Source organism: Micromonospora sp. CPCC 206061 (assembly GCF_036906915.1).
In the GTDB taxonomy this organism is placed as follows: Bacteria; Actinomycetota; Actinomycetes; order Mycobacteriales; family Micromonosporaceae; genus Phytohabitans.
In genome coordinates, this window is the sequence record NZ_JBAKHX010000032.1 from 1 (window position 1) to 57451 (window position 57451).

General features: G+C 70.2%; 53 protein-coding genes (1 of these 53 cut by a window edge). 18 read left to right on the forward strand and 35 right to left on the reverse strand.

The window, feature by feature from the left end; all coding sequences use genetic code 11:
* The 3 genes from V6V89_RS21435 to lysS all read right to left on the reverse strand — a co-directional run.
* A partial coding sequence (locus V6V89_RS21435) for a Clp protease N-terminal domain-containing protein (RefSeq protein WP_334620977.1) occupies positions 1-1497 on the reverse strand: 1497 nt, incomplete at its 3' end.
* Between the two features lie 332 nt (positions 1498-1829).
* On the reverse strand, positions 1830-2180 hold the full coding sequence (locus tag V6V89_RS21440) for a histone-like nucleoid-structuring protein Lsr2 (protein ID WP_265252365.1): 351 nt from the start codon (positions 2178-2180) through the stop codon (positions 1830-1832).
* Positions 2181-2268: 88 nt separating this feature from the next.
* The gene (gene lysS / locus V6V89_RS21445; RefSeq protein WP_334621049.1) at positions 2269-3723 is read right to left on the reverse strand and encodes a lysine--tRNA ligase; all 1455 of its coding nucleotides are present in this window, start codon (positions 3721-3723) and stop codon (positions 2269-2271) included.
* A 131-nt stretch (positions 3724-3854) separates the two neighbouring features.
* Here lysS and V6V89_RS21450 point away from each other — a divergent pair, with 131 nt between their 5' ends.
* Positions 3855-4643, forward strand: a complete 789-nt coding sequence (locus V6V89_RS21450; RefSeq protein WP_334620978.1) for a class I SAM-dependent methyltransferase — start codon at positions 3855-3857, stop codon at positions 4641-4643.
* Between the two features lie 216 nt (positions 4644-4859).
* Here the strand turns inward: V6V89_RS21450 and V6V89_RS21455 are convergent, their stop codons facing one another.
* The 7 genes from V6V89_RS21455 to V6V89_RS21485 form a co-directional block, all read right to left on the reverse strand.
* Positions 4860-5618 carry a type III pantothenate kinase gene (locus tag V6V89_RS21455; protein ID WP_334620979.1) on the reverse strand — a complete coding sequence of 253 codons (759 nt, stop codon included), beginning with the start codon at positions 5616-5618 and terminating at the stop codon, positions 4860-4862.
* Between the two features lie 3 nt (positions 5619-5621).
* Positions 5622-6497: a carboxylating nicotinate-nucleotide diphosphorylase gene (gene nadC / locus V6V89_RS21460; RefSeq protein WP_334620980.1), complete on the reverse strand. Its 876-nt coding sequence runs from the start codon at positions 6495-6497 to the stop codon at positions 5622-5624.
* Positions 6494-8128 carry an L-aspartate oxidase gene (locus V6V89_RS21465; RefSeq protein ID WP_334620981.1) on the reverse strand — a complete coding sequence of 545 codons (1635 nt, stop codon included), beginning with the start codon at positions 8126-8128 and terminating at the stop codon, positions 6494-6496. Before V6V89_RS21465 ends, nadC begins: the two co-directional genes overlap by 4 nt.
* 47 nt (positions 8129-8175) lie before the next feature.
* Positions 8176-9084 (reverse strand): septum formation family protein, encoded by a 909-nt coding sequence (locus V6V89_RS21470; protein WP_334620982.1) that lies wholly within the window; start codon positions 9082-9084, stop codon positions 8176-8178.
* A 71-nt stretch (positions 9085-9155) separates the two neighbouring features.
* Entirely contained in the window at positions 9156-9569 is a 414-nt protein-coding gene (panD, locus tag V6V89_RS21475) for an aspartate 1-decarboxylase (RefSeq protein WP_334621050.1), read from the reverse strand.
* A 56-nt stretch (positions 9570-9625) separates the two neighbouring features.
* Positions 9626-10447, reverse strand: coding sequence for a pantoate--beta-alanine ligase (panC, locus tag V6V89_RS21480; RefSeq protein WP_334620983.1), 822 nt, complete (start codon positions 10445-10447; stop codon positions 9626-9628).
* Between the two features lie 124 nt (positions 10448-10571).
* Positions 10572-11480, reverse strand: coding sequence for a Rossmann-like and DUF2520 domain-containing protein (locus tag V6V89_RS21485; RefSeq protein WP_334620984.1), 909 nt, complete (start codon positions 11478-11480; stop codon positions 10572-10574).
* Positions 11481-11612: 132 nt separating this feature from the next.
* Between V6V89_RS21485 and V6V89_RS21490 the strand changes: the two genes are divergently transcribed.
* Positions 11613-12587 (forward strand): SAM-dependent methyltransferase, encoded by a 975-nt coding sequence (locus V6V89_RS21490; RefSeq protein ID WP_334621051.1) that lies wholly within the window; start codon positions 11613-11615, stop codon positions 12585-12587.
* A gap of 102 nt (positions 12588-12689) precedes the next feature.
* The gene (locus tag V6V89_RS21495) at positions 12690-13832 is read left to right on the forward strand and encodes an NADH-quinone oxidoreductase subunit D (protein ID WP_334620985.1); all 1143 of its coding nucleotides are present in this window, start codon (positions 12690-12692) and stop codon (positions 13830-13832) included.
* 6 nt (positions 13833-13838) lie between these two features.
* Here the strand turns inward: V6V89_RS21495 and V6V89_RS21500 are convergent, their stop codons facing one another.
* From V6V89_RS21500 to V6V89_RS21515, 4 genes are all read right to left on the reverse strand, one after another.
* Complete coding sequence (locus V6V89_RS21500) at positions 13839-15575, reverse strand: hypothetical protein (RefSeq protein ID WP_334620987.1); 1737 nt, start codon at positions 15573-15575, stop codon at positions 13839-13841.
* Positions 15576-15803: 228 nt separating this feature from the next.
* Complete coding sequence (locus V6V89_RS21505; protein ID WP_334620988.1) at positions 15804-16808, reverse strand: glycine betaine ABC transporter substrate-binding protein; 1005 nt, start codon at positions 16806-16808, stop codon at positions 15804-15806.
* A gap of 157 nt (positions 16809-16965) precedes the next feature.
* Complete coding sequence (locus tag V6V89_RS21510) at positions 16966-17697, reverse strand: ABC transporter permease (RefSeq protein ID WP_334620989.1); 732 nt, start codon at positions 17695-17697, stop codon at positions 16966-16968.
* Positions 17694-18380, reverse strand: coding sequence for an ABC transporter permease (locus tag V6V89_RS21515; protein ID WP_334620990.1), 687 nt, complete (start codon positions 18378-18380; stop codon positions 17694-17696). Before V6V89_RS21515 ends, V6V89_RS21510 begins: the two co-directional genes overlap by 4 nt.
* A gap of 2 nt (positions 18381-18382) precedes the next feature.
* Here V6V89_RS21515 and V6V89_RS21520 point away from each other — a divergent pair, with 2 nt between their 5' ends.
* Positions 18383-19372, forward strand: a complete 990-nt coding sequence (locus V6V89_RS21520) for an ABC transporter ATP-binding protein (RefSeq protein WP_334620991.1) — start codon at positions 18383-18385, stop codon at positions 19370-19372.
* Positions 19373-19410: 38 nt separating this feature from the next.
* Here V6V89_RS21520 and V6V89_RS21525 read toward each other — a convergent pair whose 3' ends face one another.
* The 7 genes from V6V89_RS21525 to folP all read right to left on the reverse strand — a co-directional run bounded on the left by V6V89_RS21525 (position 19411) and on the right by folP (position 24032).
* The gene (locus V6V89_RS21525; protein WP_334620992.1) at positions 19411-19905 is read right to left on the reverse strand and encodes a hypothetical protein; all 495 of its coding nucleotides are present in this window, start codon (positions 19903-19905) and stop codon (positions 19411-19413) included.
* A gap of 47 nt (positions 19906-19952) precedes the next feature.
* Positions 19953-20249 (reverse strand): hypothetical protein, encoded by a 297-nt coding sequence (locus V6V89_RS21530; RefSeq protein ID WP_334620993.1) that lies wholly within the window; start codon positions 20247-20249, stop codon positions 19953-19955.
* 25 nt (positions 20250-20274) lie between these two features.
* Complete coding sequence (locus V6V89_RS21535; RefSeq protein WP_442935195.1) at positions 20275-21447, reverse strand: ABC transporter permease; 1173 nt, start codon at positions 21445-21447, stop codon at positions 20275-20277.
* Between the two features lie 338 nt (positions 21448-21785).
* A complete protein-coding gene (locus V6V89_RS21540; protein ID WP_334620995.1) occupies positions 21786-22307 on the reverse strand; it encodes a DUF3180 domain-containing protein in 522 nt (173 codons plus the stop codon).
* Positions 22307-22831 carry a 2-amino-4-hydroxy-6-hydroxymethyldihydropteridine diphosphokinase gene (folK, locus tag V6V89_RS21545; RefSeq protein WP_334620996.1) on the reverse strand — a complete coding sequence of 175 codons (525 nt, stop codon included), beginning with the start codon at positions 22829-22831 and terminating at the stop codon, positions 22307-22309. The genes V6V89_RS21540 and folK overlap by 1 nt, the downstream gene beginning before the upstream one ends.
* Positions 22828-23193 (reverse strand): dihydroneopterin aldolase, encoded by a 366-nt coding sequence (folB, locus tag V6V89_RS21550; RefSeq protein ID WP_334621052.1) that lies wholly within the window; start codon positions 23191-23193, stop codon positions 22828-22830. Before folB ends, folK begins: the two co-directional genes overlap by 4 nt.
* Positions 23190-24032, reverse strand: a complete 843-nt coding sequence (gene folP / locus V6V89_RS21555; RefSeq protein ID WP_334620997.1) for a dihydropteroate synthase — start codon at positions 24030-24032, stop codon at positions 23190-23192. The genes folB and folP overlap by 4 nt, the downstream gene beginning before the upstream one ends.
* 276 nt (positions 24033-24308) lie before the next feature.
* Between folP and V6V89_RS21560 the strand changes: the two genes are divergently transcribed.
* The 7 genes from V6V89_RS21560 to V6V89_RS21590 all read left to right on the forward strand — a co-directional run bounded on the left by V6V89_RS21560 (position 24309) and on the right by V6V89_RS21590 (position 32649).
* Entirely contained in the window at positions 24309-24623 is a 315-nt protein-coding gene (locus V6V89_RS21560) for a hypothetical protein (protein ID WP_334620998.1), read from the forward strand.
* 14 nt (positions 24624-24637) lie between these two features.
* Positions 24638-25000, forward strand: a complete 363-nt coding sequence (locus tag V6V89_RS21565) for a hypothetical protein (protein WP_334620999.1) — start codon at positions 24638-24640, stop codon at positions 24998-25000.
* 124 nt (positions 25001-25124) lie between these two features.
* A complete protein-coding gene (locus V6V89_RS21570; protein ID WP_442935192.1) occupies positions 25125-28457 on the forward strand; it encodes an ATP-binding protein in 3333 nt (1110 codons plus the stop codon).
* Positions 28458-30371, forward strand: a complete 1914-nt coding sequence (locus tag V6V89_RS21575) for an MFS transporter (protein ID WP_334621002.1) — start codon at positions 28458-28460, stop codon at positions 30369-30371.
* Between the two features lie 6 nt (positions 30372-30377).
* Positions 30378-30926, forward strand: coding sequence for a hypothetical protein (locus tag V6V89_RS21580; RefSeq protein ID WP_334621003.1), 549 nt, complete (start codon positions 30378-30380; stop codon positions 30924-30926).
* Positions 30890-32056 (forward strand): M23 family metallopeptidase, encoded by a 1167-nt coding sequence (locus V6V89_RS21585; RefSeq protein ID WP_442935193.1) that lies wholly within the window; start codon positions 30890-30892, stop codon positions 32054-32056. Before V6V89_RS21580 ends, V6V89_RS21585 begins: the two co-directional genes overlap by 37 nt.
* 11 nt (positions 32057-32067) lie before the next feature.
* Positions 32068-32649 carry a hypothetical protein gene (locus V6V89_RS21590; RefSeq protein WP_334621054.1) on the forward strand — a complete coding sequence of 194 codons (582 nt, stop codon included), beginning with the start codon at positions 32068-32070 and terminating at the stop codon, positions 32647-32649.
* Here V6V89_RS21590 and V6V89_RS21595 read toward each other — a convergent pair whose 3' ends face one another.
* Entirely contained in the window at positions 32650-33084 is a 435-nt protein-coding gene (locus V6V89_RS21595; RefSeq protein ID WP_334621004.1) for a hypothetical protein, read from the reverse strand.
* 200 nt (positions 33085-33284) lie between these two features.
* On the opposite strand from V6V89_RS21595, the gene V6V89_RS21600 reads away from it, so the two are divergent.
* From V6V89_RS21600 to V6V89_RS21610, 3 genes are all read left to right on the forward strand, one after another.
* The gene (locus V6V89_RS21600) at positions 33285-35873 is read left to right on the forward strand and encodes an FtsK/SpoIIIE domain-containing protein (protein ID WP_334621055.1); all 2589 of its coding nucleotides are present in this window, start codon (positions 33285-33287) and stop codon (positions 35871-35873) included.
* Positions 35874-35994: 121 nt separating this feature from the next.
* Complete coding sequence (locus V6V89_RS21605; RefSeq protein WP_334621005.1) at positions 35995-36660, forward strand: hypothetical protein; 666 nt, start codon at positions 35995-35997, stop codon at positions 36658-36660.
* An 11-nt stretch (positions 36661-36671) separates the two neighbouring features.
* A complete protein-coding gene (locus V6V89_RS21610; protein WP_334621006.1) occupies positions 36672-36932 on the forward strand; it encodes a hypothetical protein in 261 nt (86 codons plus the stop codon).
* A gap of 2 nt (positions 36933-36934) precedes the next feature.
* Here V6V89_RS21610 and folE read toward each other — a convergent pair whose 3' ends face one another.
* The 4 genes from folE to V6V89_RS21630 form a co-directional block, all read right to left on the reverse strand.
* Complete coding sequence (folE, locus tag V6V89_RS21615; RefSeq protein ID WP_334621056.1) at positions 36935-37621, reverse strand: GTP cyclohydrolase I FolE; 687 nt, start codon at positions 37619-37621, stop codon at positions 36935-36937.
* Positions 37618-39636, reverse strand: coding sequence for an ATP-dependent zinc metalloprotease FtsH (gene ftsH, locus V6V89_RS21620; RefSeq protein ID WP_334621007.1), 2019 nt, complete (start codon positions 39634-39636; stop codon positions 37618-37620). The genes folE and ftsH overlap by 4 nt, the downstream gene beginning before the upstream one ends.
* Before the next feature lie 225 nt (positions 39637-39861).
* On the reverse strand, positions 39862-40437 hold the full coding sequence (hpt, locus tag V6V89_RS21625; RefSeq protein ID WP_334621008.1) for a hypoxanthine phosphoribosyltransferase: 576 nt from the start codon (positions 40435-40437) through the stop codon (positions 39862-39864).
* 61 nt (positions 40438-40498) lie between these two features.
* Complete coding sequence (locus tag V6V89_RS21630; protein ID WP_334621009.1) at positions 40499-40639, reverse strand: hypothetical protein; 141 nt, start codon at positions 40637-40639, stop codon at positions 40499-40501.
* 157 nt (positions 40640-40796) lie between these two features.
* On the opposite strand from V6V89_RS21630, the gene V6V89_RS21635 reads away from it, so the two are divergent.
* Entirely contained in the window at positions 40797-41750 is a 954-nt protein-coding gene (locus tag V6V89_RS21635) for a GlxA family transcriptional regulator (RefSeq protein WP_334621010.1), read from the forward strand.
* Here the strand turns inward: V6V89_RS21635 and V6V89_RS21640 are convergent, their stop codons facing one another.
* From V6V89_RS21640 to dacB, 4 genes are all read right to left on the reverse strand, one after another.
* Positions 41751-43307, reverse strand: a complete 1557-nt coding sequence (locus V6V89_RS21640; RefSeq protein ID WP_334621012.1) for a gamma-glutamyltransferase family protein — start codon at positions 43305-43307, stop codon at positions 41751-41753. It abuts the gene before it with no gap.
* Positions 43304-44278, reverse strand: coding sequence for a tRNA lysidine(34) synthetase TilS (tilS, locus tag V6V89_RS21645; protein WP_334621013.1), 975 nt, complete (start codon positions 44276-44278; stop codon positions 43304-43306). The genes V6V89_RS21640 and tilS overlap by 4 nt, the downstream gene beginning before the upstream one ends.
* A gap of 12 nt (positions 44279-44290) precedes the next feature.
* A complete protein-coding gene (locus tag V6V89_RS21650; RefSeq protein WP_334621014.1) occupies positions 44291-45343 on the reverse strand; it encodes a zinc-dependent metalloprotease in 1053 nt (350 codons plus the stop codon).
* 140 nt (positions 45344-45483) lie between these two features.
* The gene (gene dacB, locus V6V89_RS21655; protein WP_334621015.1) at positions 45484-46890 is read right to left on the reverse strand and encodes a D-alanyl-D-alanine carboxypeptidase/D-alanyl-D-alanine endopeptidase; all 1407 of its coding nucleotides are present in this window, start codon (positions 46888-46890) and stop codon (positions 45484-45486) included.
* Between the two features lie 366 nt (positions 46891-47256).
* Between dacB and V6V89_RS21660 the strand changes: the two genes are divergently transcribed.
* Positions 47257-47760: an inorganic diphosphatase gene (locus V6V89_RS21660; RefSeq protein ID WP_334621016.1), complete on the forward strand. Its 504-nt coding sequence runs from the start codon at positions 47257-47259 to the stop codon at positions 47758-47760.
* Positions 47761-47959: 199 nt separating this feature from the next.
* Here the strand turns inward: V6V89_RS21660 and eccD are convergent, their stop codons facing one another.
* Entirely contained in the window at positions 47960-49501 is a 1542-nt protein-coding gene (gene eccD, locus V6V89_RS21665) for a type VII secretion integral membrane protein EccD (protein ID WP_334621017.1), read from the reverse strand.
* A gap of 60 nt (positions 49502-49561) precedes the next feature.
* Here eccD and eccCa point away from each other — a divergent pair, with 60 nt between their 5' ends.
* Positions 49562-53356 (forward strand): type VII secretion protein EccCa, encoded by a 3795-nt coding sequence (eccCa, locus tag V6V89_RS21670; RefSeq protein ID WP_334621018.1) that lies wholly within the window; start codon positions 49562-49564, stop codon positions 53354-53356.
* Positions 53357-53460: 104 nt separating this feature from the next.
* Positions 53461-54714 carry a type VII secretion-associated serine protease mycosin gene (mycP, locus tag V6V89_RS21675; RefSeq protein ID WP_334621019.1) on the forward strand — a complete coding sequence of 418 codons (1254 nt, stop codon included), beginning with the start codon at positions 53461-53463 and terminating at the stop codon, positions 54712-54714.
* A 90-nt stretch (positions 54715-54804) separates the two neighbouring features.
* On the opposite strand, the gene V6V89_RS21680 is transcribed toward mycP, so the two are convergent.
* From V6V89_RS21680 to nth, 4 genes are all read right to left on the reverse strand, one after another.
* Positions 54805-55983: a MarP family serine protease gene (locus V6V89_RS21680; RefSeq protein ID WP_334621020.1), complete on the reverse strand. Its 1179-nt coding sequence runs from the start codon at positions 55981-55983 to the stop codon at positions 54805-54807.
* A gap of 79 nt (positions 55984-56062) precedes the next feature.
* A complete protein-coding gene (locus tag V6V89_RS21685; protein ID WP_334621021.1) occupies positions 56063-56737 on the reverse strand; it encodes an NUDIX hydrolase in 675 nt (224 codons plus the stop codon).
* A 70-nt stretch (positions 56738-56807) separates the two neighbouring features.
* Complete coding sequence (locus V6V89_RS21690) at positions 56808-57395, reverse strand: TlpA family protein disulfide reductase (protein WP_334621022.1); 588 nt, start codon at positions 57393-57395, stop codon at positions 56808-56810.
* Positions 57392-57451, reverse strand: the end of a protein-coding gene (gene nth / locus V6V89_RS21695; protein ID WP_334621023.1) for an endonuclease III. The gene runs 717 nt beyond the window's last position; the window shows 60 of its 777 coding nt (coding positions 718-777); its start codon lies off the right edge, out of view; the stop codon is at positions 57392-57394. The genes V6V89_RS21690 and nth overlap by 4 nt, the downstream gene beginning before the upstream one ends.

Here is a 57451-nt window from a genome sequence, read left to right on the forward strand (position 1 = left end):
CTCCTCGGTCAGCTTGTACACCGGAATACCGGTCCAGTTCGCCAACACCTCAGCGATCTGCTCGTCGTCGACCTCGGACACCACGTCCAGGTCGCCGGCCTTCCACTCCTTTTCCCGCTGCGCCTTCTGACCCAGGAGCTGCTTCTCCTTGTCACGCAGTTGGGCGGCGCGCTCGAAGTCCTGAGCGTCTATCGCCGACTCCTTGTCGCGGCGCACCTGGGCGATCCGCTCGTCGAAGTCACGCAGGTCTGGCGGCGCGGTCATCCGGCGGATCCGCATCCGCGCACCCGCCTCGTCGATCAGGTCGATCGCCTTGTCAGGCAGGTACCGGTCGGAGATGTACCGGTCGGCCAGGGTCGCCGCGGCAACCAGCGCGCCGTCGGTGATCGAAACGCGGTGGTGCGCCTCGTACCGGTCGCGCAGGCCCTTCAGGATCTCGATCGTGTGGGCCAACGACGGCTCGCCCACCTGGATCGGCTGGAACCGTCGCTCGAGGGCGGCGTCCTTCTCCAGGTGCTTGCGGTACTCGTCGAGCGTGGTCGCGCCAATCGTCTGCAGCTCACCACGGGCCAGCATCGGCTTGAGAATGCTCGCCGCGTCGATCGCACCCTCGGCGGCGCCTGCGCCGACCAGGGTGTGGATCTCGTCGATGAACAGGATGATGTCGCCCCGGGTGCGGATCTCCTTGAGCACCTTCTTCAGGCGCTCTTCGAAGTCACCGCGGTAGCGGGAGCCAGCCACCAGCGCGCCTAGGTCGAGGGTGTAGAGCTGCTTGTCCTTGAGCGTCTCGGGCACCTCGCCCTTGACGATGCGCTGGGACAGGCCCTCGACCACGGCCGTCTTTCCGACGCCGGGCTCGCCGATCAGGACCGGGTTGTTCTTGGTGCGGCGGGAGAGCACCTGCATCACCCGCTCGATCTCCTTCTCGCGCCCAATGACCGGGTCGAGCTTGCCTTCGCGAGCTGCCTGGGTCAGGTTGCGGCCGAACTGGTCCAGCACGAGGCTGGTAGACGGGGCGGCCTCACCCGCGGCGGCGCCGGCGGCAGCCGGCTCCTTGCCCTGATAGCCGGAGAGCAGCTGGATGACCTGCTGACGGACCCGGTTGAGGTCGGCGCCGAGCTTGACCAGCACCTGGGCCGCGACGCCCTCGCCCTCACGGATCAGCCCCAGCAGGATGTGCTCGGTGCCGATGTAGTTATGCCCAAGCTGCAACGCCTCGCGCAGCGACAGCTCCAGCACCTTCTTGGCCCGCGGCGTGAACGGAATGTGCCCGCTCGGCGCCTGCTGACCCTGACCGATAATCTCCTCGACCTGCTGGCGGACGCCCTCCAAGGAGATACCGAGGCTCTCCAGGGCCTTGGCCGCAACGCCCTCACCCTCATGGATGAGGCCGAGCAGGATGTGTTCCGTGCCGATGTAGTTGTGGTTGAGCATCCGGGCTTCTTCTTGAGCCAGGACGACAACCCGTCGCGCTCGGTCGGTGAACCGCTCGAACATGCCCTCGTGCTCCTCACTTGCCGTGCGCCATGATCTTGGCGGGGCCAGCGCCGGCGAACGTCCCGTCGGACGCCCGTGTCCCTTACTCTATCGCCGCGGGCCGACTCTGCTGTGGCCGTGCGTGCCTGACTAGACCTCGTCCGCGATGTTTTCCCCAACTCTGCCCGCTCTCGCGGTGTTCCCCACGGTCCCGCACTACGCGGAGAGCGAACACGGCCACGCGCTGTCCACAGCCCGACAGGTCATTTGTCCACAGCCTGTGGATAACACGGCCGGGCCCGCAGCGCGCTGCGCCACGGGCCCGGTGCCGAGTTTTGGTGATCAGCCGAGGCTCAGCGCCCAGCCTTCGCGTGGTACTCGTCAACGATCTCCTGCGGGATCCGACCCCGATCGGAGATGTCCTTGCCTTCCTTCTTTGCCCAGGCACGGATCGCCTTGTTCTGCTCGCGGTCAGCCGCGGCACCGCCACGACCCCGGGCCGCCCGGCCGCCGACGACAACGCCGCCACGCCCGATCTTTGAGCCGGCGACCAGGTATGGGGACATTACTTCCCGCAATTTGTCCGCGTTCTTCTTGGACAGGTCGATCTCGTACTGCACGCCGTCGAGCGAGAACTTGACCGTCTCGTCTGCGTCGCCACCGTCCAGGTCGTCGACCAACTTGTGAATGATCTGCTTGGCCACGGGCCGTTATCCTTCCGAGCAGGTTCCTCCCGCAAACAAGAGAACAATAGCTTGGAAGGCGCTCCTTCCGTCAATAGGATCGAAGAATCTACTCGGCGCGGACCAGCGGGAAGAGGATGGTTTCCCGAATACCGAGGCCGGTGAGCGCCATCAGGAGACGGTCGATTCCCATTCCCATGCCGCCCGACGGCGGCATTCCGTACTCCAACGCCCGCAGGAAGTCCTCGTCGAGACGCATCGCTTCGTCGTCGCCCTTGGCGGCCAGCCGGGCCTGCGCCACCAGGCGTTCCCGCTGCACAACAGGGTCGACCAACTCCGAGTACCCGGTCGCCAACTCGAAGCCGCGCACGTAGAGGTCCCACTTTTCGGTCAGCCCCGGCTCCGCCCGGTGGCTCCGGACCAGCGGGCTCGTCTCCTCCGGGTAGTCACGTACGAACGTCGGCGCCACCAGGTTCGGTACGACGAGCTCCTCGAAGAGTTCTTCGGCGAGCTTGCCCGGTCCCCACTTAGGGTCGACTTCCAGATTGTGCTTCTCCGCGTACTGGATGAGCCGTGCCATGTCAGTACGGACGGTAACCTCCTCGCCGAGCGCCTCGGAAAGAACGCCGTAGAGAGTTACGGAGCGCCACTGCCCGCCGAGGTCGAACTCCGTACCGTCGGCGTGGGTAACAACATAGGACCCAAAGGTCGCATCCGCCGCCTCCTGTACCAGTTCCCGCGTGAGGTCGCCGATGGTGTTGTAGTCGCCGTACGCCTCGTAGGTCTCGAGCATCGCAAACTCGGGAGAGTGCGAAGAATCAACTCCCTCATTCCGGAAGTTGCGGTTGATCTCGAAGACACGCTCGATGCCGCCAACCACGCACCGCTTCAGGAATAGCTCAGGAGCGATTCGCAGATACAGATCAGTATCCAATGCATTGCTGTGAGTCACGAATGGCCGAGCCGTCGCTCCACCGTGCAGCAACTGCAACATTGGTGTCTCGACCTCAAGGAAGTCCCGCCGGTACAGCGAATCACGCAGACTCCGCACCACTCCAGCGCGTACGCGAACCGTGTCGCGCGCCTGCGGACGCATGATCAGGTCGACGTACCGCTGCCGGACCCGGGCTTCCTCGCTCATCGGCTTGTGCGCCACCGGGAGCGGGCGCAGCGACTTGGCCGTCATCGCCCACGAGTCGGCCAGCACCGACAGCTCACCGCGCCGGCTGGTGATCACCTCGCCGGTCACCCCGACGTGGTCTCCGAGATCGACTACCCGCTTCCACTCTTCCAGCCGCTCGGCGCCGACCCGGTCGAGCGAGAGCATGGCCTGTAGCTCGGTGCCGTCGCCGTCGCGCAGCGTGGCAAAGCACAGCTTGCCCGTGTTGCGGATGAACATCACGCGGCCGGTGACGGAGGCCACGTCGCCCGTGGCGGTGTCGATCGGCAGGTCCGCGTACCGCTCCCGGAGCTGGGCCAACGACGCCGTCCGTGGGTACGTGATGGGATACGGCTCGGCACCCTCGGCGAGTAGCCGATCACGCTTGGACCGACGGACCCGCATCTGCTCGGGAAGATCCTCGGCTGGCGAAGAGGCGGGTGTCTGCTCAGTCACGGCATGGCTTTCTGTTCAGAAGTGGAGTGGGATTCGTCCCCGAGCCTACTCAACAGGGAAATCGGATAACCTTCGCCACGATGACGGACCACGCGCACGCTCTGTCGTTCGGAGCCGCCGCGACGGCATACGACCAGCATCGGCCCACGTATCCCGTCGAGGCCGTGACCTGGGCCGCCGGCGGCCCGCCACCCCGCCGGGTGATCGATTTGGGAGCTGGCACCGGCAAGCTGACCCGGGTCCTGCTGTCCGCCGGCTACGAAGCGGTACCCGTGGAGCCGGACCCGAATATGCGAGCGCGCCTGGCCGACGCGACGCCCGGCACGACGGCGCTGGCCGGTTCGGCAGAGGCCGTGCCGCTGCCTGACGCGTCCGTGGACGCCGTGGTGGCCGGGCAGGCCTATCACTGGTTCGACCCGGAGCGCGCGCACCCGGAGATCGCCCGGCTGCTGCGTCCCGGCGGCACGTTCGCCGCCATCTGGAACAGGCGCGACGATTCGGTGCCGTGGGTCCACGAGCTGACCGTGATCACGCATGACCAGCCGGCCGTTCACGGCGGGTTCGACCCCGGCGACGAGCTGAGCTTCGGTGACACGTACTTCGGCCCGGTCGAGCGCGCCGAGTTCCGCCACTCGACCACGCAGACGCCCGAGAGCCTGGTGGCGTTGGTCGCCACCCGCTCGTACTACCTGGTCGCCTCCCCCGAACACCGTGCCGAGATCGACGCGGCCGTCCGCTGGCTCTGCGCCGAACACCCCGCCCTGGCCGGCCGAGAAAGCTTCGAGCTGCCGTTCCAGACCTTCGCCTACAGGGCCCCGGTGCGCCAAACGGTCGGCCTGGCAGCCGTGGCCGACCACGACGGTAAATGACCAGGATTCCGGTCCCGGTGCGCCAAACGGTCGGCCTGGCAGCCGTGGCCGACCACGACGGTAAATGACCAGGATTCCGGTCCCGGTGCGCCAAACGGTCGGCCTGGCAGCCGTGGCCGACCACGACGGTAAATGACCAGGATTCCGGTCCCGGTGCGCCAAACGGTCGGCCTGGCAGCCGTGGCCGACCACGACGGTGAATGACCAGGATTCCGGTTAAGTGTTGCGGTCGTAGACCATTCGCAGGCCGATCAGTGTGATCATCGGCTCGTGGTGGGTGATCGTGCGACACTCCTCGATCACCACGGGCGCCAGTCCGCCGGTCGCGATCACCGCGCGCAGCGGCCCCAACTCTTCGGCCATCCGCTCGACGATCCGGTCGACCTGCCCGGCGAACCCGAAGTACATGCCGGACTGAAGGCACTCGACGGTGTTCTTGCCGATCACCGAACGCGGCTTGGTCGGCTCGACCTTCCGCAGCTGCGCGGCACGGGCCGCCAGGGCGTCGAACGAGATCTCGATACCGGGCGCGAACGCGCCGCCCAGAAACTCGCCGCGCTCACTGATCACGTCGAAGTTCGTGGTGGTGCCGAAGTCGACGACGATCGACGGCCCGCCGTAAATCGTGTGCGCGGCCAGTGTGTTGACCACCCGGTCGGAGCCGACCTCTTTCGGGTTGTCGATAGCGAGCTGCACGCCGGTCTTCACGCCCGGCTCGACGATCACGCTGGGCGTATCGCCGTAGTAGCGCGCCAGCATCGTCCGCAGCGAGCGCAGCGCCGCCGGCACGGTCGAGCAGGCGGCCACACCGGTGATCTCCACCGCGTCGCCGGCCAGCAGGCCCCGCAGCTTCAGCCCCAGCTCGTCGGCCGTCGAGCGGGCGTCCGTCTTGATCCGCCACGAGTGCACGAGCTTGTCGCCGTCGAACGTGGCGAGCACCGTGTTGGTGTTACCGATGTCAATGCACAGCAGCACGCGCTACTCCCGCAGGTCCATGGCGATGTCAACGATAGGCGAGGAGTGCGTGAGGGCTCCCACCGACAGGTAGTCGACGCCGGTGGCCGCGTACTCGGCCGCCGCATCCAGGGTCAGGCCGCCGGTGGCTTCCAACTCGGCGCGGTCGCCGACCGCCGCCACCACCTCGCGCAGCACGGCCGGCGTCATGTTGTCGCACAGCAGGAACGTCGCGCCGGCCTCCACCGACTCGACCGCCTCCGCGACGGTGGTCACCTCGACCTGTACCGGCACGTCGGGGAAGGCTTCCCGCACCCGCTGGTACGCCGCTGTCAGCCCGCCCGCCGCCAGCTTGTGGTTGTCCTTGATCATCGCGACGTCGTAGAGGCCCATGCGCTTGTTCGTGCCGCCGCCGGCCCGCACGGCGTACTTCTCCAGGACCCGCAGCCCCGGCGTGGTCTTGCGGGTGTCGAGCACCTGCGCCTTGCTGCCGGCGAGCGCGTCCGCCCAGTACCGGGTGTGCGTCGCGACACCGGACATCCGGCAGAGCAGGTTGAGCGCTGTGCGCTCGGCGGTGAGCAGGGCCCGGGCCGGGCCGGCCACGGTGGCCAGCACGTCGTCGCGGGCTACCCGCGCGCCGTCGGGCACCAGAGCTTCGCATCGGGTACGGGGATCAGCCAGCTCGAACACCGCGGCGGCGACCGGCAGCCCGGCCACGACACCGTCCGCTCGCGCGACCAGCTCGGCGGTGCCCTCCTGGTCTTCGGGGATCGTGGCGATGCTCGTCACGTCGAGCCCGCCCGGGCCGAGATCCTCCTCCAGCGCCCGCCGCACGATCAGTTCGACATCGAGCGGCGGCAGCCCGACCGCGACCAGCGCCTCGACGGTGGACCTTTTCATATGGCCTTCTCCCACTCTTCGGTGACCGAGCCATCCTGGCCGATACCGCCGAGGAAGTGGCCGAGCCAGCGGTCGTCGGCAGCCGGAAAGTCCTCGCGCCAGTGGCAGCCGCGTGTCTCCTGGCGGGCGTACGCGGCTGCGACCAGCGCCGACGCGACCGTGACCAGGTTTGTCGCCTCCCAGCTCGCGGTACGCGCCGTGCCGCGGGTCGCGCCGAGAGCGGCCAGCTCAGCGGCGGCGCCAGCCAGCGACTCAGCAGAGCGCAGTACGCCGGCGCCGCGCGTCATGGCGCGCTGCAACGCGACGCGGCTGTCTTGATCCACCACCCATCCGGCGTCCCCCGCGGGCTCCACCGGGTCGGCCTGCGGCGGCAGGCCGCGGGCGATGTCTCCGGCGATCCGGCGGGCGAAGACCAGCCCCTCGAGCAGGGAGTTGCTGGCGAGGCGGTTGGCGCCGTGCACTCCCGTACAGGCAACTTCGCCGCACGCGTACAAGCCGGGGATCGAGGTGCGACCGTGCAGGTCGGTGCGGACGCCGCCGGAGGCGTAGTGCGCGGCGGGCGCCACCGGGATCAGGCCGGTGGCCGGGTCGATGCCGGCCGCACGGCACGCCGCGGTGATCGTCGGGAACCGGTGCGCCACGTCCGGCAGGTGCCGGGCGTCCAGGTAGACGTGGTCGGCGCCGGTGGCTGCCAGTACCCGGTGGATGCCCTTCGCGACCACGTCGCGCGGCGCGAGCTCGGCCAGCTCGTGCTGGCCGACCATGAAGCGCTTCCCGTCGCCGTCGACGAGGTGCGCGCCCTCCCCACGCAGCGCCTCGGAGATCAGCGGCCGCTGCGCCTCGTGGACCTGCCCGCCCACGAAGGACGTGGGGTGAAACTGCACGAACTCGATGTCGGTGACCGCGGCGCCCGCCCGCATGGCGACCGCCACCCCGTCGCCGGTGGAGACCGGCGGGTTGGTCGTCGCCGCGAAGATCTGACCCATCCCACCCGTGGCCAACACCACCGCGCGGCCGAGGATCGCGCCGACGCCGTCTTCGCTACCCTCGCCCAGCACGTGCAGCGTGATGCCGCAGGCCCGGCCGTCCGCCGCGCACAGCAGGTCCAGCACGAGTGCGTGCTCGACGAGCCGGATCCACGGGTCGCGTCGCACCGCAGCGTGCAGCGCCCGCTGCACCTCCGCGCCGGTCGCGTCGCCGCCGGCGTGCACGATGCGGTTAGCCCGGTGCCCGCCCTCGCGGGTCAGCATCAGGGAGCCGTCCGGGTGCCGGTCGAACTCGGCACCCAGCCGCATCAGCTCGCGCACCCGGGCAGGGCCCTCGTCGACCAGGACGGCGACCGCACCCGGGTCGCACAGGCCGACGCCGGCGATCTCCGTGTCCGCGGCGTGGGCCGCCGGGGTGTCCAGCGGACCGAGTACCGCGGCGATGCCGCCCTGGGCCCAGCGGGTGGACCCATCGTCGATGTTGACCTTGGTGACGACCGTGACGTGCAGGCCGGCCTCGCGCAGATGTAGGGCGGCCGTCAGCCCCGCGATGCCGGAGCCGACCACCACGACGTCGGTGGTCTCGGCCCAGCCCGGGGACGGCGCGCCAAGCCGGTTGGGCACCGCCGGCAGTCCAACAGTCATCTCATCAGTAGATCGCGTTGCGGTGCGTGGTAACGGGCGGGGTGGGGTTAGTCCGCGTACCGGATGGGCAGGCCGTTGGGGCCGGCGCCCTTCATGGACCGGTTGACCGTGCGCTCGCTCAGCCACAGGTAGCAGCGGACGCCGCGGTTTCCGCCCTTCCACTCGTCTTCACTGCCGGGCAGCGACACGACACCGGTGCGGTACTTGATGTTGCCGTCGTTCGGCACCCCGGCGAACTTCGCGATCACCTTGCGGCACTCGTTGTGGAACTTATCCCAGTCTGCGCTCTTTGTCGGGTACGGCGTCTCGGGCGCCGTCCACACCCCAGCGAACTCGCTGTTGTGGTCCTTGGTGCACTCGGCGGCCGGCATCGTGTCGATGCTGCTGTCCTTCGCCAGCTTGACCGAGTAGCACCCGAGCGACAGGGGCGAGGCGGCCTTCAAGACCCCCTTGAGGGTGCCGGTGCGGGCAGCGGTGTCGCCGTTGTCCTCAACATTCGTGACCTCGGTGACGTCACAGCGGAACCACCGGGCGCCGCCGCTCCACGCCTGCGTGGACGGCAGCGAGACACCCAGCCGGAGCCGGCCGCTGCGCCAGTCGCTACCCACGTACTCCTTGGTCTTGGTGTCGCACTCGGCGAACGCCGCCTTGATCTCGGCGGAGTCCTTGCCAGGTGGTGCGCTCAGCCCGGCCGCCGCATCGACGAACGTGCCCACGTACACGGTTTCCAAGCGGTGCGTGGTGGCGCAGTCGACCGGCTCGTACGAAGACAGGTAGGCGGTCTCGGCGTAGTCGCTCTCGTGGCAGACCTCGGCCGGAGGGGTGAACGGCTGGGGGTCGGCGGCCGCCTTCCAGTCGTCGGACAGGTCACCGTCGACGCCTGCCGGGTTGCCGCACGCGGACAGCGCCAGCGTGGCCGCTCCGCCCACCACCAGCGCGGCGATCCACCGTCGCATCGTGCGTCCTCCCCAAGAGCACAACGATTTACCGGACGGCCGAGCATACGGCACCCGGCTGTGATGCCTTACTAACCTACGGAGGGCGCGCAAGCTCCGACAACGCCAGGCGCCGCCACGGACGGGTCGGAGCCGAGCTCTATGACCCGGTTGTGCGCGTCGACGTGGACGACCCGAGGCCGGTACGTCCGGGCGGTGGCGTCGTCGAGCTGGGCGTACGAGATCAGGATCACCAGGTCGCCGGGGTGGACGAGGTGCGCGGCGGCGCCGTTGATGCCGATCACGCCGGTGCCCCGGGCGCCCGGGATCACGTACGTCTCCAGGCGGGCCCCGTTGGTCACGTCGACGATGGCGACCTGCTCGCCGGCCAGGAGGTCGGCGGCCTCCATGAGGTCTTCGTCCACCGTCACCGACCCGACGTAGTGCAGGTCGGCCTCGGTCACCGTGGCCCGATGGATCTTGGACTTCAACATCGTCCGGTACATCATGCGGGGCCGCCGTGGGAACGTGGAGCGAAGCGGAGCGTTTTCGCGGGGTGCATTCAGGCGACCTCCACCGCAGCGTTGTCGATCAGTCGCGTCTTGCCGACCCGGGCCGCGACCAGCAGGCGTCCGGGGCCATGTGCCGGCGCCGGTCCCAGCTCGGGGTCGGTCAGCACCAGGTAGTCGAGGTCCGCCGCGCTCCCGTCGAACACCGCGCGGGCCGCCTTCTCGGCGTCCTCGCCGCGCCGCGCCGCCTCCACACCCGCGCGAAGCGCCCTCGACAGCGTCAGCGCCGTCCCGCGTTCCACCTCCGACAGGTACCGGTTGCGGCTCGACAGGGCCAGGCCGTCCGACTCGCGGACGGTCGGCACGCCGACGACCTCCACCGGCACGTCGAGGTCGCGCACCATCCGCTTGACGAGCGTGAGCTGCTGGTAGTCCTTCTCGCCGAAGAACGTCAGATCCGGCCGCGTGAGCTGGAGAAGCTTCAGCACGACGGTCAGCACGCCGTGGAAGAAGCCAGGCCGGCTGGCGCCCTCGAACTGCTCGCCCAGCGGCCCCGGGTTGACCCGAACCGTCGGCTCGCCCGCCGGGTACATCTCGGTGCGGTCCGGCGCGAAAACCAGGTCGACGCCGGCCGCCGCACACACCGCCAGGTCCGCGTCCAGGGTGCGGGGGTACCGGTCGAAGTCCTCGTTCGGCCCGAATTGAAGCGGGTTCACGAAGATCGTCGCGACGACCCGATCGGCACGGGCGCGAGCCTCGCGCAGCAGCGCCTTGTGGCCCTGGTGCAGCGCGCCCATCGTCATCACGACCGCGACCGGCCCGTCCAGGGCGGCTCGCCCCGCCGCCAAATCGGCGCGGCTGTGCACCAGATCCATTACGTCGTCGCCTCCTCGCGATCGGTTAGGGCTTGTCTGGTGGATCTTGTGGGTGCGAGGCGAGGTCCAGGCGGCGTCCGGCAAGCCGGGCGGAAGGTCGCATACCAGTGTTGTATGCGGCCTTTCATCCGGCGCCACCGGTCGTCGTCTGGGGCCGCCGCAGCCCCACAAAGATCCGCCAGACAGGCCCTAGCACGTCGAGCAGTGGCTCGGCGTCGACCGGCCGCAGCCGGCCAGCGGCGATCGCCCGGTCGGCCGTGCGGCGGGCGAGCGCCAGGTACGCGGGCACCGACTCGGGTGCCACGACGGCGAGCCGGTCGAGGTGCCGGGCTACCGTGCCGGCGTCGCCGCGGGACACCGGGCCGGTCAGCGCGGCGTCGCCCAGCCGCAGCGTGTTGTCCAGCGAGGTCCGCAGCAGCGGGCCGAGCACCTTTTCCGGATGCACCACGCCCGCGTCGCGAAGCCGGTCGAGCGCCTCGTTGACGAGGGTGACCAGGTGGTTGGCACCGTGTGCCAGGGCGGCGTGATAGAGCACGCGGTCGGCCTCCGCCACCCACTCGATGATGCCGCCGAGGTCTGCGACCAGCCCTTCGACGAACGGACGCTCGTCTGGCTCGGCGGTCACTCCGAAGGAGGCGCCGGACAGCTTGGCCAGGTCGTCGGCCGTGCCGGCGAACGTCATCGCGGGGTGCAGGGCGAGCGGTCGCGCGCCGCTAGCCGCCACCGGGGCGAGGACCGCGAGACCGTGCGCTCCCGAGGTGTGCGCGACGACCTGCCCGGGATGCAGCGCATCGGCCACGCCGGCGATCACCGGGGCGAGCGCGTCGTCGGGAACGGCGATGATCAGCAGGTCACGAGCGGCGCGGGCCACCTCTGCGGGCGTCCGCTCGGCGGCGCCGGGCAGCAGACGGACCCTGCGGGCCTTCGACGCGGCGGAGGCACCGGAGGCGGCCACCACACGGTGGCCGGAGCGCTCCAGCGCCGCGCCGAGCACAGCACCGACGCGGCCGGCGCCGATCACACCGACGATCATGTGTTGATCCAGTCCTTGCGGTCATAGGTACCGGTCGACGCAAGTATGCGTCTTTGTGACAGACGTGGGACAAGAGAGTGTGAAGGTTTTCACCGCCCGTAAGGTGTGGACGGTGCGGTGGATGAGCAGCGAATGAACTGGCAGGACGCCATGGAGAACGCGCTTTATGGCCCGCGCGGCTTCTTCACGACGGGTGCCGGGCCGGCCGCTCACTTCCGCACCAGCGTGCACGCTTCCCCGCTCTTCGTGTCGGCTGTGCTCCGGCTGATCACGCACCTCGACGAGGCGCTCGACCACCCCCACCCGCTCGACGTGGTCGACGTCGGCGCCGGTCGCGGCGAGCTCCTGACCGCCCTCGCTTCGGCAGCCCCGGCAGCGCTCGGCGACCGGCTGCGGCTGACCGCCGTGGAGCGTGCCGCTCGGCCACCGCGCCTGCCGGATACGATCCGCTGGCGACCGGAGCTGCCGACCGGCGTCACCGGGCTGCTCATCGCGACCGAATGGCTCGACAACATACCGCTCGACGTGGTGGACGGCGATCGCTACGTCACCGTCGACCCGGCGGGCATTGAGGAGCCGGGCGCCCCGGTCACCCCGGACGACGCGGCATGGCTCGCCCGCTGGTGGCCGGGTGGCGGCCGCGCCGAGGTGGGCCTACCGCGCGACCGGGCCTGGGCGAGGGCCGTGCGTGCGGTGTCGCGCGGACTGGCGCTCGCCGTCGACTATGGCCACCTTCGAGACGCTCGGCCCTTCGGCGGCACCCTCACCGGGTACCGGGCCGGACGCCAGGTGCCTCCGGTGCCGGACGGAAGCTGCGACATCACCGCCCACGTGGCGATCGACGCGGTGGCCGAGGCAGGTGGCTGGCCGTACACACTGGTCTCTCAGCGGGAGGCGCTGCGCGCGCTCGGGGTCAGCGGCGCCCGGCCACCGATCACCCTGGCCAGCACAGACCCAGCCGGCTACGTGCGTGCGCTGGCGGCCGCGTCAGCGGCGGCCGAACTGACCGAACCGGCCGGCTTGGGCGCCCATTGGTGGCTGCTGCACCTCATCGGCCTCGACAGTCTGCCGCTCCTGCCCAACGTGGGACGATGGCGGGATGACTGAGCTAACTGGCGCTCGCCCCGCTCGCGCGCGTCATGAGCCGCCGCCGTGTAGCCGCCAGTCGCTCCGGTCGCTTCGCTTTGTGTCGGCTGCGGGCGGCGCCTCATGAGCGACCTGCGTGAGGTGACCGTTGGCACCGGCGCCGGGCTCGACACCGCCGACATGGTGCTCAACATCGGCCCGCAGCACCCGTCCACGCACGGAGTGCTGCGGCTCAAGCTGGTGCTGGACGGCGAGCGGGTGGTCTCATGCGAGCCGATCGTCGGATACATGCACCGCGGCGCGGAAAAGCTCTTCGAGGTGCGCGACTACCGGCAGATCATCGTGCTGGCCAACCGGCACGACTGGCTGTCCGCGTTCGCCAACGAGCTGGGCGTGGTGCTGGCCGTCGAGCGGCTGATGGGCCTGGAGGTTCCGGAGCGCGCGGTCTGGCTGCGCACCGCCATGGCCGAGCTGAACCGGGTGCTCAACCACCTGATGTTCCTCGGTTCGTACCCGCTGGAGATCGGCGCGATCACACCGGTGTTCTACGCGTTCCGGGAGCGGGAGACGCTGCAGGCGGTCATGGAGGAGGCCTCCGGCGGCCGGATGCACTACATGTTCAACCGGGTCGGCGGCCTCAAAGAAGAGGTGCCGGCTGGCTGGACGCGCCGGGCACGGGCGGCGGTCGGCGAGGTGCGGCGGCGCCTGCCGGACCTGGAAAACCTGATCCGCCGCAACGAGATCTTCCTGGCCCGCACGGTGGGGGTCGGCGTGCTGACCGCGGCGCAGGCCGCGGCGTTCGGAGCGTCGGGGCCGGTGGCGAGGGCGTCCGGGCTCGACTTCGACCTGCGCCGCGACGAGCCGTACCTCGCGTACGGCGACCTCGACGTGCCGGTGGTGACCCGCGACGCGGGTGACTGCCACGCGCGGTTCGAGGTGCTGCTCGACCAGGTACAGGTCTCGCTCGACCTGGTCGACCGCTGCCTGGAGATGGTCGACCGGATCACCGGGCCGGTCAACGTGCGGCTGCCCAAGGTGGTCAAGGCGCCGGAGGGACACACTTACGCCTGGACCGAGAACCCGCTCGGGCTCAACGGGTACTACCTGGTGTCGCGGGGCGAGAAGACGCCGTGGCGGATGAAGCTGCGCACCGCCTCGTACGCGAACGTGCAGGCCCTCTCCACCCTCATCCCGGGCTGCCTCGTGCCAGATCTGATCGCGATCCTCGGCTCTATGTTCTTCGTGGTCGGCGACGTCGACAAGTAAACGCAGCTAGCGCCAGCGTTCGTCGTCGGCGCGGCGTGACCTGCGACCGGCGTCCGGCTGGTACCGGAACTCGTCCTCGCCGTCCTGGTAGCGCCGCCGGCGCCCGGATGTCTCCCGCTCGGCGGCGTTCCACCCCTGGCCCCACGACGTGGTGGGTTCGATGGGGGCGGCCGGTAGTGCCGCGGGGCCGCCGCGCCGCTCCCAGCCGTCGTCGCCCTGGGCACCCCGCAGGTCACGCAGCCAGGCACCGTCCTCGTGCTGCTCCTCGCGGCGCGGCTCCTCGCGGCGCGGCTCCTCGCGGCGCGGCTCCTCGCGGCGCGGCTCCTCTCGACGTGGCTCCTCGCGGCGCGGCTCTTCTCGCCGAACGGCCGCCCAGCGGTCCTGGATCCGCACCTCGCTGCCGGACTCGTCGGCGCGTACGGCGGCGCGGCGCTCGCCCATCCGGAGCTCCTGAACGCGATCATCGCTGCGCACCGACGCCCACCGGTCGCCGGCCTTCACGTCGGTCCACCGGCCCTCGTCGCGCTGCTCGTCTTCCCTGTCGTACGGGCGCGGCCGGCGCCCGTCGCCGCCCCGGGGCCGGTCGCCCGTCCACGAGCCGTCGCCGCGCTGCCGGTCACCCTGCCAGGAACCGTCAGGCCCCCGGCGCCCCTCCTCCGGCCAGGACTCGTCCGGGCCACGGGACCGGTCACCCGACCAGGCGCCATCGACCCGGGGACCCGTCCACGGCTCGTCGCGCCCCCGTTGCCGGTCGTCCTGCCAGGTCCCGCCGCCGTGGCGACGGTCGTCCTGCCACTGCGCGTCGTCGGGCTCGGCAGCGCGGCGGCGGCGCCCGGCCGGCGGCGGTGCCGGGGGCGCGGACCATTGCGCGGCATCGCCGCCGTAGCGTCCCGGCCGGGCAGCCGCGTCGTCGGCCGGCGAAAACTCCGGACCGCGGTACCCGCCGCCCTCATACCCGCCGTAGGCGCCTGCGCCATACACGCGACCCGTGCCTGGCTCGTCGTCGCCGTGCGGGTCCACGATGGTCTGACGGGTGGTGACCTGCACGGTCTCGGTGTGCCGGACGATCCCGCCGGGCACCCGCGCGCGGGCGCCGACGTGCCCGGATCCGGCCGGTGGCATGGCCGTCTCGGCGTGGGCGGGCTGGGCGACACCGAGATGGCCGGGCTGCGGGACGCTCGCCACCCCCGCGGGCTGGGCCACGCCGGCATTAGCCGGCTGAACCGGCTGCCCGTTCGCACCGGCCGGCGGCTCGGGTCGGGCGAAACCGGCGGCGGGTGGGAACGCGGCGCCATCGAATGCCCTCGGCTGCGCGGCGGCCGCCGGGGCGTGGGCGGGCGGCGCAGCGGCGGGGCCCCCTGCCGCACGCACCGCCTCGACCTGTACGCGCAGCGCCTGCACGCTCTCGTGCATTGTCTGAAGCTTTTCCGAGAATGCCTTGTGCGTCGCGCGGGCGGCGGTGGCGATGTCGTTGCGCACGTCTTCGCGGAGCATGTCGACCTCTTCGAGAAGGGTCTCCTCCATGTCGAGGCGCACGCTTTCGGCGTCTCTGCGCAACGTGATCGACAGGCCGATGAGGACAACGGCGAGCACCGCGAGAACGGCGGCCACTCTTAGCGCCCCGGCGCCTTGGCCTAGCAGCAGCAACAATGCCGCCAGCGGAGCCAGCCCCACCCCGGCCCAGAACAACATGGTGAGCAGCCGTGCGCCCCGCCGCTCAGATGGCGGTTGGGTGGCCGGCATGGCTGTGGAGCCTACCGATTCTTCCGGGTCAACGGAATGGCCGGCTACGTATTCCGGCTCCGGCTCGCCTAGCAGCGGATCGGTCACATGAGGACAACGATGATGCGACCCGGGCCACGCTCCGGCACTGCAAAAGTCCAGCGATTTGGCCGCCGCGGGTCCCCCGGAAGGCCGAACGGCGCGGGACTTGCGCGTCCCGCGCCGTTCTAACGGTTACGGTGCCCCCGGTCAGCCGGCCGCGAGCGCCCCGTCGGACGAGAACACCAGGCCGACGCTGATCGCGCCGGTGGTCAACGCGTTCTTCGTCTGCGGGCCGCCAGCGTCGAGAGAGCTGAACGACCCCGCCTTGAACGCGTACGTGTCCTCGAGACCCTTCTGGCACTTCGGCCGCTGCGGGCACTCCGGCGGCCCACCCATGACCGTCGCCGAACCCGAGCACTTTTCGGCCAGATCCGACAGCGTCTTCACGCCGTACTTGTCAGCGAACTCCTGCGTCACCGCGAAAGCGTTCTGGTCTTGCGCCGCGGAGGGGCGGCCGAACGTGATGCCGACCTTCTGCCCGACCTCTTTGAGACCAGACATCGTCTTGTCGAGGTCGGGCGACGAGATAGCCGCAGCACTCGCGCCGTTGACCTTGGCGTTGAGGAAGTCGGCCAGCGTGGCGGCGTACTCGGGCACCACCTGAATCTCGCCCTTTTCCAGCGCCGGCTCGTACAGCTCACGGTTGCCGATCTGCTGGACGGTGGCCTGGTAACCGGCCGCGGTGAGCACGATCCGGTAGAGCTCTGCCAGCGTCTGGTTTTCGCTGAAGTTGGCAGCGCCGATGATCACCTTGCCGCCCTGACCCTTTGGGAGGCCGTACGTCAGGGAATTGGCCTGGACGAACTCCTCCGCCGCCACCTTGGGCGTCTTGCGGTCGAGGTCGACTGCCTTGTTCAGCGCGATGAGCTTGGTGGTGTCGAGCGCGCCCGACACCTTGTTGAGCGCCGCGAGTATCTCCGGCGTGGACGCCTTCGCGCTTATCGCCGGCACCACATTGTCAGTGTTTTGAAGTTTCTTGTCGTCTTCGAGCACGACGAGCTTGCTGCCAGCCGCCGGAGCGCACCCGGCACCGGAGGCATCGGCTGCGGGCGCCTCGGTGCCCGAGGACCCCTCCTCCCCGCAGCCTGTGAGGATCATTGCGCCGGCCAGGGCGCCGAGGGCGCCAATGACCAGCCGCTTGCGTGCGCGCATGCTGCCCGCCTTCCGTGTCCCGGCGCGGCCATAGCGGCCGGCCGCGTGTCCGACAGGCGACTGGGTCCAGACCCGTGAAGTCTGCTGCCGCCCGTAACTCAGCCAACATCCTGGCAGGGGGCACCGACAAACTTCCCAGGAACTCGCAACCGGATCGTCATGCCCCGCCGGTGGCGCTGGCGGCGCGGCGAGCCGCCCGTCCGTGCGACCGCCGCAGCGGCCGGGGTGTGACCACCCGCTCGACTCCCGCGAGCGCCACCTCGACCAGCAGCGCGAGCAGCGCCACGAGCAGACCGCCGGCGAGGATCTGCCCGCCACCGGTCGCGATGCCCAGCCCGAACCCGGCGCTGATGATCTGGCCCAGCCCGCCGCCGTTGACGAAGGACGCCAGCGCGGCCGTGGCCACCACCTGTACCGCCGCCGTGCGGAACCCGGCCGCCAGGTACGGCACGGCGAGCGGCAGTTCCACGCGGCGCAGCACCTGAAGGCCGGACAGGCCCATGCCGCGCGCCGCGTCGCGGGCCTCCGGATCGACCTCTCGCACCCCGGTGTACGCGTTGGCCAGCAGCGGCGGCACCGCGAAGACGGCGAGGGCGACGATCACCGGCCGCTGCCCGAAGCCGAGGAAGGTCAGCGGCAGGATGGTCAGCAGGGCGATCGTCGGGATCGCGAGCGTGACGTTGGAGATCATGACGACCACGCCGCCGCCCCGCCCGAGGTGCCCAAGCCACAGCCCGAGCGGCCAGGCCACAAGGCAGCCCAGTGCCACCGCAGCAGCCGAGATCCACAGATGCTCGCCGAGCCGGTCCAGGACACCGCCCGGGTTGGTCCAGTTCAACGGGTCGTTGAGCCAGGTTACCGCCTGCTGGATCGGATCTTCCGCGATCATGACGCCCTCCGGCGGGCCCACGGGGTCAGCAACCGGCCGGCGGTGGCCAGCACCAGGTCGAGCACCAGAGCGAGCGCGACGCACAGTACGGTGCCGGTGACGATCTCGGCGCGGTAGAAGTTGTTACGAAAGCCACCCAGGATCAGGTCGCCCAGCCCGCCCTTCCCGATCAGGGCACCGACCGTCACCAGCGCCACGGTCGACACGGTGGCGAGCCGGAGCCCGGTCATGATGCCCGGCAGGGCGAGCGGGAGGTCGATGCGCAGCAGCCGCCCGAACCGGCCGTAACCCATGCCCTGCGCCGCGTCGCGCACCTCCGCGGGCACCTGGTTGAGCCCGGCGAGCGTATTGCGCACGATCAGCAACAGGGCGTACAGGACCAAGGCGATCAGCACCGACGTGGCGCGGGTCGTGCCGACGTACGGCGCGATGAAGGCGAGCAGGGCCAGCGAGGGGATGGTGTAGAGGATTCCGGAGAGTGCGAGAATCGGGCCGGTGAGCGGGCGGATCCAGTACGCGAGGACGGCGAGCGGCACTGCCACGAGCGCGGCGATCACGACGGCCTCGGCCGTCAGCGTGGCGTGCTCGCGGAGCGCCTCCGCGATGGTGTCCGAATTGTCCCGCACGTACTGCCACGAAAACCACGGGTTCCCGGGGTCGTCGCGGTAGCTCTGGAAGGACATACGTGGACGTTACCCCGACAGCTGCCTCGATCGAACTCGACGGCATCCGCAAGGAGTACCCGGACGGCACCGTCGCCGTCGGCGGGCTGAGCCTCCAGGTCCAGGCCGGCGAGCTGGTGGTCCTCATCGGACCGTCCGGATGCGGAAAGTCGACCGTGCTCCGGATGATCAACAGGCTGATCGAGCCGACCGGTGGCCGCATCCTCATCGACGGCGAAGACGCCATCGCGGCCGACCCGGTCGAGTTGCGCCGCCGGATCGGGTACGTCATCCAGAACGTCGGCCTCTTTCCACATCAGACCATCCGCGCGAACGTCGGCACGGTGCCGCGGCTGCTCGGGTGGCCCAAGGCGCGCGTCCGGACCCGCACCGACGAGCTGCTGGAGCTGGTCGGGCTCGACCCGGGGCAGTTCGGCGACCGGTACCCGCAGGAGCTCTCGGGCGGCCAGCGGCAACGGGTCGGCGTGGCCCGCGCGCTCGCTGCCGACCCGGTCGTGCTGCTGATGGACGAGCCGTTCTCGGCCGTCGACCCGATCGTGCGCGGTCGGTTGCAGGAGGAGTTCCTACGGTTGCAGGCAGACGTGCGCAAGACGATCGTGCTGGTCACGCACGATCTCGACGAAGCCGTGCGGCTCGGCGACCGGATCGCGGTGCTCTCCCAGGGCGGCAAGCTGGAGCAGTACGCCACGCCTGCCGACCTGCTCGGCAAGCCTGCCTCCGCGTTCGTGCGCGAGTTCGTCGGCGAAGACCGGGGCATCCGCCGGCTGGCGGTCACGCCGATCAGCCGCGAGATGCTGAGCCCAGTGTCCGAAGGGGACGGCCTCGACGGATACCCGACGGTGGATCTGGGCTCGTCGCTGTACGACGCGCTCGCGACGATGCTCACCACCAACTCGGACCACGCCAAGGTGACCGACAACGGGCGGCCGGTCGGCCAGCTCACCCGGCACCGGGTGCTGAGCATCGACTACCCGGCCGAATCGGCCGGGTAGTCGATTTTCTTCCGGGGGTAATCCTGAGGTTGGCGGCGTCAAGCCGTTCCGCGTCTGCCGCCAAGGGTGGCGGCGCCGACGATCCAGCCGACGAACAGCCCATATGTCGCGCCGGAGCCGGCCGCCTGGAAGGCGCCCAGCAGCGACGGGTTGGAGTGGATCAGCGCCGCGATAAGTGATGCGGCGCCGCCCGCGAAGATGTAGGCCGCCCAGCCGGCGAAGAACTGGCTGAGCGTGCCGCGCGCCCGGGCGAGTTGCGAACCGGGTAGTGCCATGAGGAACAGGGCGGTGAAGACGACGACCAGGATGGCCCGCAGGTTGGTGGAGAGAAGGTCTCGCGCCGGCTGGTCCGAGTCGACACTCCACGCGGGCCAGGTGAGCAGGCGCAGGAACCAGCCGCCCGCCGTATTCGGATCAGTGTTGCCCTCGGCCCAGTCCCGATACCAGGGACTGCCGAAGACCAGCACCAGCACCAGCGCGGCGAGCGTACCCGCGCCGGTTGCGGTCTTGTAACGAGTGGCTGTGAGCACCATGGCGCCGTATTTCCCATTTCGGCGCCGCGCTCAAACCTGTCGATCACTCAAGCGACGGCGTGGGTCAGCAGGTAGTCGATGAACGCGGCCCGCAGGAGCGGCTCGGTCTCGTCGTCGTAGCCGTGGCCCATGAACTCGCGCCAGAGCGCGACCGCCTCGTCGATCGTCGGTCCCACCGAGTTGGGCGAGCCGTCCAGCTCCTCGACGTCGTCGGCGTGCGGCATGTGCCGCAGCACCGACCAGAAGAAGCGGACGTCGCGGCGATGGCGCGCCAGCGCGAAAGCACGCTCCCGCAGTTCCTCAGTCGACAGCGCGTCCAGCTCGGCGAACGTGACTTCGGCCATGCGTCGAGCTTACCGACCCGGCTGATCAGCGGCCGGTGCCCCACCGGTCGTTGTCCCACTGGTCGGCCCGCCCGGCCGCCGGCTGCGCTGACAGCGGCGTCGACCAGTTGTCCTGCCGGTCCGCCCCCGACCACCCGGCCGAGGGGGCCGCCGTGGGCTCCGGCGTCCACTCGTCCTCGTCGAAGTACCCGTCGCGGGCCGAGCGCGGGTGGCCGTACGTCTCCACCAGCCTCGTGACGACCAACCCGGCCACGACCACCCCGGCCGCGACCGCGAACTTCGAGATGTCCCAGTCCATTTTGTCCTCGTACACGAGGAAGACCGTGATCAGCACGACGGCCAGCAGCGTGCCGAGGATGCCGCCGCGCCGGCCAAAGCCGCTGGTGCCGCCCAGCAGCGCGGCCCCGATCGCGAGGCCGGTCCACTCCAGGCCGGTCGCCGGCACGACCGGGGCGTCGGCGCTCGCCGCGATCAGGATGCCCGCCACGGCGGCGAAGGCGGTCGAGAGAATCAGGGTGCCGGCGGCCAGGACGCCTGCCGCCGCGCCACGACGAAAGGCCGGATCGCTCACCGGCCGGAAACGCCCAACCGCCCGGCGCACCGGCTTGATCGTGCCGATCAGCCCGCCGAGCACGGAGAGCGCCGCCACGCCGCCAAAGAGATACAGCGCGTACTCGGTGGGATCCCACTCACCCTGGAGGTTCACCGGGGCCAGCCGCTGCTGGATGAAGACGATCGCCACCAGCGCGCCGGCCAGCGTGCCCGCCCAGCCGGGAACGTGGAACCCGACCACGATGACCGCCAGCAGGGCGCCGAGGATGGCGGCCGCCACGGCGGCCTCTACGGCGGCGGTCACGACGCCGCGATCACCCTGCTCCGCGAAGTGCAGGCCGGCGGCGACGGCGACCGGGCCGAGCGCGAGGTTGGGCACACCGGCGCGCAGCGCGAGGCTCGCGCCAACGGCGAGCAGACCGAGGGCGGCCGCCGAGACGAGCAGCGCGTCCAGCGCGGCGCCGCGCAGGGCGCCGGCGTCCTCGCGGTACAGCAGGAAGGCCAGGCCGCCCACCGCGAGCAGGAGCACGACCTCCCAGGCCACGTGTACCGCGATCCGATCGCGCCCGGGCTCGCCGTGCGTCGGGTCGTCGAAGACGTCACCGAGGGCGGCCGGTGATACCGCGCGTCGCTGGGTGGTCTGCATCGGATCGGGTTCCCGGAACTCGTTGGCCGCCGGAAAGCTGCCCGTCTGGTAGCCGCTGGCCGAGCCGAAGCCGGCGTCGGAGCCGAACCGGGTGTCTTCGCGGAGTCCACCGGACACCATGGGGTCCGTGTCCCGCCGCCGGAAGGACGGCTCGTCGTACGCCATTTCGCGCGCCTCCTGTGCTCTTTCGGGACCCGTTCCGCGCCGCATAGCTGTACGGATAGGGACGCTAGACGGATTGAAATCCGTCCCCACGGAAAGAGCCCAGCAGCCGCACCGTACTCGGCAGACCCGGTGGACGTCACCCCCCGTGTCCAGTCAACGCCCGGACTCGCACCCTACTTGTCTGGCTTATCCGATTCTTTCTCACTATCTGGCTGCTCCGGAACCCGGCATGACCGCTCCAGCCAGAGCGCGGCGGCGACCAGTGCCAGCGAGGCCACCAGCCCGGCCGTCGCAGCCGGGATGTCGTTCGAGCTCGCCCGGGTGCGCTCGATCAGCAACCAGCCGAGGATGCCCGCGTACATGCCGGCGAAGATGGCCCCGGCCAGCGAGGATGCCTTCGCGAGCACCGCGTACCTGGCGACCGCGAGCGGGTCGACCGGCTCGCGGCCGGGCTTTCGATCGATGCGGGCCCGGGTGTTGATCGCGACGTATCCCTCCAGCACAGCGAGGGCCGCGAGCGTGATCGTCGGGAGCAGCGGCAGCGCCGGGATGTTTCCGTAGAAGCGGCTGATCAACAGCCAGGACACCGCCGCGGCGGCCAGGCCGGCCACGAGAAGCGTGGCGGGTCGGGTGGGGCCCAGCGTTGGACGTTCGGGCGCCGACCCGCCGTCCTGCGGTGGAGACTGCGGTTCCATTACCTCGACTCTAACCGCAGATCCGGGCGCGGGCTCACAGTGAGGGCGTCGGAAGCCACCGGTTCGGCCTGAAGGAGATCGGTCAGCCAGCCGTGGCCGGGCAGTTGGGCATACGGCTGGATGTCGATCCAGGGCCGCAGTACGAACGCCCGCAGGTGAGCGCGGGGGTGCGGCAAAGTGAGCTCGGGGTCGTCGCTACGCACCGGCTCGCCGGTGTCGTCCCACACGGCGATCACGTCGACGTCGAGCGTGCGCGGTCCGAACCGGCGGGCCGGGTCGCGGACCCGGCCAGCGCGCGCCTCCAGGAGACGGGCCCGGTCGAGCCAGTCGCGCGGGCCGGCGGCACCGTCCTGCACCAGCACCGCCGCGTTCAGGTACGCCGGCTGGTCGTCATCGCCCCACGGTGGCGTCTCGTACACACCGGACACCACTAGGAGCACGTCGTCGAGCCCGCGGACCGCCGTCCACAGGTGTTCGAACCGGTCGCCCAAATTGCTGCCGAGCGACAGCACCGCCCTAGTCAAGGCTGGCGTCCCCTACGCACCGTGACAGCCACGTCGGCGAACTCGTGCGGCATCGGCGCCTGCGGCTTGTGCACGGTCACGGTCGCCACCTCGACCCGGGTGTCGTCCATGCACACCGCGGCCAGCCGCTCCGCCAGCGTCTCGATCAAGTTGACCGGCTCGCCGGCCACCACCGCGACCAGCCGCTCGGCCAGCTCGCCGTAGTGCACGGTGTCCACCACGTCGTCCGAGCGTGCCGCCCGGGTCAGATCCAGTTCGAGCTCCACGTCGACGAGGAAGTCCTGCCCCTGGGCGCGCTCGAAGTCGTACACGCCGTGCCGGCCGCGGGCGCGCAGCCCTTTCAGACTGATCCGGTCCATCAGCGCACCAGCCGCGGGGCGCCGGACGCCTGCCACACCGCTAGGGCGTCCACCGTGGCGCGCACGTCGTGCACCCGCACGCCCCACACGCCTGCCGCCACCGCCAGCACGCTGGTCGCGACCGTCGCGGCCTCCCGCTCGTCGGCCGAGCGTGGTGCGCCGCCGGCCCCGGCGAGCAGCGCGCCCAGGTACGACTTGCGGCTGGCGCCGAAGAGAACCGGATAGCCGAGCCCGAGCAGTTCGTCGAGCCGTCGGGTGAGCTGCCAGTTGTGCTCGGGCGTCTTGGCGAAGCCCAGCCCGGGATCGATGACCAGGCGGTCGGCGGCCACCCCGGCGGCCACCGCCTCGTCGATCCGCTGCAGCAGTTCCGCCTTGACCTCGGTCACCACGTCGGCGTACGAGGCCAACTCCCGCATGCGCCGGGAGTGCCCACGCCAGTGCATGAGCACCCAGGGGCAGCCCGCGTCGGCCACCACCTTGCCCATGGCCGGGTCGGCGAGCCCTCCCGAGACGTCGTTGACGATGGCCGCGCCGGCCTCCAGAGCAGCCGCGGCCACGCTCGCTCGAGTGGTGTCGATGCTCATCGGCACCCCGGCGGCGGCCAGCTCGCGGATCACCGGCAACACCCGGCCGGCCTCGGTCTCGGCGTCGACACGCTCGGCGCCGGGGCGGGTGGACTCACCACCGATGTCGATGACGTGAGCGCCCTGACGTCGCATTTCCAAGCCATGTTGGACGGCGTCGTTAAGACACACATAGCGTCCGCCGTCGGAGAACGAGTCCGGCGTTACGTTGAGAACTCCCATCACGACCGGGTGAGCGGGCCTCAACAGATCAGTCACGAACTGACGGTACCGTCGCACCCTGTTCGCACATATGTTCGATGCCGGCTACCATGGGCCGCGCCGTCAACTTGGGCCACGGTCTTCGCAGCTTGGCAGAAAGGGGGGTGCCCCGTACGCTTTGCAACTACTGGTCATTCCATCGTCGTGGCATGAGGAGATGGGCCAAAACCAGGACAAACAGCCCAGAAACGTTCACCATGAGTGGTGGGCGATAAGCAGACAGTGATCTGACTCCCACTGCCGACGGACGCGGACCGGGGAGGTTTACCAGCAATGAACGCCACAGAGCTCGTCACAGCGGCGTGGTCCATGGCCACGCACGCCGCTGACGTGCTCGCTCTCATACCAGCGGCGGAGCCGGAGCCCAAGGGCATCGACACGGAAGGTGTCGTCGGCTTCTTCGCCAGCAAGGTCGCGCCGATTCTGCTCGCCGTGCTCGGAGTGATCTTCATAGGGCGAGCCAGCAAGGGCGAGATCTCGAAGGTGCTGACCAGCTCGGCGATCGCCATCGTGGGCCTCGCCTTCATCGCCGGCGCGGCGACACTGTTCTTCGTCGGCGACTACCTCATCGACCTGATCTTCGAGTAGGTCGCGAGCTCGATATGCGGCTGCGCACCGACGACGACATCTACCGGGCACGCCTGGTCTACCTTGGCCCGCCGGGTTACACGCTGCCCGTTCACCTGCCGTATGCACAGTACGGCGTCTTTATGCTGCTCGTGCCGCTGTACGTGTTCATCCACTACCTGTTCACGTTCCAGGTGGAGCTCTTTCCAGCCTGGGAGATAGCGCTCGCCATCGTGACCACGTCCTTCATTTTCCGGTACGTCGATCCCGACCGCCCCGCACGCATGGTCATCCGTACCGCCCTGACCGACTGGCGCCGCACCCGCGAGCCCGCCGTCGAGCAGCGCGACCCGCGCCTCGTCGCCACTCGGATCAAGGTCCGGGAGGAGCTGGTATGAGCGGCTATCACACCCTTCTGCGGGGAGCATCGGCATGACCCCACCCTCCACGCCGGGCTCCTCTCGTCCGGTCGGCATGCCAGCCGGCACGAGAGGTAACGGAGCGCAACCAAATGATTACCCATTGTCGGATCATGACGACGATGCCTTCGACGACGACGGTGACCTCGTGACCAGCCCCGATCACGGCGCGGTCGCCGTATTCCAGGCCCCCAAGCCGGCGCGCGGGCGCCCCACGCCACCACCACCGCCGGGTAACCGCTCGCGCAACGAGGTGGAGCACGCCGACATCGACTCGCCGTTCCTGGACCTCTTCGCCGGGCCGGCAAGCCGTCCGTCACCCGCTCCGCCGGCACCCGTCGCCCCGCCCGTCGATGCCGCCAGCACCGACACCCCGACCCGGACGCCGAGTCGCCAGGCAACGGGGGAACTGACGCCGGCGGTACACGATGCTGATGGACCGGCGACCGCGCTGCCGCCGCCCGCGCAGAAAGCGCAAAGCGGACGCCATGCGGCACCGGATTCGGAGCTGGCGCAGGCCAACCTGCCTGCGGTCCGCGAAGCGGAGCCGCCGGTGCCGCCGCGCCCGTCGGAAGCGCTCGCGACCCGGACCACCGAGTCGCTCGCACCGCGTACAACCGAGTCACTGGCGCCACGCACCGCCGAGTCGCTGGCGCGGCGCACTACCGAGTCGCTCACGCCACGTACCACTGAGTCGCTCGCGCCACGCACCACCGAGTCGCTCGCGCCACGTCCGGTTGCGGAGCCTGCGCGCCCCGTCGAGCGCCGCCCGGAGCGGCGGCCGCGCCCGGAGGAGAAGGCGCCCGCGCGGCAGCCGCAGAAGAAGGCAGAGCGCAAATCGGAGCGGCGCCCGGCGCCGGCCAAGGCTCCGAAGATCAAGTTCTCCGACCGAGACCCGTCGGTCGACCTCGCGATCACCGAGATCGCCGGCCACCTGACCTTCACGCCAAACACGGTCACGGCCTGGTACTGGCTGCCCGAGGTGCGGTGGGCCTTCCGGCCGGACGCCGAGCGCGAGGCGCTGCTGTCCGCTATCTCCGAGCAGTACGCGGGTCTGGCGGGATTCCGCCTACACCTGCGCCGGACCACCCGCCCGTTCCCGGCGGACGAGTGGGCACGCACTGTCGACATGCACACCCCGAACCCGCTCGGCGCCGGGGCGGGCGGCACCTCGTGGTCGGATCACCTGGTCGCGGCGCAGCGCCACCTGCTGTCGGTCAACCACGCGGAGGGCCAGACGTACCTGGGGGTGACGTTCGCGCGGCGCAAGCTCGGCGACTCCCTGGCGGAGCGGCTGCTGCGCGCCTTTGGGCGGGGCGTGCCCGAAGGGGAGCGGCGCAAGCTCGGCCGGACCGTGGAGCAGTTCGACGAGGTGCTCGGGGCGTTCGGCATGCGCGGCCGCCAGGTCACCCCGCACGAGCTGGAGTGGCTGCTGTACCGGTCGGTGGCGCTCTGCATGGCACCGCCGACGGCCTTGTCGCCGGTGACCGACGGGCGCTGGGAGCGCGGCGACCTGCTCGCGCTGACCGAGCAGATCGAGCGGTACCGGACGCCGTACGGTTCGACGGTGAAGCTGGTCAACCGGATGACTGGCGAGGAGCGGCACGTCGCCGTGCTGGCCGTCGGGCGCATGGAGCCGCTGGAGATTCCCGAGCGGCACGAGCCGTGGATGCACTTCCACGAGCGGCTGCCGTGGCCGATGGAGCTTTCGTCTCGGATCGACCTGCTGGGCCCCGGCGACTCGTTCAAGAACCTCGAGCACCGGCTGCGCATGATCCGCTCGCAGCAGCTCGACTACGCCGAGCACGGCATCGACGCCCCGCCCGAGTTGGAACGGCTCGCCAAGCGCGCGCTCGTCATCGGCGACGAAATGACCACCGGCCTGCCCGTGGAATCAGCGCGGGCACACGGCTGGCACCGCATCGCCGTCGGCGGCCGCACCCGCGAAGAATGCCTGGAACGCGCCCGCAGGCTCATCCAGCTGTACTCTCGCGAGCTGCGGATCTCCCTGCAGCACCCCAAGAACCAGGACTGGCTGGCACGCGAGTTCATTCCCGGCGAGCCCATCGCCAACACCGGCTACATCCGGCGCATGCCCGTCAAGCTGCTCGCCGCGGCACTGCCGCAAGCCGCGTCCACAGTGGGTGACCGGCGCGGCGACCTCATCGGCCGCACCGCCGGCACCTGCCGACGCCCCGTCTTCCTCGACATGCACTTCCCCATGGAGGTGCGGGAACGCTCGGGCCTGGCGGTATTCGTCGCTGAGCCAGGCGGTGGCAAGTCCACACTGCTGGGTGCGTTGGGCTATCTCGCCGCCCGTCGAGGCGTGCAGGTCACCCTGCTCGACCCGTCCGGCCCGCTGGCGCGGCTCTGCTCCATGCCCGAGCTGCGGCCATACTCCCGGGTGCTCAACCTCACCGGCTCCGAGCACGGCACCCTGGCGCCGTACTCCCTGATCCCGACGCCCGTGCGGTCCGAGTTCACCGCCGGGGCGCCTGGCGACCGCGAGTTCGAAATCGCCGTCTCCAACGCCCGCGCCGAACGGCGGATGCTCGTACAGGACATCTGCTCGATGCTGGTGCCGCCGCAGGTCGCCCGCGAGGCGTCAACGGCAACCCTGCTGCGTCACGCCGTCCGCCAAGTGCCCGCCGAGGAGACGTCCACACTGGACGACGTCGTGGCGTGCCTGCAGCAGCTCGACAACGACGAGGGCAAAGAACTCGCCAACCTGCTCCTCGACACCGCCGAGATGCCGCTCGCGCTGCTCTTCTTCGGGCGCCCCCCAGAGGGGCTACTCGGCGCCGACGCCGCGCTCACCGTCATCACGATGGCCGGCCTGCGCCTACCCGACCTGAAAATCGAGCGCGAGTACTGGTCAGCCGAGGAAGCGCTCGCGCTGCCGATGCTGCACACCGCACACCGCCTGGCCGTCCGGCGCTGCTACGGCGGCTCGATGTCATCCCGCAAACTCGTCGGCCTGGACGAGGCACACTTCATGGAAGGCTGGCGCTCCGGCCGCTCCTTCCTGGTGCGGCTCGCCCGCGACTCCCGCAAGTGGAACCTGGCCGCGCTCGTGGCGTCGCAGAACCCCCGCGACATCCTCGGCCTCGACGTCCAGAACCTGGTCTCCACCGTCTTCGTCGGCCGCATCGCCGAAGACGTCGAGATCGCGTCCGAGGCGCTACGCCTGCTCCGCGTACCGGTCAACGACGGATACGAGGCGACACTGGCCTCTTTGTCTAACGTGGACACTTCATCGGCCGCACGGCTGGGGTTCCGGGAGTTCGTCATGCGAGATGTGGACGGTCGAGTGCAAAAAGTGCGGGTGGACGTGTCATACGTCGAAGGACTGCTGGAGCACCTCGACACGACGCCGGCGGCGGTAACCGCCACGCAGTCCAACCTTCCCACCAGCAGCGACGACGTGGAGGTGTGAATGCGCCCTCGGTTGCGCTTCGCTCCGCGCGCGGTCTCGCTCTTTCTTGCGGTCTTTGTGGCGGCGGCCGCATCAATCAGCTGGCCAGTACGGCCAGCAACAGCTGCACCGGTGCCCGCCCAGGCTCCGGGTGATCTGTGCTCCACCAAGGAGTGGCAAGCAGACTTCCGAGCCTGCGTAAACAAACTCCAAGGTGTCACAGCAGACCGCGCCCAATGCTTGGACGCACCCACCCCTGGTGCCCCCGACTCCGGGCTCGCCGGTTGGTTCGCAAGCCGTCCGGAGGCCTCCAAACGCCCCGGACCACGCGGGTTGTACAGCGATTATGGATACGCCGGTTACTCATATACCACGTACGACACCGGGTGTGGCTCGTCGCTAACCAATCCAGAATATCGATTCACTACAACGGTGGCCAACGGCGAGTTCATGATCGCTACGGCGATCATCGGCGCCTCCAACGCACTGCGTGAAAGGGCTTGGAATCCGCAGTCAATGTGGGGCTGGGCAGACCCGCTCGTAGACCAGGCTACCCGCGCGATCTACACAAAGGTGTTCAGCGTCTTTGGAATTGTCACCTTATGCATCGTTGGTCTCTATCTACTCTGGCGATCACGCCAATCCGACATGAGTAATGCCATGACGACCGCAGGGTGGGCACTTCTGGTCATGGTCGCAGTTACGGCACTCGCGGCGTGGCCAGTAAAGTCCGCGAATATTGCGGACTCCACTCTTGTCGGCATGCTGGGAGTTGTTCACGATGCGGTTGGCCCAGGGTCAAAGGACATACCCCCAGACAGATGCGCTATGCCAAATCCCGATGCTTGCAAGGACAAAAGACCGCCTGCGGTCCGCGCCAGCGACACCTCTACCGAGACTATGCTTTACCGGAACTGGCTTCGCGGCGCCCTAGGCTCGGCTGACAGCGAGTCCGCTAAGAAGTACGGTCAGGCACTCTACGATGCAAAGTCGCTCTCCTGGCAGGAAGCTGAACGCCTTCGGGCCAACCCAAAGGATCGCGAAGCGACCCTAACTGCCAAGAAAAGCCAATGGATGAATGTTGCGGAGCAGATCAAGACTGAGGACCCAGAGGCATACGAATACCTTCAAGGAACAAAGGACATGGAGCGAGTAGGGGCGGGGTTTATTGCCATGCTCGCTGCGATACTGTTTGCGATGTTTGACCTCACAGCTTCGCTTCTCGTGCTGCTTGGGTTCCTGATCTTCCGATGGGCTGTCATCGCCGCGCCGATCCTCGGCACCGTCGGACTCATGCGGCCGGCCAGCGCTGGCCTGCGCCGGCTGGCCAACGCGGTCGTCGCGGCCGTATTCAACATCGCCATCTTTGGCACCGGCGCGGCTGTCTATCTGTTCGCGGTGGACCTCATCATGAGCACTCCCACCCTGCCCGGCTGGCTTCAGGTGGTGCTCGTCTGGCTCTGTGGTGTGGTCGGCTGGCTGCTGCTCCGCCCGTACCGCCGAATCACCCAGCTGGGCGGCAAGGACGGCACCGCCGCTGTGACGTCGGCCGGCTCCTGGCACCGGCGGTTCTTCCGCGACATGCGAGAGGCGGCCAAGCTCAACGTTTCGGAGCCCGGCGGTACGAGTGAGCCGCAGGGCGGCAAGCGCCGGCAGGTCATGGTCGAGCAGACCAGCCTGCGTCCAGAGGCCCGTCATGAGGATCCTTCGCACGCCACACCGAGCCGCCCAGACGGGCACGAGCGAGCCGACGAGGTGCCCGGCGGCGCCGAGTCGCCGGCCCGCCGGCCGGCGCCCGCACGCACGCGGCGCCCGGTTGAGTGGTCCGAGCCGGATGTCCCGGAGGGCGCACCCTCCTACGCCATCTACCGCCCAGACGGGGAACCAGCGATGGCGCCAGCCCCGACGCCGCGGGTCCGCGCCGAGGCGAGGTGAACGAAGGTGCGTCGGGCCGTCCAGCTGATCGTTCGGGGATTTCTGCGGTCACGCGTTGGACTGGCCCTGCTGCTGGCCGTGGTGGTTTTGATCATCGTCGGCGCGGCGAAAGTGTTCTCGAACTCGGTCGACACCGGGCCAGGGCTAACTGGTGCACCCGAACAGCCGATCGTGACGGTCAGCCCGACCGCGCCCAACGATGGTCTCGCCTCACCCGAGGCGGTGCCGTCGCCATACGTGAGTCCCGGCACGGCCGCCCCGACTAAGGTGGCGAAGGCATTCGCGGAGGCGTGGGTAGATCACCGCGACGTTTCCGCCGACAACTGGTACGCCGGATTGCTTCCACATTGCACGGAGAATCTGGCGGCGAAGCTGGCAGGCGTCGATCCGGTCGTCGTACCGGCTGACCGAATCACTGGCGAACCGATTCTGATCCCGTACGCGGAGAACGTGGTCGACGTGGCCATTCCGGTTGATTCGGGCCGGCTACGATTGCGGCTCACCACGACGGACGGACGATGGCTCGTCGACGGCGTGGATTGGGAGCGGGCGTGAGCGATGCGATCCTGGCTGGCAGCGACCGGACGCGACGCCCTCGGCGCCGCGTCGCTCTCGTGGTCGCCCTGGTCAGCGCTCTCGCCCTACTTTGCTGCGGTGGGGGCGTGAGTTCCTACTTCCTTACCGAACTCGCCGGCGAGGATGACAGCCTTCTCAACAACGCCTTCGGGTGCGGCGAAAACGGTCTGATCAATACGGATGGCAAGCTCAATAGGATCGGTCCGTACGGGGGGGAGCAGATCCGTAACGCCGCGGCCATCATCAAGGTTGGCGCCGAGATGCGTGTACCGTTTCGCGGTTGGGTGATCGCGGTCGCTACTGCGATGCAGGAGTCCACGCTCTCCAACCTGCCGCACCTAGGCGCGCGCAACGACCACGACTCGGTGGGCCTCTTCCAGCAGCGGCCTAGCCAAGGATGGGGAACGGCCCGCCAAATCCAGGACCCCGAGTATGCCGCGCGCAAGTTCTACCAGAAGCTACTCACCATCAAGGGCTGGGAGCGGATGGCCCTGACCGACGCCGCGCAGAAGGTACAGGTCAGCGCGTTTCCGGACGCGTACGCAAAGCATGAGCCGCTCGCGACCCAGATCGTGAACGCACTCACGGGCGGCGCCGGTCGCGCCGCTGGCAACAGCACCACCGCACGGTGTGCCGGAGCCGGCGAGATCGCCGCCTCCGGATGGACTATCCCGGTCCGGGCGCTCGTCGTCTCCGGCTTTCGTACTGCCGAACGACCCGACCACGATGGTGTCGACCTGGGGGCCCGCCGGTACACACCGATCCGCGCGGCCGCCGCGGGACAGGTGATCACCGCACGCTGCGACGTCGACCAGTCCGGCCGGCTGTGCAACCGTGATGGGTCACCATCCACGCCGGGGTGTGGCTGGTACGTGAAGATCCGCCACGCGGGCGACTTTGTGACCATGTACTGCCATATGATCCAGCGGCCAAAGGTACGGGTTGGTCAGATGGTCGCCGCGGGTGAAGAAATCGGAGTCGTGGGAACGAGTGGGCACTCGTCCGGTCCTCACCTGCATTTCGAGGTTTACGACCCGCGAGAAGGCGACGAAGTCGACCCGGCGAAGTTCATGCGGGAAAACGGCGCGCCACTCGGTGGGAAGCCGTGAGCCGGGAACCGATGCCGGAGGCGTTTGGTAAGCAACCCGGTTGGGTGCCCCGGGCGCCGCGGTCCATCGTGGCCATGCCGGCGGCCGCCCGGGAGGATTTGCGGGGACGGCGGGTCATTGTCGGATTGCCCGGGTACGGATGGCGGGGTGATCTGCGGGCCGATGAAAAGGTGGTTCAGGGGAGCCGCACCTTTGTTCCGGTGATTCCGGAGCAGGAATGGTACAAGGCGGAGGCCGAACAGATTGAGGTCTTCGCGCCGCTGGTACCGGCTGATCGGGTGTGGGTGGAGGTGCTTGCTTCTCCCGAGCAGCCTCCGCCTGATACGGCCTCGCGGTTGGTTTCGCTGGATGCGCCGCCGCGCCACGATCCTGTGCCGATCGCCGACGCGATTCGGGTTACTGGGCGGCGGGTGGTGCAGGTGGTGGATGGGGTGGAGCGGCGGGACCTGCGCGCGGTCACCGAGATGTTTACGAGTGCGGACGGTGATGTTTGCCTGCGGATCGCTACGGAGTTGGAGTGGTATCGGTGGGCCTGGAGCGGCCAATCCCCACGGACCCTTGAGATCTCCACCCGCCTCCTCTGGCTCGAGTGATTACGCCCTAACCGCCGAACAAACCCGCCACCCCTCCTCATCTACTACTTCAAATCGCCACGACTGAACGTCGCTCTGCCGCACCCCATCAATTAACGCCGAGATCTGCAGGTCAACGGAGACCTCCGCGACACGATCGCCGCCGCCGGTATTCAGACTTCCCCACGACACATTGAATTGTGCCCCGAAGCGTTCTTCACGCGACTCCAGGTCCGACATAAATGCCTTGATCGACGCCAGTCCCGCCTGGTCTTCACATGAGTACTGAGAAGTATCGACATCGTTTCGTTCGACGAAGAGCGCGCGTAGGTAGTTTGAGACGGCTACGTCGGGGGCGGAGCGGTCTGGTTCGGTGGCTTCACGGTATGCGACGAAAGCCACCCCCGCTCCCCCCAGACAGAGCAGCGCCACCAACCCGCCCACCATCATCAACACAAGCCGCCCCTTACGCACACGGGGAGCGGCGGGCGCACTGCGACTGGGCTGCTGGGCTGCGTCCACACATCGAGGCTATCGGTTCCACGCACCGCCGCCATAATGCCTCAAATCAGACATCGAACGGCATTGCCTACGCTAAACGGCGGCGCGTGCGCGAAGATGCCAGCCGCCTGGGATACCGTCTCACTCCAAAGGAGGTGGGCGGCGTGGCGAGCGCGAGAGCACGTATCAGCCAGGCCGCCGCACTGCATCGCCAGGCCGCCGCCACGGCCGCCGCAGCCGCTGCCGCGCTCGAGTCGTTCCAGCCCGCCCCGCCGGATCAGCGCGAGCAGCACGATCTGGCCGAGCGCCTCCGGGCGGCCGCGGCTGTCTTGGTACCGGGATGGTTGGGCGCGCCCTTGGACGCCCAATCGGAGGTCACTCCGCTGGGCGGGCCGCGCCAGCCTCAGTTCGTGCGGGTGGGCATGGCGCAGCCGCTCGACGACGCTCGTTTCCCGGCGATTGTGCCGCTGCTTGGCACCGGCCACCTCACGATCGACGCCGACGCCCGCGATCCCCGTGTCGCTGGTCTGCTGCGGGCGGTACTGCTGCGGTTGTTGGCGGCAGCGCCGGCCGGGTCGTTGCTGGTCCGGGCGATCGACGCGGCCGGTGCGGGCCTGGTGTTCGCGCCGTTCGCACCGCTCGCGGACGCCGGCCTGATGCCGCCGCCGATCGTCGACCGCATGGGCTTACGCGCCGTCTTGGCGGAGGCCGAGCAGTGGGTACGCCCGGCGCGGCCGGCCACGGCTCGATATGCGCGGCGCGACCGCACCCTGCTGCTCGCGATCGCCAGCCTGCCGGAGTTGACCGAGGGCGCCGATCTGGCACGGATCGCGGCGTTGGCACAGCACGGCCCGGAGGCAGGGTTGCATCTGGTGGTCGCGGGTTGGCCACCGCCCCCGCTGACGGCCGAGACAACCCAGCAGCCCTTGCCGCGCGCCACGATGATCGCGTTGCGCAACCCGTACGCGCTGATCAGCGACCCACCGGGCGCCTCGTTCAGTAACCCCACGCCGTCGGCTCCCGCGAACGGTCTCAACTCCCCGGTCTTCCTCGACGAGGATCCGCCGCCGCACCTGTTCGAGCGGGTGTGCAGCGAGCTGTCGGAGCGTTCTGCCGCGAGTGCGCGCCTGCGGCTCAGCGATCTGTTGCCGGAGGACAGCGAAGGGCTGTGGGCCGAGGAGTCGGTGGAGGGCCTGGCCACCACGGTCGGTTTCGACAGTGACACTCCAGTGACGGTCCAGTTCAACGATCTGACTCCACACTGGATGATCGGCGGACGGTCGGGCGCCGGTAAGACCGCCTTTCTCGTCAACGTGCTCTACGGGCTCTGTTCCCGGTACGCGCCCAGCGAACTCGCCCTCTATCTGCTTGATTTCAAAGAGGGTGTGTCGTTCGCGGAGTTCGTGCCGAGCGAGCGGGATCGCACCTGGCTGCCGCACGCGCGGGCGGTGGGTATCGAGTCCGATCGGGAGTACGGCCTGGCGGTGCTGCGCGAGCTGGACGCCGAGATGACACGCCGCTCGGTGGCTTATAAGAAGGCAGGCGTGACCCGATTCGCCGATCTGCGTGAGCACCATGGTCTGCCGCGGATCATCTGCGTGATCGACGAGTTTCAGGTGCTGTTGACGGGGGCCGGACCGCTGACCGCCGAGGCGGTCGGCCTGCTGGAGTCGCTGGCACGCAAGGGCCGCTCCTACGGCATCCACCTGATCCTGTCGAGCCAGACCGCGCTGGGCGTCGAGGCCCTGTACGACAAGCGCGACTCGATCTTTGGGCAGTTCCCCGTACGCGTTGCCCTGCCTGGCGGCGGCGACGTGCTGGAGCCGACCAACGACGCCGCCGCTGGCCTGCCGCTGGGCACCGCCGTCGTCAACACGGCGGGTGGGCTGGGCGGCCCGCGCGGCGCCACCCGGGGTCACGAGCGCACCGTCCGGTTCCCCGACCCGCACAGCGATCGGACGGAGCTGACGGCGGTGCGGCACCGGCTATGGGAAGAGCGGACCGGTGCTGCGAAGCCGCCGAAGATCTTCGCCGGCTATGCCCACCAGCACCTCGACGACGATCCCACCTACCTTGCCGTGCTCAAGGGCGCCGGTGGTCGGCCGACGGCGCTGGTGGGGCGCACGATCGACGTGTCGCTGTCGAGCGCGGCGTTCCCGCTCGACAGCTCACCCGGCCGCCACCTGGCCGTACTCGGTCCTAGCTCGCTGGGAGCCGACGTACTGGACGCGGCGGCGCGCAGCGTGGCCGCGTGCCACGCGCCGGGCACCGCACGGTTCGTGATCGCGTCACTGGTCGCCGACGGCGACGAGTTGGCGAGCGCGCTCGCGGCCGACCTCGGGCAGCGGCACACCGCGGAAAAGGTCGACGGTGCCCGTCTCGGCAAGGCGCTGGACGCCGACGAGCCGGGATACCTGGTGGTCTTCGGCATGGACGCGATCAGCCGCGGCGGGTTGCCCACCGACCGGCTGCGGCACCTCCTGCGCGAAGGGCCGGGCCAAGGGCTGCACCTGCTGTCCTGGTGGCGCAGCCTGCGCCGGTTCACCGAGGAGGTCGGTGGCAGCGCCGCCCGCGAAGACGTCGCCGGTCTGGTGTTTCTCAACGTGCCGGGCAATGACGTGTCGCTGCTGCTCGGCCAGCAGGTCGATTGGCAGCACCGTCCCAACCGTGCCCTGATGTACGACAGGCACGCCGACCGCACCACCGTGATCGTCCCATTCGTACGCCCGGAGCGCGACGCATGACTCTGCTAGCTGGCGCTCGCTTCGCTCACCCGGGTCATGCGCCCCTTGTGCCACCCTGTAGCCACCAGTCACTCCGGTCGCTACGCTCCCTACGCTTTATGGCGGCTGCGGGAGGCGGCGCATGACCAGACCGGAGCGCAAGGCGAACGGCGTGGACGGAAACGACGCCTGGGACGAGTATGTCGCCGCGGCCCGCAGGCTTGACGCGGTGCGCCGGGGCGCGGCTACTGCGGCCAGCGAGCAGGCGCAGGCCGCTCACCGCGCGCGCGAGCAGCTGTCGGCGCTCCGCGCCCGGCTCGGCGTCGAGCGCGGCCGTTTGCTCCAGATGGGCGTACCGGAGGCGGAGCTCGCGCCGTCGCCGGCGGAGGTGTCGCTGGCGGCCCAGGCGATGGTTGGTGGGCCGATACCGGTGCGTGCTTCGCTGGAGAGCGCTCGTGCGGTCGTGACCGGGGCGGCACAGCTGGCCGTCCAGCAGGGCCCGGTGCGCGGTGATACTCCGGTCTGGCTGCGCAATCTCATGGTGTACGGCCCGTTCGGCCTCGTGGTGTTGATCGTCCAGGTGGCCCTGTACGCCACGGCCGGCACCGAGCTGCCGCTGTTCGCGGTGCTGTGCGGGCTGACCATGCCGGCGGCTGCGTTCGGGTTGAGCTGGCTGACGATCGGCTGGTCGTTCGACCGGACGCCGGAGGGCACAGTGGACCGTACGCCGCTGCTCGGCATCGCGGTCTGCTTCGCACCGGTACTGGTGACGTGCATGGGCGTGGGGCTGCTCAGCCTGTTTAGCTAGGGGTGGGACGTATGGCGAACGTGGAAGAGGTCAAGGCGCACGTGGCGGCCTCGGTCGACCAGACCCACCGGGCGGTGACAGCGCTGCGCGGGGTAGCCGACCAGTTGGACGAGGCGCTGGCGCGGTTGCGGCTGACCGCTGTGGGTTCGGTACACCCGACCGTGCTTGACGCGATCTCGCGGCTGGAGCAGGCGAAGAGCCGCCTCGACGAGGCGCAGACGCTGGCTCGTGGCGCGATCGACTCCGCCGACCGCTATCGCCTAACTGTGTGAACTCACCCGATGATGAGGCTCATCGCCTCGGCGCGCGACTTCGCGTCGCACTTGAAGAGCCCGCGCACCGCTGACGTGATGGTCTTGCTGCCGGCCTTCTGGATGCCCCGCATCGCCATGCACATGTGCTCGCATTCCAGCACCGCGATGACTCCGCGCGGGTCGAGTTTGGCCATCAGCAGGTCGGCGACCTGGGCGGTGAGGCGCTCCTGCACCTGGGGACGGCGGGCGTAGACCTCGACCAGGCGCGCCAGCTTCGATAGGCCGGTGATGCGGCCGTGCTCGCCGGGGATGTACCCGATGTGCGCGACGCCCCGGAAGGGCAGCAGGTGGTGCTCGCAGAGGCTCATCACCTCGATGTCGCGCACCAGTACCAGCTCTTCGTGGTCGGCCTCGAACGAGGTGATGAGCACCTGTGCAGGGTCGACACGCAGCCCGGCGAACAGCTCTGCGTAGGCGCGCGCTACCCGGGCCGGGGTGCGGAGGAGCCCTTCGCGGTCGGGGTCTTCGCCGACCGCGATGAGGATCTCGCGAACCGCCTTTTCGATGCGGGCCAGGTCGACGGCCTGCTCGATCGGGGTGCCGGTCAGCTTGCCGTTGACCAGCCGTGCGGCGAGGTAGTCGAGGGCGTCGTCACGGTCGCCGTCCGGCTCCGTCGACGACGCCCCACCGAACGCCTCGGTGCTCAGTGGACGCCGTCCGAGTTGGCTGACGATCCGCCGCCGACGGTCGCTTCGGCTCCGTCGGCACGGGCCTGCACCTGCAGCGCCTCCTTCTCGGCCGGCGTGAGCACCGGCGGCTCGGTGGAGGGCTGGCGCTTGCCGAAGCCGTTGTACGGCGCCATCGGCGGCCGCTTGACGACGCGGGCGCAGATGCGGGCCATGTCGGTCTGGGAGATGGTCTCCTTCTCCATCAGCTCCAGCACGATGCTGTCGAGCACGTCCCGGTACTCGACCAGGATCTCCCACGCCTCGTCGTGCGCCAGCTCGATGAGCGCGCGCACCTCGCCGTCGATCTCGGCGGCGACCGAGTCGGAGTAGTCCCGCTCGTGCCCCATGGTGCGGCCGAGGAACGGCTCGTCGCCGCTGGTGCCGTACTTGACCGCACCGAGCTTGGAGCTCATGCCGTACTGGGTGATCATGGCCCGTGCGAGCGCGCTGGCCTTTTCGATGTCGTTGCCAGCGCCGGTGGTGGGCTCGTGGAAGACAAGCTCCTCGGCGGCCCGGCCACCCAGCGCGTACGCCAGCGTGTCGATCATCTCGGCGCGGGTCTGGGTGTACTTGTCTTCGGTCGGCAGGACCAGCGTGTGGCCGAGTGACCGTCCGCGGGACAGGATCGTCACCTTGTGCACCGGCGCGGAGTGCGGCAGCGCCCAGGCGACCAGCGCGTGGCCACCCTCGTGGTACGCGGTGATCTTCTTCTCGTGGTCGCTCATCACGCGGGTGCGCCGCTGTGGGCCGGCGACCACCCGGTCGATCGACTCTTCGAGGTTGTCGTTGGTGATCGCCCGCTTGTTGTGCCGGGCGGTCAGCAGCGCCGACTCGTTGATGACGTTGGCCAGGTCGGCGCCGGTGAAGCCGGGGGTGCGCCGGGCCACCGCGTCGAGGTCGACGTCGGGGGTGAACGGCTTGCCCTTGGCATGTACCCGGAGGATGGCCTTGCGGCCCTCCATGTCGGGGCTGTCGACGGCGATCTGGCGGTCGAAGCGGCCCGGGCGCAGCAGCGCCGGGTCGAGGATGTCCGGCCGGTTGGTGGCGGCGATCAGGATGACGCCGCCCTTGGTGTCGAAGCCGTCCATCTCGACGAGGAGCTGGTTGAGCGTCTGCTCGCGCTCGTCGTGGCCGCCGCCCATGCCGGCGCCGCGGTGCCGGCCGACCGCGTCGATCTCGTCGACGAAGACGATGGCGGGCGCGTTGGCCTTGGCCTGCTCGAAGAGGTCACGGACCCGGGAGGCACCGACACCGACGAACATCTCGACGAAGTCGGAACCGGAGATCGAGTAAAACGGTACCCCTGCCTCGCCGGCGACCGCGCGAGCGAGCAGCGTCTTACCGGTGCCGGGCGGGCCGAAGAGCAGCACGCCCTTCGGGATCTTCGCGCCGAGCGCCTGGTACTTCGCCGGGTTCTGCAGGAAGTCCTTGATCTCGTGCAGCTCCTCGACGGCCTCGTCGGCCCCGGCCACGTCCGCGAAGGTGGTCTTCGGCGTGTCCTTGGTGATCATCTTCGCCTTGGACTTGCCGAAGTTGAGCACCCGGGAGCCGCCGCCCTGCATCTGCGACATGAATAGCAGCAGCAGGATCACCAGCACCGCGATGGGCAGCAGGTTGACCAGCAGGGTGAGGAAGACGCTGTCTTCGGACACCTCGGCGTCGATCGGCCCGGTGATCCGCCCGGCGCTCTGCGCGTCCTGGACGTCACTCCAGACCTCGTCGCCCACCTCGTAGGGGAACTGCGCCTGGATCTTGTCGGTCTTGGTGTCGCCGAACTGCTCAGGGCCGGTCAGGTCGAACTGGAGCGTCTGCTCCTTGTCCTTGAAGACGACCTTTTTGATGTTGCCCTTGTTGTTGAGCTGGTCGAGCGCGACCGAAGTATCGACCTTGTGGTAGCTCGGACCGCTGGTGAAGAAGGAGCTGAGCGCTATCGCTCCGATGATCACCAGGATGATCCAGACCACCGGGCGGCGGAAGAAACGCGTACGTTCCATACTGTTATCGAGCGCTGCGGCGCCCGGATCCTCCTGATCGACGTCCTGACCGTCTGGTTTGCCCGACAGACCATGCCATCGGTCATTCGAAGGTACACCCCGCGTGGGTCCCTGCGGTCTCCGGATGCGGCAGCTCCCAGCTAATCCCGGCAAATAGGGCATCCTAGAAGGCGGGACGACCACATCCGGGCAGGTCGCAGCGTTTTCTGAGAGTACGCTGTGGGTTCACGCGCGGGCATACACCTCGGGCTTGAGGACACCGACGTACGGCAGTTCCCGGTAGCGCTCGGCGAAGTCGAGCCCGTAACCGACGACGAACTCCTTCGGGATGTCGAATCCCACGTACTTCACCGGCACGGGCACCTTGACCGCCTCCGGCTTGCGAAACAGCGCCACCACCTCGACGCTGGTCGCCGACCGGGACTCCAGGTACTTGAGCAGCCACGAGAGCGTCAGGCCGGAGTCGACGATGTCTTCCACGACGACAACGTGCCGGCCGGCGATGTCGCGGTCGAGGTCTTTGAGGATGCGCACTACCCCGGACGAGGTGGCGCCCTGGCCGTAGGAGGACACGGCCATGAACTCCAACTCGATGGCCGGACCGTACCGGCCGAGCGCGCGGGCGAAGTCGGCCATGAACATGACCGCGCCCTTCAGCACGCAGACCAGCAGGAGCCCACCCTCGACCGCGGCGTGGTCGGCGGACACCTGCTTGGCCAGTTCTTCGATCTTTTCGCGGATCTGCGCTTCGGTGATGATCACATGATCGATGTCGGCGTCGTACCAGGAGCCGTCAGCCATGACATAAGCCTGCCGTACGCGGGTTACGGCACGTCGCCGGGGGCGGAAACTCAGACCCAGGTCAGGACAGTCGGGGGCGGGAGCGCCTCCGTCCGCCTTCGGACGGCTTCCAGTCGGCGGAGTCGCGGCTGTCCTGGGTCCAGCCGAAGCGCGACGCGAGGCCGAGGACGACAAAGAAGAGCAGGAGTACGAGGAGTTCCATGGCGGCACAACCTTCTTGATCGGGTTCTCTTTTTGAGGTTCGCCGCCGGTGCGCACCGGACGTCTGTATCTAGTTTCCGCCGGGCTCCCCCGCACTGACAGTGGCAGAAATGCCATCACCCCTAAAAATCCTGCCAAGTCCGCGCTACGCTGGTGGCATGCTTCACAACGTCGCCGTCATCGTGTTCGACGGGGTCGCCGCGTTCGAGCTCGGCGTGCTCTGCGAGGTCTTCGGCACCGACCGCACGGCCGACGGTTTCCCCAGTTACCGGTTCGACCTGTGCAGCGCCGACGGCAAGCCGGTGCGCTGCAAGTCCGGCTTCGAGATCGCGCCCAGCGCCGACCTCACACCGGTTGAAGATGCCGACCTGGTCGCCGTCCCCGCGCACGCCGACGAATCCTTTGTGCCCGACTCGGTGCTGGAGGCGCTGAGGCGCGCCGCCGACCGCGGCGCGTACATCTTCAGCGTCTGCTCCGGTGCGTACGTGCTCGGCGATGCTGGCCTGCTCGACGGGCGCGAGTGCACCACCCACTGGAAGCACGTCGACGAGCTCCAGCAGCGGTTCCCAAAGGCGAAGGTGCACTGCGACGCGTTGTACATCCAGGACGGCAACCTGCTCACCAGCGCCGGCACGGCAGCTGGCATCGACGCTGCGCTGCACCTCGTGCGGCAGGAGCACGGCTCGGCGTTCGCCACCAAGCTCGCCCGGCGGATGGTCGTGCCGCCGCACCGCGACGGCGGCCAGGCCCAGTTCGTCGAGGCGCCGATGGCCAAGGCCCCCGACGCCCCCACGCTGGAGCCGGTGCTGGCCTGGCTGATCGGTAGCCTCGACAGGCCGGTGACAGTGGAGGAGATGGCGGCCCGCGCGCACATGGCACCGCGTACGTTCGCCCGGCGGTTCCGTGCCGAGACCGGCACGACGCCACACGACTGGATCACCAATCAGCGCGTGCTGCTGGCTCGCCAGCTGCTCGAAGACACAGAGCTGAGCGTCGAGACGATAGCCACCCGAGCCGGTTTCGGCGACGCGGCCACGATGCGGCACCACTTCACCAAGCGCGTAAAGGCGACCCCGCAGGCATACCGCGCGACGTTCCGGGATAGGGCCTGATCAGTACCCGAGCGCGGAACCGTCGGCGCGCGGTTCCGACCCGGCCACGTAGCCGCCGTCCGGCAGGCGCCAGATCGCCTGCCCGTACCCGAACCCCGTCGGCTCGGGTTCGACGCGCACCTGGTGGCCGCGCGAGCGCAGCTCCTCCAGTACGGCGGGCCGGGCCAGCCCGTCCTCCACCAGTACAGTCCGGCCGGCCCGCCACTGCCAGCGCGGCTCGGCGAGGGCCGCCTGCGGATCCAGTCCACGGTCCACGGTGGACGAGATCACCTGGAGGTGGCCCTGCGGCTGCATGTGCCCGCCCATCACCCCGAACGGCCCCACCGGCGCTTCGCCGCGCGTCAGGAACCCCGGGATGATCGTGTGGAAGGGCCGCTTGCCGGGGCCGACCGCATTGGGATGCCCCGGCTCCAGCCGGAATCCGACACCCCGGTTGTGCAGCCCGAACCCGAATCCGGGCAGCACCACGTACGACCCGAAGCCCATGTAGTTCGACTGGATGAGGCTCACCATCATGCCGCCGGCGTCGGCGGCGCACAGGTAGACCGTGCCGCCCCGCACCGGCTCGCCGGGGCTGGGCACCGCCGCCCGCTCACCGATGAGAGCACGGCGGGAGGCCAGATACGCGGGCGAGAGAAGCGAGTCGGTCGGCACCGCCATCGCCGAAGGATCGGCCACGTACGCGAACGTGTCCGCGAACCCCAGCTTCATCGCCTCGATCTGCCAGTGCAGACGCTCGGCCAGGGGCATCGCGGCCAGATCGACACCGTCGAGCACGCCGAGGGCGAGGAGAGCGGCGACTCCCTGCCCGTTCGGCGGCAGCTCCCACACCTCGTGGCCCCGATAAGCCACGGACACCGGCTCCACCCAGGTGGAGCCGTGCGCCGCCAGGTCCGCCGCGGTCAGCAATCCGCCTGTACTGCCAGAGTGCGCCGCCAGCGCGGACGCGATCTCGCCCAGGTAGAACGCGTCCGCACGAGTATCGGCGATCAGCCGGAGTGCCCGTGCCGCACCGGGGTTACGCCAGCGCTCCCCCGCCGTGGGCGCGCGACCCGCGATGGTGAACACCCGTCCCCACTCGTCGAACTCCGGCCCACGCAGGGCGGCGTGCTCGGCCACCGCCCTGGCCCAGGCCCGCGCCACCTCCGGCGAGACCGGATACCCGCTTTCGGCGTACTCGACCGCGTCGGCGAAGAGATCGGCGAACGGCAGGACGCCGAAGCGCTCGTGCAGGTCCCGCCAGCCGGCCGGCGCCCCGGGTACGGTCACCGGTAGCCAGCCGCGCTCTGGCATCCGCCCGCCCAGCCGGTCGAGCGTGAGCGCCGCCGGCGACCGGCCCGAGCCGTTGAGCCCGTGCAGCCGCTCGCCGTCCCACACGATCGCGAAGAGGTCCCCGCCGACGTCGTTCGACGTCGGCTGCACGACGGTCAGCGCTATCGCGGTGGCGAGCGCCGCGTCGACGGCGTTGCCGCCGCGGCGCAGCACCGCGAGACCAGCGCTGGCGGCGAGCGGCTGGCTGGTCGCGACCGCCCCGCGCGGAGCGAAGAGCGGCCTCATGACGGCGGCGGAGCCAACAGGTGGTCGCCGGACCGGGACACCTCGATCCCGCCCGGCAGGTGCGTCGGGCCCTGCCCGCGCCACGCCGTCACCAGCGCGTCGAGGGCCGCCACGTGCCGATGGGAAAGCGCCGCTGGGCGGGCGCCCAGCTCGCGGGCCCAGGCGTGCAACACGCGGGTGCGCAGCGCGCGGGGCAGCTCCGCGAGGGCTGGCACGGAGAGCGACCCGTCCGGGGCACGGGCCGAGGCCAGTGCCGCGGTGGCGAGGGAGTCCAGCGCCGCGGTGTCGTCCGCGAGGAGCGTGGCGGTGCGCGCGAGGTTGCCGACGACGCCCGGGCCCAGAGCCGCCACGAGCGCGGGCAGTGCCCCGTGACGCACCCGGGACCGCGCGAAGCTGGGGTCCGCGTTGTGCGGGTCCTCCCACGGGCTGAGGCCGAGCGCCGCGCACGCCTTGCGGGTGTCCTCGCGCGACACGTCGAGCAGCGGGCGCAGCAGGGCCACCCCGCCCGCGTCGCGCCGCGCCGGCATCCCGGCCAGCCCGCGCGGGCCGGCGCCCCTGGCGAGCGCCAGCAGCACGGTCTCGGCCTGGTCGTCGCGGGTGTGCCCGAGCAGTACCGCCGCGGCGCCGTGCCGGGCGGCCGCGTCCAGCAGGGCCTCGTAGCGGGCTTCGCGGGCGGCCGCTTCGGGGCCTCCGGGGCGCCCCGACACCTCGACGGTGGCGACCTCAACCGGTGCCAGTCCGGCATCGCGCGCCCACGACGCCACCGCCGCCGCGCGCTCGGCCGAGCCGGGTTGCAGCCCGTGGTCGACGGTCACCAGGCCGGCGCGTGGCGCGACGAAGGCGGTCGCCGCCGCCAGGGCCAGGGAATCGGCGCCGCCAGAGCACGCCACGAGCACGTGTCCGCGTACACCTCGCAAAGCTTGCCGGACCGCGACGCGGATCGCGGCGACCGGCGGCGCGAGAGCGGCCACTGTTGTTGAGGGTCAGGCCGCGCCTGGGTGGACCCGCGCCACCCAGGCGTCGGGGTCGCCCAGCTCTTCCAGCCGGGGCAGGGTGAGCGGCGAGCTGAAGATCTTGTTGAAGCCTTCCATGCCGACCCGCTCGACCACCCCGTGCACGAACTTGCGGCCCTCCGCGTACTGGCGCATCTTCACCTCGATGCCGAGCACCTTGCGGATCGCCTTTTCGAGCGGGTTGCCGGCCTCGCGGCGGCGGTTGAACTTGGCGCGGATCTGCTCGACGCTCGGGATCACCTCGGGGCCGACACCGTCCATCACGAACTCAGCGTGCCCCTCCAGCAGCGTCATCAGCGCGGTGAGCCGGTCGAGCACGGCACGCTGGCCGGGTGTCTGCACGAGGTCGAGCACGCTGAGGCGGCTGTCGGGGTCACGCACCGCCTCGGATAGCGTGGCGATGCTGCGGCGCACGCGTTCGAGGAAGTGCTCGCCGCCCGCCTGCGACGCGTCGACGAACGCCTGCACCTCACCCAGGAAGTGCCCGCGCATCCACGGCACCGCCGCGAACTGCGTGCGGTGCGTCACCTCGTGCAGGCACACCCAGAGCCGGAAGTCACGGGGGTCGGCCTGGAGCTTGCGCTCGACCTCAACGATGTTCGGCGCGACGAGCAGCAGCTGCCCCGGGTCGGACGAGAACACCTCGTACTGCCCGAGCACCCGCCCGGACAGGTATCCCAGCACGGTGCCCGCCTGCACCCCGGTGAAGCGCGAGCCGATCACGTCGGTGAACGCCCCCGGCTGCTTGTCACCGGCCAGCCGGTTTACCAGCGGGGTGACGACCTCACGAAGGCCCGCGATGTTGACGGCCGCCCAGTCCTTGCGGTCGACGATCCGCACCGGCGGGTGCGCGATCTGCGAACGCAGCCCCGTGTACTCCGCCACGTGCCCGGCCGCCTCGTCGGTAAGCCGCCGCAGGTCTGCAACGACGTCGCTGGCCTCGTCGTACGAGACCCGCGGCCCGGACTTGCTCAGCGCGCCAGCGGTAGCGGCGGCCAGATCCCAGTCCACGAACTGCGCCATCACCCCACCGTACCCGGGCTCTGCTAGTTGGCCCTCGCTCCGCTCGGGCGGCTCGCGCGCCCCGAAGGCCGCGGTTGGGCCGCCAGTCGCTCAGTCGCTATGCTCCCTCGCTTTGTGGCGGCCCAACCGCGGCCGCGCGCTCACACACACCCGCAGCCGGCCAGCGCGTTGGGGATCTTGTCGAGCCCCACCTCGGCCTGGTCCTTACCCACCGGGACCTTGTCGGCGAGCACCGCGAACGCCAGCAGCCTGCCCTGGGCGGTCACCACGACGCCGGAGATGGAATTCACCCCACCCAGGGTGCCCGTCTTGGCGCGGACCACGCCCGCGCCTGGGCCGCCGGGCGCCGGGCTCCGGTACCGGTCGCGCAGCGTCCCGGACCAGGCCGCGACCGGCAGGCCGCTGATCACTCCGGCCAACTCGGGGTGGGAACCGTCCGCGGCCAGCTTCAGCACGTCGGTGAGCAGCGTGGGGGTAAGGCTGTTCTTACGGGAAAGCCCGCTGCCGTCGGACAGCGCGCCCTCCGACGCGGGCAGGCCGAGTTGATCGAGTACCGCCAGCGAGGCGGCCCCGCCACCGGTGTACGAAGCGGGTTCGTTGCGGGCGATCGCCACCTGCCGGGCGAGGTATTCCGCCACGACGTTGTCACTGTCGGTCAGCATGAACTCGACCAGCCGGAGGATCGGCGGCGACTCGACCTTTCCAAGGACCGTCCCGGGAGCCGGAGCCTCGCTGCCCGGCGTGGGGGTCGCATCCGACGTCGCCGGTGCCGTTCCCTTGGTGACGGCCTTCGTGGAGACACCGAGTGCCTTAGCGAACGCCTGCCCGGCCGCGATGTCCGGCGTGGCGTACCGCTTGGCGTACCCGGTCGCCTGCTTCGGGTTGATGCGCGCGCCGTTGGTGGTGAGCGCGGTGGTCGCGGCGCCGAACCCGCTGGTCGGGATGTCCGGGTCCCAGCTGGGCTCGAACACTGGCCCGGTGAAGAGGCTGCCGTCGACGATCACCTTGGTCGCAGCGGTGCCGCCGAGCGCCTCCTTGACCTGCTTCGCGAGCTGATCGAGGCGGGCCGCCCCTGGGTAGGTGCCGGTGCCGTTGACCGCGAGCGTCGGGTCGCCACCGCCCACGATCACCACCTCGCCCGGGTTGGCGCCGGCGACCACGCGGGTCTCGATCCGGTACGTGGGCCCGCGTGCGGCCAGCACCGCCGCGGCAGTCACGATCTTGGTGGTCGATGCGGGCACCGTGGGCGTGTCTGGGCCTCGGGAGTACAGCGCCTCGCCGGTCGCCGCGTCGACGACCGAGAGGTGGGTGCGGCTGCCGAGTCCCGCCGAGGCGACGATCGGGTCCAGTACGGCGCTCACCCCGGCCGCGCTCGGCATCGGGGCGTCGGTGGCCGAGGCGACCAGTACCGGGGACGGCTCCGGCTCGGAGGACCGCGAGGCGGCGGCGCTGGGCGTGCCGGCGGTGCCCTCGCCGAGCCAGCCGGCGACCGGTCCGGGGCGAACGATGACTGTGCCGGCGGTCACCACCGCGAGGAGCGCGACCACCGTGATGGCGGCGAGGAGGCCTCTTCTGCTCTTCCTCGGCGGTGGCGGCTGACTACTTTGGGGCTGTTGTGCCGGTTTCGGAGACTGAGGGCCGGACGGCGGGGGCCGAACGGGCGACACGGGTGGCCAACCGTCGAACGAGGGCAGCCGGAGCGTCTCTTGCTCCTCGGTCACCGGGGGTGTCGCCGGAATGCGTACCGTCTCGTCCCCGGGGCCAGACTGTGAATCTTGCCTCGGCACCCGGCCCCTCCTCCCGTGCGTGATCCGGTCTAGGCGACACTACTTGCGTTCGAACACTATGCGGCGTTGGCTTGTCGGATCGCGTGGGGCAACACGCGACCGTCCAGGCTGTAGGGGAGCGTGAAGATGGATTTCGACGTCACGGTTGAGATCCCCAAGGGTCACCGCAACAAGTACGAGGTTGACCACGTTACAGGCCGCATCAGACTGGACCGGACACTCTTCACCGCCACCCAGTACCCGGCCGACTACGGGTTCATCGAAGGCACCCTGGGCGAAGACGGCGACCCGCTCGACGCGCTCGTCCTGGTGCAGGAACCGACGTTCCCCGGGTGCCTGATCCGGTGCCGGACGATCGGGATGTTCCGGATGAAGGACGAAAAGGGCGGCGACGACAAGGTGCTGTGCGTGCCTTTCGAAGATCCGCGCCAGGAGCACCTGAGGGACATTCACCACTTGGGCGAGTTCGACCGGCTGGAGATCCAGCACTTCTTCGAGGTCTACAAGGACCTCGAGCCCGGTAAGTCGGTCGAGGGCGCGACCTGGGTCGGCCGTGTTGAGGCCGAGGCCGAGATCCGTGCCTCCCGCCGCCGCCACGAGGTAGCCCACCCCGCCCCGCCCGCCGAGTAGCGCACCCGTCCCCGCCGCCCCTTCTTCCGTCGATCAAGGGCAAATGCACGTGTTTTGATCTCTTTTCCACGTGCGGTTGCCCTTGATCGATGCGATCCTCCTTGATCGGCACTGACGGCTACGGGAGGCCCGCGGTCTCGCGGAAGGTGCGGCCTCGACCCGCGCCGGACACGACGAGTCCCGCGAAGATGCGCGGACTCTAGGTCACGAGCGCTCGAGCCATCTCGTAAAGGCCCAGCACCGCGAACGTGATCGGCACGACGGCGACGACGGTCGCGGTGTCGAGTAGATCGGCCGCCCGGCCCACGTAGGGCGTGGGCGGCCGGCGGGCGTACGTGCGGCCCGCCGTGACGCTGGCCGCCGCCGCGATCGCCCCACCGATGGCGATGACCTCCAGCACCGATCGGTCGGTCGCCAGCAGCAACGCCGCCGCCAGGGCCGCGAGGCCGACCAGCCCGCCAGCCGCCATCGGCACCCGCTGCCGGACGGCGGCGAACAGCCGGGCGCGGAGAAGCAGCGCCACACCAGAGACAGCGACCAGCAGCCACGCGGCAGGGCCGCCACTGACTACCAGCACGAACGCCGCGCCGGTCGCGAGCAGTGCGTACCCGACCAGCGCCCCGGTCAGCAACTCCTCAGCCCGCGCGACAGCCGCGAACACCCGCCCGTCCTCCACCCGCGTGCCATCGGGCCGCCCCGCATCCGAGCCGGGTCGCCCCTGAGCGTCCGGTGGCCAACCGGAGCCGGCAGTGGCCGGTCCCGGGCCGGCGCTCGGCCAGCCGGAATCGGGGCTTGCCCAGGTCGTTGGAGCTTCGGGCCAGCTCGCGGCGGCGGGAGCGGGTGGGAGGGCGAGCGGCGGGAGCGGGAGGCGGGCAAGGCGGATCGTGGCCAGTGGGAGCAGGCCGACGCCGCAGACCAGCACGGTCAGCAGGACCGCTGCGATGTCGTCGGGTGGCAGCGCCGAGGCGGTCAGCCCGGCGAGTGCCCCGCAAGCACCGACCAACGCGGCCGCGGCGCAGACCCGCAGTTCGGCGGCGACGACCACAGCGGCGGTCAGTGCCGCCAGGAGCAGCCCGACCGAGCCGCCGACCAGCCCGCCGGCGCCGCCCAGCAGGTCGGCGAGGTGTTCGAGCACGCCGCCGCCTCCGACGCCGGCACCGCCGTCGACGCCAGCATCGGATGTGATCGCAGCGCCGGCCGCGAACGCGTACGGCATCGCGTAGGCGGCCAGCACGGCGGCGGCCGGGCGGTCGCGGTGCACCCGCGAGGCGACGGCTGCGGTCGCGAGCAGCACCGAGGCAGCGACCGCCGCCAGGACACCGGACCCCGTGCGGGCCACCGCGAACAGGCCGGCGGCCACCGGTAGGGCGGCGAGCGCGAGCCCGGACACCCGGTTCGCGGCCGGCGACCATGAGGCGCCCCGCTGCCGGGCACCGTCGGCGATCGCCTCCACGACGTCGTCGTACCGGACCTCCGTCCACCGTAGACGCGCTGGAACCAGGAAGAGGAGCGCGCCGTCGCGTACACCTTGCGGGTGAAGGGCCTGGCCAACCGCGAGCGCCGCGCCGTCCGCGCGGCGCAGCACCCACCCACCGTGCCGTTCGCCGTCGTCGGCGAGCCCGTCGCCCGCGTGGCGCAGCACCTCGGGAAGCAGCTCGGCGAGCGGCACGTGCGCCGGCAGCGCCACGTCGAGCTTGCGACGCGGCGTGCTGATCGTGACCCGCGCGAGGCCACCCGTCATCGAGGGTCCTCCATCCACCCGCACTTTACCTACGATGAGCGATGGGGAGGTGACCGTCTGGTGAGCACTGTCCGGTTCAGACGGAGGGCGCGGCGCCCGGGGCCTCAGATTCCGGCGGGTGACCTGCGCATCGACCCGCCTCCCGAGCTGCCCGGCGACACCGGTGGCCGCTGGCAGCAGATGTTCGTGGTGCTGCCGATGGTGGGTGGCGGCGTCGCGATGGCGATGATGATGGGTCACGGCGGTGGCACGTACTCGTACGTGGTCGGTGCGATCTTCGGCGTCTCTTCGCTCGCGATGCTCGCGTCGTGGGGCGGCACGCCGAAGCGGGCGGAGATGACAGCCGCCCGCCGCGACTATCTGCGCCACCTCGGCACGCTGCGCCGGCGGGCCCGTGACACCGCGACCCGCCAGCGGGCCGGCCTGCTCTACCGGCATCCCGATCCAGATCGACTCTGGTCCACAGTGGCCAGTTATCGGCTCTGGGAACGCCGCCCCACGGATTCCGACTTCGCGGTCGTACGGGTGGGGCTTGGTCCACAGACCTTGGCCACGCCGCTCGTGGCGCCGGTGACCCGGCCGCTCGAAGACCTCGAACCCATGACGTCCGGTGCGCTGCGCCGCTTCCTCGACACGCACGCCGTGGTGCCCGACCTGCCGGTGGCGCTGGCCTTGCGCGGGTTCACCCGCGTGCACATCGTCGGGGCACCGGGCCGGGCGCTCGTACGCGCGATGGTGGCGCAACTGTCGGTCTTCCACGCGCCCGACGATTTGCGTATCGCGGTGTGTGTGGCGCCGGATCGGCGTACCCGGTGGGAGTGGGTCAAGTGGCTGCCGCACGCCCAGCACCCGGGCCGCACCGACGCGCTGGGCCCGGTGCGGCTCGTCGCCTCATCGACTGCCGAGCTGACGCGCCTGCTGCACGACCTGATCGGCAGCCGCCCTCGCTTCGGCGCCGGTCCAGCGGCAGAAGGCCCGCACGTGGTGGTGGTGCTCGACGGGGCGGACGCCGCCTTCGGCGAGGGCGGCATCGACGGCGTATCCATAGTGGACCTGGACACGCCACCGCCTCGCGTGCTCGACAGGTCCACTGTGGTGCTCACTATCGATTCGGTGCGACAACTGGTCTCGTACACGATGGAAGGCACCGCGGAGGTCGGTGTCGCCGACGGCCTGGACCTCGTCGCGGCTGAGGCGTTGGCGCGGCGCCTCGCGCCGGTGCGGCTGACGGATTCGGCGGCGGCCGAATCCCTGCCCGGCGCCGAGCCCACCGCGGCTGACCTGCTCGGCGTCGATCCGGATAGCTTCGACGGCTGGGCGCCGCGGCCCGACCGCGACCGCCTGCGGGTGCCGATCGGGTTCAGCGCCGAGGGCCCGCCGGTCGTCCTCGACCTGAAGGAGTCCGCGCAGGACGGTATGGGGCCGCACGGGCTGCTCATAGGCGCCACCGGCTCGGGAAAGTCGGAGCTGCTGCGCACGCTGGTGCTCGGGCTGGCCGCGACGCACCCGCCCGACGTGCTCAACTTCGTGCTGGTCGACTTCAAGGGTGGCGCTACGTTCGCGGCGCTCGACCGGCTGCCGCACACGGCTGCGATGATCACGAACCTGGCCGGTGATCTGCCGCTGGTCGACCGCATGGTCGACGCGGTCAACGGCGAGGTGCTGCGCCGCCAGGAGTTGCTGCGCCGGGCCGGTGACTTCGTGAGCCTGCGCGAATATGAGAACGCACGCACCGGTGGTGCCGCCCTGGCGCCGCTGCCGACGCTGCTGATCGTGTGCGACGAGTTCTCCGAGCTGCTCGCCGCCAAGCCCGACTTCATCGACCTGTTCCTCCAGATAGGACGGTTGGGACGGTCGCTGGGCGTGCACCTGCTGCTCGCGTCGCAGCGGCTCGAAGAGGGACGCATGCGCGGGTTGGAGACGCACCTGTCGTACCGGATCGGACTGCGCACGTTCTCAGCCCTGGAGTCGCGGGCGGTGCTGGGCGTGCCCGACGCGTACGAACTGCCCCGCTCGCCCGGCCATGGATACCTCAAGGCGGGCACCGAGCCGCTGGTACGGTTCCGCGCCGCGTACGTCTCGGGGCCGCTGCGCCGCGCCGCCGATCGGCGGCGTGACGGGCGCGCCGGGCGCCCGCGCGTGCTGACCTACGGCACCAGTTTCGTACCGGCGCCGAAGCCCGCCACCCCGGCGATCGAGAGCGGCCGCAGCCTGCTCGACGCGCTGGTCGACCGGCTGGCCGGGGAGGGCCCGCCGGCGCACCAGGTGTGGCTGCCGCCGCTGTCGCGGTCACCGGCGCTCGACGAGCTGCTCGGCTCCCTGGTCAGCGATCCGGCGCGTGGGTTCACCTTCGCCAATCCGGCGCTGCGCGGCGCGATGCAGGTGCCGGTCGCGGTCGTCGACAAGCCGTTCGAGCAGCGGCGCGACCTGCTGTGGCTGGCGCTCGACGGCGCGGCCGGGCACGTCGCTGTCGCGGGTGGACCGCGAAGCGGCAAGTCCAGCCTCCTCGCGACGCTGGTGTGCGGCCTGGCGCTCAGCCATACGCCCGCCGAGGCGCAGGTCTACTGCCTGGACTTCGGTGGCGGCACGCTGGCCGCGCTCCGCGCGCTGCCGCACGTCGGCGGGGTCGCGGGGCGGCACGACGCCGAGGCGGTGCGCCGGACGGTGGGTGAGATCGCGACTCGGCTCGCCGACCGCGAGCGCGGCGAACCCGTTGACGGCCACATCCTCCTCGTGATCGACGGCTGGACCACGCTTCGCGGCGACTACGACGACCTGGAATCCGTGATCACCGACATCGCGACCCGCGGTCTGGCGTATGGCGTGCACGTCGTGGCCGCTTCCTCCCGCTGGCTCGACTTCCGGCCGGCGATCCGTGATCTCTTCGGCTCCCGCCTCGAACTGCGCCTCGGCGATCCGGCCGACTCGATCGTCTCCCGCAAGGCCGCGCTCAACGTGCCAGAAAAGACACCGGGCCGCGGTCTCACGGCGGACGGCCTGCACTTCCTCGCCGCTCGTCCCGCGCTCGTCGCGCTCGACGGTGATCCCGAGGCGCTGGTGCGCGCGGTCGCCGCCGGCTGGTCGGGAGCTCCGGCACCGCCGGTGCGGCTGCTGCCCGCCGTCGTGCCGTACGCCGACCTGGATCTCGCCGCCAGTAGCGGGCTGGCCATCCCCATCGGACTCGCCGAGGCCGACCTGCGCCCGGCCGAGCTCGACTTCGGCACCGAGCCGCACTTCCTGCTGTTCGGCGACGCGGAGTGCGGCAAGTCGTCCTTCCTGCGGGCGCTCGCCACGTCGGTCGCCCGGCGTTTCACGCCGGAACAGGCGCGGATCATCCTGGTCGACTACCGGCGCAGCCTACTCGGCGCCGTCGAGGGCGATCACGTTATCGGGTACGGGACATCCGCCGTCACCACCAGCGAGTTGATCGAGTCGGTGGCCGGGTACATGCGGCGGCGGCTGCCCGGCCCCGACGTCACGCCCCGGCAGCTTCGCGAGCGTTCCTGGTGGACCGGGCCGGAGCTGTTCGTACTGGTCGACGACTACGACCTGGTGTCCACCGCGCCAGCCAACCCGCTACTGCCACTACTGGAGTACCTGCCGCAGGCCCGCGACATCGGCCTGCACCTGATCGTGACCCGCCGCTGCGGCGGCGCGGCACGGGCGCTGTACGAGCCGGTCGTGCAGCGGCTGCGCGAGCTGGCGTCACCCGGTCTGGTGATGTCCGGCGACAAGGACGAAGGAGCCCTCGTCGGCACCGCGCGCCCTACTACGCTGCCACCAGGCCGCGGGCGTCTCGTCACGCGGAAGAAAGGAGTACGCCTCGTTCAGCTGGCATTTCTCTCCCAGGAGTGATCTTCTTTCGTCAGCGGATTACCGGGGAAACCTGAACGCGGTAACCTCCCTCCAACGACTTGTCGGCCCGGACCCATGTGCCGGCCTACTGGAGGCCATCTGCGATGAGGCTTTGGAGCCATCGCTGGGGCGCCGTTCCGCGATTCGTCGGGGCGGCGCTCGTCGCCGTCGGGGCGACCGGCGTACCCGCGATCGCCGCTACGCCAGCGCAGGCTGCCAGCGTCATCCAGCGGCGCGACACCGTACGTGAAGACCAGTGGCAGCTCTCGGAGCTGCGCGCGACACACGCGTGGCGGTACTCGACCGGCGCCAGCGTCACCGTCGCGGTGATCGATTCCGGTGTGGACGGCGGCCACCCCGACCTCGCCGGCCAGGTCCTTCCCGGCATCGACCTGGTGACCGGCAACGGCGATGGGCGCACCGACCCTGTGGGGCACGGCACCACCGTCGCCGGTCTGATCGCCGGACGCAACGACGACCGCGACGGCGTCATGGGGCTGGCGCCCCAAGCCAAGATCCTGCCCGTTCGCGTCCTCGACGCCGACAACCGGTACAACGACGCGCTGATCGTCGCCAAGGGTGTCCGGTGGGCGGTCGACAACGGCGCCAAGGTGATCAACCTGTCGCTCGGCGGCAGCGGCAACAGCCCGGCCCTGGCCGCCGCCATCGACTACGCGTTCGCCCGCGACGTCGTCGTGGTCGCGTGCACCGGCAACATCGCGCCCGACGCGCCCACCGAGGTCTGGTACCCGGCCCGCGAGCCGGGGGTGATCGCGGTCACCGGTCTCGAACGCGAGACCGAGGGCCTCTGGTCCGGCTCCATCACCGGCTCTGCCACCGTGCTCGCCGCCCCTGCCAACGGGTTGATAGGCGCCCGGCCCGGCGGCACGTGGAAGGTACAGGGCACGAGCTTCGCCGCCCCGCTGGTGAGCGCCACCGCCGCGCTGGTTCGCGCCAAGTGGCCCGAGATGACCGCCGCCACCGTGGTCAACCGGCTCATCAAGACCGCCGACGACCTGGGTGCGGTGGGCCGCGACGTCCGGTTCGGGTACGGCCTGGTCGACCCCGTCGCCGCGCTCACCGTTGGCATGTCCACGGTGGAGCGCAACCCTCTGGACAACAACGCCCCGCCCGGCGTGGCTGGGTTCGGCGCCGCCCCCGGCATGGAGGCCGCAAGCGGCACCAGCGGCAACCACACCACGGGTGGCCGGGCGCCCGGCTCCAACGCGGGATGGTCGGCCGAGCCGGCCGGCGAGGTCGAGGAGTCGCGGCGCGGGCTGTTGGTGGGCGGCCTGGTCGCGCTCTTGGTGATCGCCGTGGGTGCCTTCACGGTCCGCCGCTTCTTCCGCACCCGCTAGCTTTCCCATCGCCTTCAGGGCCTGTGTCGCAGTGGGGGCCGGTCGTCGTCTGGGTCCGCCGCGGCCCGGTCATCCGCTTCGACACGGGCCCTAGGCGCAGGCGCCTGTTCCGGTGGCTCGGGTGCGGGACTGGCCTGCCGTTGCCACCGGCGAGGCTTCCTGGGCGCTTACCGCGAACCCGGTGTTCCGGTCGTCGGCGGCCGCCGCGAAGATCACCCCGAGCACCTGACCGTTCGTCCCGACCAGCGGGCCGCCCGAGTTTCCACTCCGCACCAGCGCCCGGATCGTGTAGATCTCCCGGGTCACGTCCTTCGAGTCGTAGATGTCTGGCCCGGTGATGTCGCCGAGGTCGCGGACGCGGGCGGACTGGGCGTTGAACGGCCCGTCGAGCGGGAACCCGAGCACGATCGCGTCCGCGTTGGCCTGGGCGTCGCGCTGCGCGAAGGGCATCACCGGCGCGTCCAGGCCGGGAACGTACAGCACAGCCAGGTCGCGGTTGGGGTCGTAGACGACCACCCGACCGTCGAGCTTTTCATCGCCGATCTCCACCTCGACCGAACGGGTGCCGGCGACCACGTGCGCGTTGGTCATGACGCGCTCTTCGGCGTACACGAAGCCGGAGCCCTCGATACGCCGGGAGCAGCTGGGCGCGGTGCCCAGGACCTTGACCACCGACGGCCGCGCGTTGGCGACCACCCGGGAGCCGGCGAGCCGCGGGTCCGGAGCCGCCACCTCGCGCGCGCGGGTCGGCGACAGCTCGCCGAACACCTCGGGGAAGCCCTGCGTGTCGACAGTCTCGCGGAGCGCTTGCGAGAGGGCCTGAGCCTGCTCGGGCATGACGCGGTTGACGCCGTGCAGGATCGCGCTGTTGCGGACCGAGCTGGCCAGCCAGGGCAGCGACGACGCTCCGAGCGGCACCGCCACGAGCCACGCGACCACGAGTACGGCCAGCACCGAGACGACGGCACCACCGGCGTCGTCGACGCGGCGCCCGACTCGGCTGGTGATGGCGTGCCGTAGGTGGGTGCCGAGCCAGCCGGCCAGGGCCTGTCCGAGCACCGCGAGCCCGAAGATGGCGATGAGCGAAACGACGACGCGTACGGCATCGTCGGCGAACCGCTGGGCCACGAACGGCCCGAGCTGGAGCCCGATCAGGGCACCGCCGAAGAAGCCGGCGAATGACAGCGCACCGATGACAAATCCCTGTCGGTATCCGCTGATCGCGAACAACAGCATGAGCAGCACAAGGGCGACATCGATGGCGGACACGCGTCAAGGGTACGGGGGTCCCGCGAGTACCGGAGCCGACGCGCTAAGCCCATACAAAGCAGCCTCAAAGGCGACCTGTTCAGCTCACCAGATCGGACTCATCGGTGCCGGTGGGCGGAGGGCTGATCGGAATGTCGGCGACCCTGTCGCGGGGCCACGGCCGGGCCCAACCAGCCATCTCCAGGAGTGCGGAGAGGACCCCGGCGGTGAAGCCCCACACCAACATCCCGCGTACTTCGAACGCCGGTCCCATCCACCCGCTCGGATGACGGATCTGGAGCCGGTTGTCGGGGTCGACAAGCTCGGCGATGGGGAGCCGCGCGACGTGCGCCACCTCGGCCGGATCTTTGGGGTGCACCTCGTGCGGCGCGTGCCACCACGCGAGCACCGGCGTGACCACGAAGTCACTGACGGGAATCCACAGCGGAGGCAGGTCGGCGAGCACGGTGACGGAGGCGGGGTCGAGGTCGACCTCCTCCTGTGCCTCGCGCAGGGCGGTGGCGACCGCGTCGGCGTCGCCCGGGTCGCTCGCCCCACCGGGAAATGCGGGCTGCCCGGCGTGGGTGCGCAGCGTCGCCGCCCGCTGGAGCATGAGCACGTCGGGTTCGCCGTCGTGCTCGCCGAGGAGGATGAGAACGGCGCTCGGCCGGCCGCTGTCGGTAGGGGTGGGCAGGCGGGTGAAGTCTTCGACCCGAGCGTTCCGGAGCCGGTCGAGCAGCGGCGCCAACCAGTCGGGCGTCCCGTTGGTGGTCATGCGCCGCCGCCCGCGGCAGAGGGCCAGGGTTGCAGCGAGTGGAGCCGAGCGCCGGCTAGATCTGCGGCACTCATGGGAGCGTCACCCCGAGGTGCTGGGCGGCCAGGGTGGCGAGCGCCGCGTCGTCGAGCGCGGCCGCGTTGTACAGGTGCCGGATCTTGCCTTGCTGGTCGACGAAGAGCGTGACCGGCAAGGGCCGCCCGGAGAGCTTGATGCGGAACCGCTCCGAGCGGTCGTACAGGTTGGGGTAGGTCACGCCGAGGTCTTCGGCGAGCGACCCGCCCGCCTCGCGGGTGTCGTGGGTGTCGACGCCGATGACGTGGACCTTGCCGGCGGCACGCTCGGCGAAGCGCTGGAACGCCGGCATCTCGTCACGGCAGGGCGCGCACCACGAGCCCCACAGGTTGACGACGGCCGGCCCGCGGATGGCGCTCACCTGGACCGTGGCGTCGCCTGTGAAGCAGGGCAGGGCGATGTCGGGCAGCGGCGCGGCGTCGGCCGGTGCCGGTCCTGGGCTGGCGGTCGCCTGAGCCGGCGGCGCGGTCAGCGCGGCACAGTCGGCGAACGGTGCCGGAGCGGCCTTCGGCGCCGGCTCCGGGTCGTCGGAGCATCCGGCGAGCAGCAGCGCCACCATCAGGGCGCAGGCGACCCGCTTCACGGTGCCTCCGGCTCGGTCACCGCCTTGGCGGGCACCAACTCCGGGTCGACACCGGC

Coding starts and splice junctions, on each gene's coding strand:
- V6V89_RS21515 (WP_334620990.1), bottom strand. CDS start 18,380: ATGTCCTTCCAGAGCTACCGCGACGACCCCGGGAACCCGTGGTTTTCG.
- eccD (WP_334621017.1), bottom strand. CDS start 49,501: ATGACGGGTGGCCTCGCGCGGGTCACGATCAGCACGCCGCGTCGCAAG.
- hpt (WP_334621008.1), bottom strand. CDS start 40,437: ATGGCTGACGGCTCCTGGTACGACGCCGACATCGATCATGTGATCATC.
- V6V89_RS21650 (WP_334621014.1), bottom strand. CDS start 45,343: ATGGCGCAGTTCGTGGACTGGGATCTGGCCGCCGCTACCGCTGGCGCG.
- V6V89_RS21490 (WP_334621051.1), top strand. CDS start 11,613: ATGAACTGGCAGGACGCCATGGAGAACGCGCTTTATGGCCCGCGCGGC.
- V6V89_RS21685 (WP_334621021.1), bottom strand. CDS start 56,737: ATGACCACCAACGGGACGCCCGACTGGTTGGCGCCGCTGCTCGACCGG.
- V6V89_RS21575 (WP_334621002.1), top strand. CDS start 28,458: ATGCGCCCTCGGTTGCGCTTCGCTCCGCGCGCGGTCTCGCTCTTTCTT.
- V6V89_RS21590 (WP_334621054.1), top strand. CDS start 32,068: ATGCCGGAGGCGTTTGGTAAGCAACCCGGTTGGGTGCCCCGGGCGCCG.
- V6V89_RS21510 (WP_334620989.1), bottom strand. CDS start 17,697: ATGATCGCGGAAGATCCGATCCAGCAGGCGGTAACCTGGCTCAACGAC.
- V6V89_RS21640 (WP_334621012.1), bottom strand. CDS start 43,307: ATGAGGCCGCTCTTCGCTCCGCGCGGGGCGGTCGCGACCAGCCAGCCG.
- V6V89_RS21540 (WP_334620995.1), bottom strand. CDS start 22,307: ATGGAACCGCAGTCTCCACCGCAGGACGGCGGGTCGGCGCCCGAACGT.
- panD (WP_334621050.1), bottom strand. CDS start 9,569: ATGTACCGGACGATGTTGAAGTCCAAGATCCATCGGGCCACGGTGACC.
- V6V89_RS21530 (WP_334620993.1), bottom strand. CDS start 20,249: ATGGCCGAAGTCACGTTCGCCGAGCTGGACGCGCTGTCGACTGAGGAA.
- V6V89_RS21630 (WP_334621009.1), bottom strand. CDS start 40,639: ATGGAACTCCTCGTACTCCTGCTCTTCTTTGTCGTCCTCGGCCTCGCG.
- V6V89_RS21560 (WP_334620998.1), top strand. CDS start 24,309: ATGAACGCCACAGAGCTCGTCACAGCGGCGTGGTCCATGGCCACGCAC.
- V6V89_RS21485 (WP_334620984.1), bottom strand. CDS start 11,480: ATGATCGTCGGTGTGATCGGCGCCGGCCGCGTCGGTGCTGTGCTCGGC.
- panC (WP_334620983.1), bottom strand. CDS start 10,447: ATGGATCTGGTGCACAGCCGCGCCGATTTGGCGGCGGGGCGAGCCGCC.
- V6V89_RS21500 (WP_334620987.1), bottom strand. CDS start 15,575: ATGCCGGCCACCCAACCGCCATCTGAGCGGCGGGGCGCACGGCTGCTC.
- V6V89_RS21470 (WP_334620982.1), bottom strand. CDS start 9,084: ATGCGACGGTGGATCGCCGCGCTGGTGGTGGGCGGAGCGGCCACGCTG.
- V6V89_RS21605 (WP_334621005.1), top strand. CDS start 35,995: ATGACCAGACCGGAGCGCAAGGCGAACGGCGTGGACGGAAACGACGCC.
- V6V89_RS21660 (WP_334621016.1), top strand. CDS start 47,257: ATGGATTTCGACGTCACGGTTGAGATCCCCAAGGGTCACCGCAACAAG.
- V6V89_RS21535 (WP_442935195.1), bottom strand. CDS start 21,447: ATGCAGACCACCCAGCGACGCGCGGTATCACCGGCCGCCCTCGGTGAC.
- V6V89_RS21585 (WP_442935193.1), top strand. CDS start 30,890: ATGGCTCGTCGACGGCGTGGATTGGGAGCGGGCGTGAGCGATGCGATC.
- V6V89_RS21495 (WP_334620985.1), top strand. CDS start 12,690: ATGAGCGACCTGCGTGAGGTGACCGTTGGCACCGGCGCCGGGCTCGAC.
- V6V89_RS21635 (WP_334621010.1), top strand. CDS start 40,797: ATGCTTCACAACGTCGCCGTCATCGTGTTCGACGGGGTCGCCGCGTTC.
- V6V89_RS21450 (WP_334620978.1), top strand. CDS start 3,855: ATGACGGACCACGCGCACGCTCTGTCGTTCGGAGCCGCCGCGACGGCA.
- V6V89_RS21505 (WP_334620988.1), bottom strand. CDS start 16,808: ATGCGCGCACGCAAGCGGCTGGTCATTGGCGCCCTCGGCGCCCTGGCC.
- lysS (WP_334621049.1), bottom strand. CDS start 3,723: ATGCGGGTCCGTCGGTCCAAGCGTGATCGGCTACTCGCCGAGGGTGCC.
- mycP (WP_334621019.1), top strand. CDS start 53,461: ATGAGGCTTTGGAGCCATCGCTGGGGCGCCGTTCCGCGATTCGTCGGG.
- V6V89_RS21465 (WP_334620981.1), bottom strand. CDS start 8,128: ATGACTGTTGGACTGCCGGCGGTGCCCAACCGGCTTGGCGCGCCGTCC.
- V6V89_RS21525 (WP_334620992.1), bottom strand. CDS start 19,905: ATGGTGCTCACAGCCACTCGTTACAAGACCGCAACCGGCGCGGGTACG.
- nadC (WP_334620980.1), bottom strand. CDS start 6,497: ATGAAAAGGTCCACCGTCGAGGCGCTGGTCGCGGTCGGGCTGCCGCCG.
- V6V89_RS21610 (WP_334621006.1), top strand. CDS start 36,672: ATGGCGAACGTGGAAGAGGTCAAGGCGCACGTGGCGGCCTCGGTCGAC.
- V6V89_RS21565 (WP_334620999.1), top strand. CDS start 24,638: ATGCGGCTGCGCACCGACGACGACATCTACCGGGCACGCCTGGTCTAC.
- ftsH (WP_334621007.1), bottom strand. CDS start 39,636: ATGGAACGTACGCGTTTCTTCCGCCGCCCGGTGGTCTGGATCATCCTG.